Genomic DNA, 54486 nt, shown 5'->3' on the forward strand with positions numbered 1-54486 from the left:
CCTCGCCCCCCACTTCCCTGGCCCCGGTGGGGGCCTTCTCACCCCCCCTTGTTGGTCCCCGCTCGGCCCCACACCCCCCCGTGGGGTGGATGAAGGCGCCCTTCATCGACCTCGAACGCGGCAGCGTGACCCTAGAGTGAGTCGCATGAGCTCACAGGTGGCGGTGGCATCGCTCGGCGGCACGATCACGATGACGGGCTCCGGCGCGGTGTCACCGACACTCGGCGCGAAAGACCTGGTCGCGGGCCTGGAAGTCGGCGAGATCGCCACCCTGGCCACCATCCCGGGCGCCTCGCTGACGTTCACCACGCTGCTGGAAGCCTTCGACTGGGCCGACAAGCAGGTCTCCAGGGGCGCGCGAGGCGTCGTGATCATCCAGGGCACCGACACCCTCGAAGAGACCGCCTACTTCTTCGACTGCCTGTGGCCGCACGAGGAACCGGTCGTCGTCACCGGCGCGATGCGCCACCCCGGCCTGCCCGGCCCCGACGGTCCCGCGAACCTCGCCGCCGCCGTCGCCACCGCGAACGCGGGCAACTCGCGCGGCCGCGGCGCGCTGCTCGTGCTGAACGACGAGATCCACGCCGCCCGCTGGGTCCGCAAGTCCCACAGCAGCCTGCCGAACGCCTTCGCATCGTTTCCCGGACCGCTCGGGCTCGTCGTCGAAGGCGCCCCGCAGTACTTCCACCCCGCACACCAGCTCCCGGCCCTGTCGCGACCGCAGGAGGTGCCGGTTGTCCCGCTCATCGAGGCCACTTTGGACGATGACGGCGCGATCCTCGACTGGCTCAACGTCAAGGGCGCGGTGGTGGCCGCCACGGGCGTCGGGCACGTCTCGGCAGGCATGGCCGAGGCGATCTCGCGGGCCCAGTTCCCGATCGTGGTGGCGACGCGGACGGGCGCCGGTACGACGTTCCGCAACACCTACGGCTTCACCGGGTCCGAGTCGGATCTGATCGAGCGCGGTGCCGTGATGGCCGGCTGGCTATGTCCCCGTAAGGCACGCGTGCTGCTGCGGCTCGCTATCGGCGCGATGGCGCATATCGAGGACGTTTTCGCTGTTCGCGGCGGCATTTTCTAGCTCTTTTTCACCCGAATGAGCCCGTTCCATGGATTGAAACCAAGCCCTAACGTCGAGGGGCATGACCGCGATCATTTCCACGCCGTACAGCCGGGATCTCGGCGATGAGCTGCGCCGCCTGAGGGAGTCCTGCACCTCGTTCAACGGCCGCGCGATGGCCGTCCAGCTCGGCTGGGACCCGAGCAAGGTGTCCGACATCGAGCTCGGCAAGGTGCGGGCGAGCGAGATCGATCTGGTTCAGTACCTGGCGACCTGCGGCAAGAACATCGACTTCGTGAACGAGTTCCGCAGCCGCTACTACAACGCCTTCGACCTGTTCTTCGCTCAGGTGCCGGACAAGCTGCGCACGCTCACGATGACCGAGGCGATGGCGACAAAGATCGTCTCCTACGACATCATGACCGTGCACGGCCTCATGCAGACGGAGCGGTACGCCTACGAGCTGTTCGTCGACTCCCACATCGAAGCACCTGACGAGATCGAGAAGTTCGTACAGGCGCGCATGCAGCGGCAAACGATCATGAGGCGGCCCAACCGCCCGGAATGCCTGTTCTATCTGCACGAACTGGCTCTGCGGATGCCATTCGGTGACGCACAGCTCTGGGAGGACCAGTACCTGCGTCTCCTCTTCGACACCCACATCCTCCGGATCGTGCCCGCGAGCGTCAGCACTCTCCGGTCCGCCTGCACGCTCTACGAATTCGGCAAGGCGGCTCCGGTCGTGTACACCGAGACCGACACGGCCAACGTGTATGCGCAGGACAGCGTCGCCGTCGCGCGGACCAGGAGGCTCTTCCAGCGGCTGGAAGCCGTCGCCCTTGATGCGGAACAATCGAAGCGCAAGCTGGCGGAGTACGTCAGCGGACTTCGAGAGGACCCTCATGACCGCGGAACGGACCTGGCGTAAGAGCACCTACAGCAACGGCGACGGCGGTGGTAGCTGCGTCGAGGTCTCGCTCGCCCAGGACGCCCTGGTTCGCGACACGAAGAACGCGAGCGGTGACGTACTCGCGTTCTCCACGGCTGCCTGGCGCGCCCTGCTCAACTCGCTCTGATCAGCGTGCCTCCGACAGCAGGGTTGCGGCTTGCTCGCGCAGGTCGGACCAGTGCGCGCGATCGGCCTGACAGGCGTTGATCAGTGCCTGTGCGGCGGACGTGATCGCGTCCTTGGACAGACACGCGCGTACCGCTGCCAGTGCGTGAGCGCGGGCGACAAGCATTTGTTCAGCGGTGGTGTCCGCGTGTCGGCGAGCAACGTCGGCCTGGAGCCGCGTCACGCGGTCAGCTTGTGGGTCTGGCGGTGTGCACCGGTCCCAGCGCAGGTTCAAGGCTCGAAAGTGTGACTCGCGGAGGCGATCGGTGAGTTGTTCGCGCCGCTGCAGCAGGGCTGCGGCGGACAGCCCGTCTACGTCAGTTGACAGGTCGCGTGCGATGTCCGGATCGTCAATACCCGCGGCCGCACAGGCTCGGCTGGCTGCCATGGTGGCAATCTCGCGCAGGACCGACGTTTCAGCGCTGCGGAACAGATCAAAGACCTCCCGGGCGTTCACCACGAGCCAGCCTGCAGGATCGGGATCTTCGAACCTCGCCGGCTGTGTGATCACAGCGGTCTGGTGCGGGGCTGTTGCCCAGTTGGCGTCGAGCCGGACTCCAGTCACTCGCTCGACGAACGCGATTGCCGCGGCGCACATGAAGTCAGCGTCATCGAAGTCCAAGTCTTCCAGGTAAGTAGCGAGGTCTGCTGTCGGTTCGTCACCTCCGACGAAGTCCATTTCGCCGAGAATCTGACCGTCTCGTGCGAGGGCGATCGTGTTGTTGAAGTTGACGTTCCAGTAGACCGTTGCGGCCACGGTGCCGCTGGAAAGCCTGGCGAGGACCTCGGGCAGTGATCCGTGGAAGCCGTTGTGCTCGGCCAGGAACACCCACCCGTCGCGCTCGCCGGCGACGACGAGAAACAGTTCGTCGGGAAAGGCGTTGACGGAGGCCTGCCCGGCATCGGCGAGCGTGGTCGTCCGCGTCTGTGGTGAGGCGTCGAAGCGAGCCAGTGCTTCGTCGATGGTCAGGCCGCGAACCGCAGTGAGGCACAGTGCCTCTGACGGCAACGCTTCGCTGCTGAGCAGCTCAGCGTAGTGCTCGACGGCATCGGCACGAACGACCGGAACGGGCAGTCGCATGTCCTGGATCTTTCCACGACGGTGACGTGCTCGCGTTCTCCACGGCTGCCTGGCGCGGCCTGCTCAACTCGCTCTGACCACCGAGGTGTTCACGGTCTCCACCGTCACCCGCACGGTCTGAGGCGCGAGCGACTGCAGGTACTGCGCGTGGTCCGGCCCGATCGTCTCGCTGAACGCGATGAAGCCCAGGCGGGGCAGGTCGAACGCGGTGGTGGCGCAGAAGTCCTCAAGCCGGTCGAAGCCGCGCCGGATGCCGGTGGCGTCCAGCCCGAACGTCGCGTGCCGGTCCAGCTTGGCGGCGCCGATGTCGAGCAGGTGCAACGCGTGCAGGGCGTGGGTGAACGCCATCGCGCACACCTCGATGCGCGCGCACGACACCAACAGCGTGCGGACCATCGACGGGTGCAGTGACTTGCCCGAGGTGCGCAGCACGACGTCGACCCCGGCGCCGCGGAACAGCTCGACGATCTCGAACAGGCCCGGCACGCCGAGGGGTTCCCCTCCACCCAGCGTCACGGTCTCCGGTCGCATCGAGATGAGCGCACGAGCGATGTGCAGCATTCGTTCGTGGCTGAGTCGCGCGTGTGCGATGTCCCAGGTGATGTCCATGCGGTTCTGGCCCCCTTCGGCGGATGTCGCCGATCCAATCCAGGGACCAGTCCCGCTGTCAGGTGACCGTTGTCCCGACTTACGAGGGACTTCCGAGTCCCGCCTCGCGGGCGCGCACGATGGCCTGGGCGCGGTCGGCGACCTGCAGCTTGGTGAAGATCGCGGACACCCGGTTGCGCACGGTCTTGCCGGACAGCGACAGCTTGTGGGCGATCGACGGGTTGTCCAGCCCGGAGGCCATCAGCTCCAGCACGTCCCGTTCGCGGTCGGTGAGCTGCGGGAACAGCACCGCCTTGGACGACGAGATCGCGGTGAAGTAGCCCATCATCCGTTGCGCGATGGTGGCGCTGAAGATCGCCTCGCCCGCGCCGATGGCCTGCACAGCGCGCACGATCTCGTCGTCGTCGGTCGTCTTGACCAGATAGCCGCGCGCGCCGACTTTCATCGCCGCGAACACCAGCTCGTCGTCCTCGTGCATCGTCAGCACGAGGACGCCCAACGACGGCAACGTCTCCAGGATCCGCTTGGCCGCCTCGACGCCCCCGAGGCCCGGCATGTGCAGGTCCATCACGACGACGTCCGGCTCCAGGTCGAGCACCACGGACACCGCCGTCAGCCCGTCCGCCGCCTCGCCGACCACGGAAAGCCCGTCCTCGCCGTCCAGCAACGCCTTCAGGCCGCGCCGGAACACCGGGTGGTCGTCCGCGATCACAACCCGCGTCATTGGGCCTCCAACGGGATCCGCGCCACCACCCGAGTGCCGTGTGGGTCCGCGGGTCCCACTGTGCACGATCCACCCAGTTCGGCACAGCGTTCGCGCATGGAACCGAGCCCGACGCCCGGTCGCGCGTCGGCGGCGACCCCGCTTCCGTCGTCGACGACCTCCACCACGAGGTCGCCGTCTGTCCGCACGGAGATCACGCACGTCGAGGCGCCGGAGTGGCGCGCGGTGTTGGTCAACGCCTCCGCGACGATCCGGTAGGCCGCGACCTCCACGGCCGCCGACAGCCCGTCGATCTCCTCCGCCTCGACGCGCACCGTCAGCTCGCCGTTGAACCGCGCGGCCTCGTCGCGCACCGCCAGCGCCAGCCCCTGGTCGAGGATCGGTGGCCGCAGCCCGTCCACGAGCCTCCGCACCTCACCGGCGGTCGAGTCGACGTCAGCCAGGACCGGGTCCAGTGCGTCGCCCACGGACCGGCGCAAAGCCTTGAGCTGCAAGCGAATCCCGACCAGCGCCGGTCCGACGCCGTCGTGCAGGTCGCGCCGCAGCCGCAGCCGTTCCTCTTCTCGCGCCCGCACCAACCGTTCACGCGCGAGCTGCAGATCGGCGGTCAGCTTGATCGACTGCGCGGCCGGGGCGGTGGACCGGGCGAGGTCGACGAGCAGCGAGAGCTCGCGGTCGCTCAACCGCTCGTCCGGCGCTCGCGGTTCGACGACGAGGTCACCGACCTGCGTTCCTCGATACGTCATGGGAAAGCGCAGCTGCGGCCACCCGCGGCTGCGTCCGTGTTCGGCCAGCACCGAACCGCCGCGAATCGCCACGTACGGCAGCTTCAACGACTCGGCCACCGTGGCGGCCACGGTCGGCAGCACGTCCTGCGACCGTTCGAGCTTCTCGCTCAATGTCGACAAAGCGACATAGGGGTCGGAGCGCTGACCGAACAGCCACCGGTCGAGCCTGCGCTGCACCCAGCTGCGGATCGGCGCGAACACCAGCCCCGCCGCGACCACCCCGATGACCTCGGCGTCCTTCGCGAACAGCTCACCGGCCCCGACCATCACGCCGAGGTAGACCAGCAGCAGCACCACGGTCAACGAGCCGTAGAGCAACGACCGGTGGATCAGCAGGCTGATGTCGTAAAGCCCGTACCGCACGATCGCGATGACCGCAGCAGCAGGAAAGGCAAGCACACCAACGAGCCATGCGACGTGTCCGTCCGTGGTCTCGACAACGGTCGCCACGACCGCGAGCCCCAGAAACGCGACCGCCCACACGAGCACCCGTCGTTCGTCGCCTTCCGCCCGCCGCCACCGCAGGACCAGCGACACCACGGCCGCGATCACCGCGACCCCGGTGGCGAGCACGGCGACCAGCGTGATCGTCTTGGCGGGGCCGCCCCCGCGCATCTGCCAGAAGCCGTCGGGGTCACCCCACGACGCCCATGCGATCCCGACCGTGCCGGCGACCGCGCTGAACCCCGACACACCGATGGCGATCCACCACCGGTTCGACAACGGTTTGCCGTTGGGAAAAACCAGACCCACGGTCGGCAACAACGCGTAGGTGGGCCACCAGACCCATGCCTCGACCCACGTCGCCGGATGATCGTCCGGCCACCCGGCAACGGCGACGGCGACCGCGCCGAACGCGCCCATGACCAGCAACAACCACCCGACGGACGACCTGCGGACGTGGCCGATCACCCGCACCCCGAGCAGGGTGCAGGCGAACGCGACCAGCCAGTTCCGCGGGTGCGAAACCACGCCGGTGACCGCTGTGTGCACGACGGCGAAGAGCACACACGCGGCCACCAACGCGCCAATGACCCGAGCGAGGCCTACCTCGCCGCGGGTCAGTCGCTGAGCCAGTGCCACAGGTTGTGGAACGGAGAACCCTCGTCGAGGGTCGTGTCCCCTGACCAGCCCTGGAACGTCATGATCCGCTGGCGCAGCTCGTCCGCGGTCATCGGCGGGGCGGCCGGGTGGGTGTGGGTGAAATCGACGTCCCCAGGCGGCGGGTTGATCGCGCGCGCCTGAAGCTCCGCGTACCAGGCGAGGAGCTCTTCGTCGGACATGAGCGAGAAGTGCGGCGGTACTACTGTCTGCCCGGACTTCGACATGTCTGGAAGGAGTCGTGGGCACCCGCCTGGATACACGAGTGCCCACGATCGTTCCGGACTACCTCACGGCAGCACCTGGATCTTGCGTCCCCTGCCAGCCTTGAACTGGTCCAACGCCCCGGCGTAGTCGTCCAGTGGCACGCGGTCGCTGATGAAGACCTCCGGGTCGAGCACTCCGTTCGCGAAGAGGTCCGCCGCCCGTTCGAACGAGTGCAGCACCGCCATCGAGCCGGTGATGGTGATCTCCTGGTTGTAGATGCGGTACGGCTCGATGGTCACGCGCGCCGAGTAGTCGGAGACGCCGAACTGCAGGAACGTGCCGCCCTTCGCGACCCGGCCGAGCCCGTCCTGGATCGCCTTCTCGTTGCCGGTGGCGTCGATGACGACGTCCCAGCCCTCCGGCCGGTCGAGCTCGTCGGCCGACCCCGCGACGGCCGTGACGCCGAGCTTGACCGCCGTCTCCAGCCGGTTCGGGTTCAGGTCGACGACCTCGATCGACGACGCCCCGGTCAGCTTGCCGAGCTGCAACATCATCAGGCCCATGGTGCCCGAGCCGTAGATCAGCACCCGCGAGGCCATGGCCGCACGCAGCACGTCGTACCCGCGCACCGCGCACGACAGCGGTTCGATCAGCGCCGCGTCCTCGGTCCGCACGTGGTCGGGCAGCTTCACGCAGTTCGCCACCGGGGCCACCGCGAACTCCGCCGCGCCACCGGCCGTGGTGACGCCGATGGCCGCCCAGCGCTCGCACAGGTTGCTCTTGCCGGAACGGCACATCCGGCACTCGTGGCAGTACAGCGACGGGTCGACGGCCACGCGGTCGCCGACCCTCACCTCGTTCACCTGCGACCCGATCTCCACGACCGTGCCCGCGAACTCGTGGCCCGGCACGACCGGCAACGTCGGCGCGAACTCGCCCTGCAGGATGTGCAGGTCCGTGCCGCAGATCCCGCAGGCCGCCACGTCGACGACCACCTCGCGCGGACCGCAGACCGGATCGTCCACAGTGGTCACTTCGACGGACCCGACGCCGGTGATGACCGCTGCTTTCACTTGACCGCTCCCAACGACAGGCCCTGGACCAGCTTGTCCTGGGCGGCGAACCCGGCGACGAGCACCGGCAGAGAAACCACGACCGCTGCCGCGCACACCTTGGCCAGGAACAGGCCCTGGGAGGTGACGAACCCGGTCAGGTACACCGGCGCGGTACCGGCGACGACACCGGTCAGCACCCGTGCGAAGAGCAGCTCGTTCCAGCTGAAGATGAAGCAGATCAACGCCGTCGCGGCGATGCCGGGCATCGCGATCGGTGCCACCACCCGGCGCAGGATCGTGACGAGTCCGGCGCCGTCGATCGACGCCGCTTCGAGGATCTCGCGCGGCACCTCGGACAGGAACGAGCGCATGAGCCACACCGCGATCGGCAGGTTCATCGAGCAGTACAGCAAGGTCAGGAACGAGATGTTGTCGAGCATCCCGGAGAACTGCGCGATCAGGTAGATCGGCAGCAGCGCCGCCACGACCGGCATCATCTTGGTGGACAGGAAGAAGAACAGCACGTCGGTCCACTTCTCGACCGGCTTGATCGACAACGCGTAGGCCGCGGGGATCGCCAGCAGCAGCACGATGACCGTGGACCCGATGGAAGCGCTGAACGAGTTGATCAGAGGTGGCCACGCGCCGCCGTCGAAGAACTCCGCGTACCCGTTGAGGGTCAGCGGTGCCGCGACGGACGGCGGGTTCGTGGCCGCGTCCGTCTCGCTGTGCAGCGAGGTCAGGAACATCCACGCCACCGGCGCGAAGAACACCAGTCCCGCGAACCAGGCGAGCACACCCCACGCGCGACTCATCGCGTCTCCTCCTTGAACAGCGAGGACACCACGCGCAGCGCGAACGTCGCGATGACGATCGACCCGGCGACCACGATCACACCGGCCGCGGACGCCTCGCCGTACTCGTGGGCCTGGTAGAAGGTCTGGTAGATCATGTACGGCAGGTTCGCCGTGCCCAGCCCGCCGGACGTGATCGTGAAGACCGCGTCGAAGTTCTGCACGATGTAGATCGAGCCGAGCAGTGCGCCGAGCTCCAGGTACTGCCGCAGGTGAGGGAACGTCAGGTACCGGAAGATCTGCAACGGCGACGCGCCGTCGATCCTGGCCGCCTCGACGGGTTCGATCGGCTTGGACTGCAGGCCCGCCAGCAGGATCAGCATCATGAACGGCGTCCACTGCCACACCAGCGACAGCACAACGGCGGTCATCGGCATCGAGCTGATCCAGTCCGGCTGCGCGGAGAGGCCGAGCCAGTTCAGGATGCCGTTGAACAGGCCGTACTCCGGGTTGTAGAGCACGTGCTTCCAGATCAGCGCCGCCGCGACCGGCACGACGAGGAACGGCGCGATCAGCATCGTCCGCACGAACCCGCGGCCGCGGAACTTCTTGTCCAGCAACAACGCCAGCCCGAGGCCGAGTACCAGGCTGATCAGCACCACCGACGCGGTGAGCACGATCGTGTTCACAATGGACGATCGCAGCTTCGGGTCGGTGAACACGTTGACGTAGTTGTCGAACCCCGCGAACCCGCGGTTGGTGGGATCGAGCGAGTTCCACTTCAGGAACGAGATGACCAGCGTCGCCACGAACGGCAGCTGCGTCACGATGACCAGGAAGATGAGCGCGGGCAGCAGCGGCGCCCGCGTCGCCCAGCGCTTCGGCGCCTTGCGGGGGACGGGAGGCGGCCGGTCCACGACCGACCGCTCCGCACGCGTCAGGACGGCCATCTCACTGCCCCTTGTACTTCGCGGCGACCTTCTCCGCGAGCCCCTGGCCGTTGTTCAGCGCGTCGTCCACCGAGATCGCGCCCGCGATCGCCGAGCTGATCTGCTGCGACACCTGCGTGCCGAGGTCGGTGAACTCGGGGATGCCGACGAACTGGATGCCCGGCGCCGGCCGCGGCTGCACACCGGGGTCGAGCGGCTTCGCGCCCTTGATCGCCGCTTCGGCCTGCGCGGAGAACGTGCCGGACGACTGCTTGTACTCGGCGCGCTGGTAGGTCGAGGAACGCTTGCCGTCCGGGACCTTCGACCAGCCGAGGTTCTTGCCGACGAGCTCCTCGTAACCCTTGCCGGACGCCCACGAGATGAACTTCCACGCGGCGTCCTGCTTCTTCGACGCCTTCTGGATGCCGAACGCCCAGGTGTAGAGCCATCCCGAGCTGCCGGTCTTCACGACCGGCGCCTGGGTGAAGCCGAGCTTGCCCTTGACCGGCGAGTCGTTGGCTTCGAGCAGACCGGCGGCGACCGTGGCGTCGTACCACATCGCGACCTTGCCCTGCGTCATGTTGTTGAGGCACTCGGCGAAACCGGCCTGCGGCGCGCCCGCCTCACCGTGGTTGCGGACGAGGTCGACGTAGAACTTGGTGGCTTCCTTGAACTCCGGCGCGGTGAGCTGCGCCTGCCAGTCCTTGGTGAACCAGGTGCCGCCGAAGGTGTTCACGACCGTCGTGAGCGGCGCCATGACCTGGCCCCAGCCGGGCTGGCCGCGCAGGCAGATGCCCCGGACCTCCGGCGTGGCGACCTTCGCGGCGGCGTCGGCGACCTGCTGCCACGTGGGCCTCTCCGGCAGCGTGACGCCCTTGGCCTCGAAGATGTCCTTGCGGTACATGAGGAATGACGACTCGCCGTAGAACGGCTGCGCGTACACCTTGCCGTCCGCGGCGGTCAGCGACTGCTTGATCGGCGGGAGGATGTCGGCCTGGTCGAACGCGCTGTCCTTGGCCACGAAGTCGTCCATCGGCGCCAGCCAGCCGTTCTTGGCGTACATCGGCGTCTCGTAGTTGGAGATCGTGGCGACGTCGTACTGCCCGGCCTGGCTGGAGAAGTCCTGGCTGATCTTGTCGCGGACGTCGTTCTCCGGCAGCACGGTGAAGTTCACCTTGATGCCGGTGTCCTTGGTGAAGTTGTCCGCGGTCAGCTTCTGCAGGTCGAGCATCTGCGGGTTGTTGACCATCAGCACGTTCACCGAGTCGGAGCCGCTGCCCCCGCCACCTCCAGCGCCCGCGCAGGCGGACGCTAGCAGCAACACGGCGGTGGCGGCCCCGAGTGTGCGGATCGACGACATCGTCGTTTCCTTTCCGGCGTTTTCCGGGCGCGCTGAAGACAGCTCAGGAGCCCGTGGAGGTGGGGATCAGGCTCTGATGACCTTCGGGCCGAGGAGGGTGTAGCGGTGGGCCTCGTGTGCGGAGAGGCCGGAGTCGGTGATGATCGCCTCCAGGTCGGAGACCTCGGCGAACCGGTGGAAGCTCGACACGCCGAACTTCGTGTGCACCCCGACGAAGACCTTTCGCCGGGACGAGCTGAGCGCCTTGGCCTTCACCGCGCCGACCGCCGGGTCGGGTGTGGTCAGGCCGTGCTCGCGGGAGATGCCGTTGGCGCCGATGTAGGCGAGGTCGATCACCATCTCGCCGAGCATCCTGGTGACCCAGTGGTCCACAGTGGCCAGTGTGTGGCCGCGTACCCTGCCACCCAGCAACAGGACCGTGCAGGACGGGAGCTCGGACATCGCCGCGGCGGTCGGCAGCGACGCGGTGATGATCGTGAGCGGGTTGGTCGTGGGCAACGCCTCCGCCACGAGCTGCGGTGTGTAGCCCTCGTCGATGAACACGGTCTCGGCGTCGTCGAGCCGTTCGGCGGCGGCCTTCGCGATGCGCCGCTTCTCCGGCACGTGCGACCCGGCGCGGAACCTCAGCCCGGTCTCGAAACCGGCGCTCTCCACCGGGATCCCGCCGCCGTGCGTGCGCCGCACCAGGCCGTGCTCGTCGAGCACGCGCAGGTCGCGCCGAACGGTCTCGGGCGCGACGTTCAGCTCCTGCGCCATCTCCACCACGTCGACGCGGCCCTCGGCGCGGGCCCTGGCCAGGATGCGCCGCTTGCGTTCCTCGGCTCGCATGTCACCTGCCCACTCGGCTATCTGTTTGCCCGTTCGGGCCGTGCATAGATGAAACACCCTTGTAACTCTGTGGTCGCCACCACAACTAATTGAGATACTGCCCGATTTCTGCCCGGTTTGCCCTGCGTGACGGGTCGTTCACGCAGGTCGAGCAGACTGGGCACGCCCGAACCGCCCCGCCGGTGTGCCCGGATGGCCTCCAGATGGCTGCTGAATTCGGTGGAACCGGGCGGCGCGCGGCACAGTCCAACGAGGACCGAGGAGGGGACGAGAGGCATGAGGTGGCTCGCGGGCCTGGTCGCTCCGGTGATCCTGGGATGCGGTGTGTTGCTGGGGCTGACCGGTTTCACGACGTTCGCGCCGGCGGCCAAGGCGGTCGCGGACCGCGGCGTGGCCGAGGTCGTCGGCTGCACGCGCAGCGGCCCGGTGAGCATCCACGGCTTCGGCACCTGGTGGACGTGCCAGGCCGATGTGGAGTGGGAGAGCGGGCGGCGGACGAGGGTGACGGCCGAAGCGGGCCAGCTCACCCCGTCCGACCGGGAAGTGCCGGTGGTGCAACGGGGTGAGACGAAGGTCCGCAACGGGTCGGGGAACCCGCCGGTCTACCGGGCGGACTTCGAACCGAGCGTCGTGCTCGGCATCGGCTCGTTGCTCGGCGGGATGGGGGTCGGCGGCATCGGGGCGCTGGCCGTGCTCGGGAGCGTCGTCTCCCGTCGCAGGAAAGCACAGGAGAGGGAGTAGATGAACCCGGCAGCAGCTGATCCCGACGCGTTGATGCGTCAGTGGAACGAGCAGATCCAGGCCAAGCTCCGGCAGGCCGACGAGATGAAGCAGGTCGCGAACGCCGTCCAGGTGACGCAGCGTTCCTCCGACGGCTCGGTGTCCGTCACCGTCGACCAGAACGGCATCGTCTCGGCACTGGACCTGACCGACGCGGCGTTGCGGAAACGACCCGAGCAGCTGTCGTCCGAAATCCTCGGTGCGATGCGCACGGCCCAGGCGCAGATCGCGTCTCGCATGCAGGAGGTCATGGCGCCGATCATCGGCGGTGACTCCGCGACCATGGACGCGTTGATGGGCGGCTACCAGGAGCGGTTCCCGGAGCCGCCGCCCGAGCAGCCCGCTGACCGGCGTCCTTCCGGTCCCTCCGATGACGACGACTTCGGCGGGCACAACTTCGCCCGTGACGACAAGGGCTGGTGATCATGACTTCGGCAGGGTTCAACGTCCACACGCAGGCGATGCGCGAGCACGCCAAGCGGCTGGACGGCATCGTGAAGCAGATCGAGACCGCGCAGCAGGCCATCGGGCAGGCGCAGATCAACGGCGCCAACGCGTACGGCATCCTCTGCACCCCGTTGCTGGAGCCGATCATGGGCACGGTCGAGGCGGCCGGTGTCGCCGCCATCGGCGCGTCGCACGCCGTCGTCGGCGCCACTGTGGACGGTGTCAACGGCATGGCCGACGTCTACGACGCCGCCGACAAGGCCGTCGAGGGCAACCTCAAGAAGATCATCGAGAAGCTGGGGGAGCTGACCTCGTGACCGCACCGAACCCGTTGGTGGCCAAGGCCCCCGACGCTCCCGGCCCGCTCGCCGGCATCAACCTGATCGAGCCCGCGTCGGACGCCGTGGCCGCAGTCCAGCGCGGTGACTGGGCGGAGGCGGGCATCAACGTCCTCGGCGCGGGCATCGACGCGCTGGGCTTCCTCACCGACCCGTTCGGCACGCTGCTGTCGTCGGCGTTCGCGTGGTTCATCGAGCACGTCGAGCCGTTGAAGTCGATGCTGGACTCGCTGGCCGGCAACCCCGGTGTGATCAACCAGAACGCCGCCACCTGGGGCAACGTCGCCGACCACCTGAAGAAGGCGGGCGAGGAGATGGCGCGCGTGGTCGACGCCGACACCTCGCAGTGGCGGGGCGCCGCGATCTCCGCCTACACGCCGGTGGCGAAGCTCGAAGCGCAGGGCGTGAAGGCCGCGGGCATCGCGGCGGAAGGCGTCGGCGCCGCACTGGTCGGTGCCGGTGTCGCCGTGGCCACGGTGCGCACGATCGTGCGCGACCTGATCTCGATGGCCATGTCCGAGCTGGTGCAGGCGTTGATCAGGTGGGCGGCCGCCGAGCTGCTGACCGTCGGTCTCGCGACGCCGGGCATCATCGCCGACGGCATCCGGCTGGTCATGAAGTGGGCCAAGAAGGTCTCGGACTGGCTGGACAAGATCATCAAGACGATCCGCGGCCTGTCCAAGGTCATCGACACGATCTTCAAGACCCTCGACAAGGTCAAGGACGTGCTGAAGGGCGTCATGCCGAAGGCGTCCGGCCCGTTCACCGAGATGTTCGAGAACATCGCGACCGGTGCCGTGAACACCACCGCGATCGGCGTGGTCAAGAACCTCCCCACCGAGTCCGCCAAGGTGGACGACTCCCCGTACGCGACCCGCTGAAAGTGATGAAGGGCTCCTTGCTCCACCTGGTGTGGATGAAGGGCGCCTTCATCCACGTCACCACGCGCCTGGCGAGGCCCGCCCGCACGGTGCGCGGCGAACTCGACCGGGATGAAGGAGCCCTTCATCGTTTGATCAGGAGAGCCAGGCGGCGGCGTCGTGCGGCAGGCGGCCGTTCTCCAGCGGGATGCTCGTCAACGTCGGCGTACCCGGCAGGTCGATCGGTGCGCCGGACAGGTTGACGACCGTGGTGTGGGTGTTCCGGCGGAACGCCAGCACGTTCTCGCCCAGGTCGAGCCACTCCAGGTCGCCGTCGATCACACGCCGTTGCGCGAACACCTGGCGGTACAGGCTGAGCATCGAGCCGGGGTCACCGGTCTGGGCCGCCACCGAGAAGTCCTGCCAGTTGGCCGGTTGCGGGAGCCAGCTGGGGCCGTCGTCGTCCACCCAGGGGAGCGGCACGCGGCAGCCGTCGCGGCCGCGGTCGGTGAAGCCCGAGCGGTGCCACACCGGGTCCTCGCGCAGCTCGTCCGGCAGGTCCTCGACCTCCCAGAGTCCCAGCTCCTCGCCCTGGTAGACGTACACGCCACCGGGCAGCGCGGCGGTGAGCATGATCGCCGCGCGGGCCCGGCGCGTGCCGAGCTCGAAGTCGGTCGGGGCGCCGTGCTGCCGATCCGCGAACGAGAAACCGGTCTTCTCGCGGCCGTAGCGCGTCACGTGCCTGGTGACATCGTGATTGGACAGCACCCAGGTCGGTGGTGCGCCAACGGGCTCGTGCGCGGCGAGAGTGTTGTCGACGACGGTTTTGAGCTCCTGCGCGTTCCAGGGACAGCACAGGAAGTCGAAGTTGAACGCTGAGTGCATCTCGTCGGGGCGCAGGTACCTGGCGAACCGGACCGGGTCGGGCAGCCACATCTCGCCGACCAGGATCCGGTCGCCGTCGTACTCGTCGACGATCTTGCGCCACTTCCGGTAGATCTCGTGGACACCGTCCTGGTCGGAGTAGGGCTGGTCGGCGTCGGGTTTCGAGAAGTCCTTGACCAGGCCGTCCGCCACGTCGATGCGGAAGCCGTCGACGCCGCGGTCGAGCCAGAACCGCAGGATGTCCTCGAACTCCTCCTCGACGGCCGGGTTCTCCCAGTTGAAGTCCGGCTGCTCGGCGGCGTAGAGGTGCAGGTACCAGCGGCCGTCCGGCAGCCTGCTCCACGCGGGGCCGCCGAACCGCGACTTCCAGTCGTTGGGGAGCTCTTCGGTGTCGCGGATGTGGAAGCGGTCCCACAAGCCGTTCTTGAACCACGGGTGCTGGTCGCTGCAGTGGTTGGGGACGAGGTCGATGATGACCCGGATGCCGAGCCCGTGCGCGTCCGCGATGAGCTTCTCGGCGTCCGCGAGGGATCCGAACACGGGCTCGATGTCGCGGTAGTCCGCCACGTCGTAGCCGCCGTCGGCGAGCGGGCTCGGGTACCACGGGTTGAGCCAGATGGCGTCGAAACCGAGGCTCGCGATGTGCTGGAGCCTGGCGCGGAGACCGGCCAGGTCACCGATGCCGTCGCCGTTGCCGTCCGCGAAGCTGCGCAGGTAGACCTGGTAGATGGATGCGTTGCGCCACCAACTCATCGGGTGTCCTTTCAGCCTTTCACGCCGCCCGCGGTGAGCCCCGCGAGGATGTGCCGCTGGAACGCGAGGAACAGCGCGACCATCGGCAGGCTCGCCAGCACGAGGCCCGCGAGCAGGAGGTTGATCGGGGTGTCGGGGGCGAAGCGCTGCAGCGCCACGCTGAGCGTCTGCTTCGCCGGGTCTGGAAACACGAGCAGCGGCCAGATGAAGTCCTTCCACGCCGCCACGACCGCGAAGATCGAGACGACGGCGAGAACGGGCCGTGAGATCGGCAGCACGATCCGGACCAGCGTCGTCCACGTGCCCGCTCCGTCGATCCTGGCCGCCTCCAGCAGCTCCTCGGGGATCTGGTCGAAGAACCGCTTGAGCAGGTAGACGTTCAGCGCGTTGGCCGCGGCCGGCAACCAGATGCCCGCCGGGTTGTCGAGCAGGCCGAGGTCGGTGAGCGTGAGGTACACCGGCACCAGCACCGCCGTCGAGGGCAGCATCAGCGTGGCCAGCATCAGGCCCATGACCACGTTGCCTCCCCACGGCCTCAGCTTGGAGAGGGCGTAGGCCGCGGGCACGATCACGGCCATCTGCACCGCCCACGCGCCGATCGCGACGACGAACGTGTTGAGGAAGAACCGGCCGAGGTCCATGTAGTTCCACGCGTTGACGTACGCGCCGGGTTCCCACGTTCGCGGCAGGATCGTCGGTGGCTGCTGTGCGAGCTCCGCCGGTGGTTTGAACGCGCCGAGCAGCACCCAGACCAGCGGCAGCAGGAACGCCGCGGTGAACACGATCAGCGTGAGGGCGAGAACGACCCAGTAGGCCTTGCTGCCCGGTCTCGTCAGCGTCCTCATGCGTCGGCCTTCCGGGTGATCCTGAGGTAGAGGAAGGAGAAGACGCCCAGCACCGCGAACAGGATGAGGCTCAGCGCGCTCGCGGTGCCGAAGTCGTTGTAGTAGAAGGCGTACCGGTAGAGCAGGAGCAGCACGGTGACCGTCGACTCCTCCGGCCCGCCGCCGGTCATGACGAACGGCTCGGTGAAGATCTGCATGGTCGCCACGACCTGCAGCAGCAACAGCATGAGGATCACGAACTTGGTCTGCGGGATCGTGACGTGCCAGATCTTCTTCCCGATGCCGGCACCGTCCAGCTCCGCGGCCTCGTACAGCTCACCCGGGATGGTCTGCAGCGCGGCCAGGTAGATCAGCGTGGCCGAGCCCATGTTCGCCCACGTGATCACCAGGACCAGGCTGATCATGCTGGTGCTGCTGGAGTCGAGCCACTGCAGCGCCGGAAGTCCGAGTCCTCTGAGGACGGAGTTGAACAACCCCGGTCCCGGGTCGTAGAACCACTTCCACAGCAGGGCCGTGACCACCGGCGGCAGCATCACCGGCAGGTAGACCAGCAACCGGAAGTAGCCCTTGGCGTGCCGCAGCTCGTTGAGCACCACGGCGGTGATGAACGGGACACCGAACCCGATGAGCAGCGCCAGGACCGTGAAGTACGCCGTGTTGCGCCACGCCACCACGAACAACGGGTCCGCGAAGAGCCGCTCGAAGTTCTCCCAGCCCACCCAGTCGGGGTTCGTGACGAAGTTGACCTGCTGGAAGCTCAGGACCACTCCGCGCACGACCGGCCACCAGGAGAACACCGCGAAGACGACCAGCGCGGCACTCAGAAAGCCGTACGCGGTGACGTGGCGCCGCACTCACTTCACCTGCGCCAGCACGGCGTTGACCTTCGTCTCGGCGTCCTTGAGCAACGCCGCGTGGTCAGCGTCCTCGTTCGTCAGCACGGCCTGCACGACGCTGTCCAGGATCGCGTAGACCTGTTGCGCCTGCGGCGGTTCGAGCGTGCCCCTGGTCTGCTCCGAACCGTCCACATAGGCCTGGAAGTTCCGCACCGGCATGGTGGCGTACTTGCCCTTGAGCTCTTCCTGCTTCTTGCGCGGCTCACCGGTCCAGATGTCGGCGATCGGCGGGATCGGCAGGCCGACGGGCTGCCCGCGGTCCTTGTACTTCTGCAGGTTCGTCTCGAGCCGGTCGGGGTTCAGGTACTTCCACTGGATCCACTGCAGCCCGGCCTTGATCTTCTCCGGCGTGGCCTTGGGGTTGATCATGTACCCCTCGCCGCCGAGCAACGTGCCCTTCTGCCCGGGAATCGCGGCCAGCCCGTAGTCCTCGTACTTGCCGTTGAACTGGTTGACGATCGCGGCGACGTTGTCCGGTGCGGCGAGGTACATGCCGAGCTGCCCGGCGCCCATCATGTTCTGCACGTCGCCGATCTCCAGGAGCTGCTTCTCGCCCATGGAGCCGTCGTCCCAGCGCATCTCCCTGAGGCGCCGCAGGACTTCCCTGCCCTTGTCGTTGTTGAAGTCGGCTTTGAAGGTGCTGCCGTCCTTGCGCGCGATGTCACCGCCGACGGACTTCATCCACGTGGTGAAGTGCCAGCCGCCCTGGTTGCTCTTGCTGTACTCGGCGAAGCCGGTGACGCCGGCGTCCTTGAGCTTCCTGGCGGCGGCCCGGACCTCGTCCCACGTCTTCGGCGGCCGGTCGGGGTCCAGCCCGGCCTTGGCGAAGTTCGTGCGACTGTAGAGCAGCCCCATCGTGTAGTTGGCCGTGGGCAGCCCGTAGACCTTGCCGTCGACCGTGAAGACGTCCTTGAGCTCCTGCTTGAGGTCGCCGTAGTACTTGACGTCCTTGACGTAGCCGGTGAGGTCGGCGGCCTGTTTCCTGGCGATGAGCGCCGCCGGATCGGTGAAGTAGACGTAGAAGACGTCCTCCAGCTGCCCGCCCGCGAGCTTCGCGGAGAACGTCTTCGGGTCCATGAACCCCTCGTGCGGCACGAGGTCGATGTCCGGGTGTTCCTTCTCGAACTCCGCCACGTCCTCGTCGAAGACCTTGCGGTCGAACGCCTGCGTCTGCGGCGGCTGGCCGTTGATGTTGACGACGACCTTGCCGCCCGCCTCGTTCGTGGAACCGCTCCCACAGCCGGCGACCAGGACACAGCCCAGCAGCACGGCAGCGGACTTCTTCATGGTGGGGCCGCCCTTCTCGCGAGCGCGTCGATGTGACGGCGACCATAAGTCGTCGTTACATCTGAACGCAATATCTAGACGAAAACTCGCAAGAAGCCGACTACTACCGAGCGGGTGCTGTGGAGGCCCTCACCACCAGTTCCGGCTCGAACAGCAGCTCGTCCGGCGCCACCGCGTTGCCGGAGATCTGGTTGGCCAGCAGCTCGACCGCGGCCCGCCCCATCGCCTCGATCGGCTGCCGGACCGTGGTGAGAGGCGGATCCGTGCAGGTCATGAACGCCGAGTCGTCGTACCCGATGATCGACACGTCCTTCGGCACGTCCAACCCGGCCCTGCGCACGGCCCTGATCGCCCCCAACGCCAACGGGTCGCTCGCGCAGATGATCGCCGTGACACCTCGCTGGACGAGCTTGGTCGCCGCCGCCTGGCCGCCTTCGAGCGAGAACATGGCGTGCTCGACCTCCGCCCCGCCCTGCCGGCCGATGGCCTCCAGCTTGCGCTGACTGGGAACGTGGTCCGGCGGCCCCAGCACCGCCCCGATCCTGCGGTGCCCCAGCGACACCAGATGTCCGTACGCCTGCTCGACCGCCACCGCGTCATCACACGACACCCGCGGAAACGCCAGGTCGTCGATGGCCGCGTTGACCAGCACCGCAGGCAGCTTGCGCGACATCATCTGCTGGTAGTGCCCGTGACTGGCGTCCTTCTGCGCGTACAGCCCGCCCGCGAACACGATCCCGCTGACGTGCTGCTCCAGCAGCAGTTCCAGGTACTCCGCCTCGGTCACGCCCCCTGCCGTGCGGGTGCAGAGAACCGGCGTGAAGCCCCTTTGCGCCAACGCGTTGCCCACGACGTCCGCGAACGCGGGGAAGATCGGGTTCTGCAGCTCGGGCAACACCAGCCCCACCAGCCGTGCCCGCTCACCCCGCAGCTGCGTCGGCCGCTCGTATCCCAGCACGTCAAGCGCGGTGAGCACGGCACTGCGCGTGGCGTCCGAGACGCCCGGCTTGCCGTTCAGCACCCGGCTGACGGTGGCCTCGCTGACCCCGACCTTGGCCGCGACCTCGGCCAGCCTCCGTTGCGTCATGGCGCAAGTGTACGCAAATTCTTGCGTTCGCTTGCAGTCCGACGCTCACCCTCTCGGAAGGCGCTGCCGGGCAGAGGCCTTGGATACGCTCCAATGTCACCGCAGGCGAGGGGAGACCGCGATGGCCGCCGATCCAGCTCAGCCCGTTCCCGCTCCTCGGCTCCCCGAACCGTCGCAGCCGGTAATCCCGGTGGAGTTCTTCCGTCGCATGCCGAACGGCGGCGGCACGGTCTACGTGCGGCCCACCGACTGATCAAATGCCATGCGGTCACACGTGCTCGTCTGCTTCGGCTGGACAGGTGGGTGGTGCAGGCAGGGTGCCGTCGTGGTTTGACTAGCTCATCGCTTCCCGCCACAGCAGCGCCACCCCGTGTCCCGGCAACAACCACGACCGCACGTCCAGGTCGCGGAGCTCGCCGGCCTCCAGCCACTGCGCGGACGCCGTCGCAGATCGGAACGTGAAGGGCATGACGCGGAACTCGTGCCTGGGCGACTGGTCGACGGCGAGGCCGGTGGCGTCGAAGCTGATGGTGTCCACGAAGGACGGATAGGGAGACTGCCAGTAGCAGAAACCGTCGTTGGTGCGCTGCAAGGTGCGCGACCACACGGTGAGTCCCCGGATCGCGCGCACCACGTGGTCGTCGGCGATGCCGTTGAGGTCGCACTCGAAGATCCGCAGGTCGCTCATGTGGTCGAGAGGACTGAGCTTGCCCAACGGGCCCGTGGACTCGCGGAAGAAGGTCAGGTAGTTGCTCCACTGGTCGAACCTCACCTCGACCGGCGGGATCTGGCTCGGTTCGGCCGAGCGGCGCTGGCCTTCGTGGTCGAGGTAGTCGATGGCGATCTGGGTGGAGTGGCGCAGGTCGTCGACGGAGTCGAGGAACAGCGACGAGTCGGGGATGAAGTAGAGCTCGAACAACGGGTAGCGGCAGGCGGCGCTGATGGTGTCGCGCAGCGTGGCGTTGGAGGTGGCGAAGATGACGAAGCGGTCGGCGGGGACGCTGTTGCGGAACTGGTACCGCTGGGTCGTCATCAGGTGGTACGTCTTCGTGTCGATGCCCTGAAGTTCGAGCTTGACCGTGGTGCCGGTGCTGATCGTCAAGTCGTCGCCGCGCGGACGCATGCCGTCGCCGCCGAGGACACCTGCCACCACGTCGTCGTTCGCGGCGTTCGGGCCGTAGACGGACGAGAGGAACGTGCGCAGCACTTCGGACGGCAGCAGGTGTTCGACGATGCTCGGTCCGGAGATCCGGCCCAGTTCCGCGACGAGGCGCTTGTGCAGGAACAGTTCGTAAACGCCGACAAGAAAACCCCCCAATGCCGGTAACGGCCAGAGCACCACCAGCGCGTCGTGCAGCACGCTTCGCGAAGTGGGTTGCCAGAGCAGCACGACGGTCAGATCGACGGCTGCGACGGCCGACAACAGGATCGCGACGGCCAGCGCTTGTTTGTGCCTGCGCGCCATCACCACCTGGTCGCCGCCCCCTCAATCCACCGGTTGTCCATACATGGTGGGAGTGATGAGGGGTCAGCGCCAGCCCCTTTCGGTCAATGCCGCATCAGCGGGGCTTGTTCCAGATCGGGTTGTCCGACACCCCGACGTAGGTGCTCAGGGTGGCTCGTGGCTTCACGTCGTCGGTGGCGAGGTCGTTGTACAGACCCAGCAGATGCGTGGTCATGGCGCTCTTCGCACCCACCTCGTCGTGCCTGCGCAAGAACCAGATGACCTGCTCGTGCTCGTTCGCCGAGCGGTTGTGCACCTCGCGGGACGGGTGCGCGTGACGCTTGCAGTCCTGCAGGCCGGGGACGAGTGCCAGGTACATCTGTTCCAGCAGTTCGTTGTGGCCGGCGCGGATCACCGCCGAGTGGAACTCCTCGTCGGAGTCGATGACCTCCTGCACGTCCTCGACGGATGCCCGCTGGTAACGGTGGTTCAGCTTGGCCAGTTCGTCGAGCTCGCCGTCGCCGGCGCGAACGGCCGCGAGGCTCGCCGCCGTGGTCTCCAGCGCGATGCGCACCTCCAGCAGATCCGTCTGCGAGAACTGCTTGGCCGCAAGCCTGCCCTCCAGATGCTCCTCGACGGCGGCGAGGTCGGTGCGACGCACGTACCAGCCGAGTCCGCGGCGCACCTCGACGATGCCCTGGAGCTGAAGTCGCTGCAGGGCTGTACGCAGCGAGGAGCGCGCGACATCCAGTTTCCGGGCCAGTTCCGGCTCGGTGGGGAGGCGGTCGCCGGCTTTGAGAGTGCCGCCGATGATCTGCTCGCGGAGTTTCTGCTCGATCAGCTCCGGGAGAGGGCGTCGCGAATCGGGCGAGAGCGACCAGCTCTCGCCGGGATGTGCGTCGTCGACGGGCATTGGTTCAGTCTAGGCCTATCGCAGTCTGGTTGCAACTTGTCTGGCAACCTGGCGACCGTTGACAGACAACCTACAACGCGAGATTCTTCTACCAGGCGAGACGCCCAGGACCGCCCACACCTGGGAGCCGTACTCGCCTAGTCGGGAGGGAACGAGATGTCCACAGGGAGTGCACTCGGAATCGCCGCCGCCGTAGCTGTCGCCGTCACGGCGATCGGATGGCGCACCGTGCTCACGATGGTCGCTGTCTCCGTCGTCGCGCTGGCCGTCGTCGGCTTCGTGAACGTCACCAGCATCATTTTCGGCTGATGCGAATCCGCAGATGAGCAGTAACAACGGTGCCCGGACCGCTCTCCCGCTCGCGGTCCGGGCACCGGCATTTCGGGGGTTGGGCTGTAACGCCGGTCACTGGGGTCAGTAGAGTTGCGCCGCATCAGGGCTCCGCCGCTGTCGATGGGGCCGTGACTCCATGGCGTCGGGGGACGTGAGTACGGAGTCTTTCAGTGATGAGTTCGCCTGTTGCGAGCCCACATGCATTGCATGCGGCGATCGCACCTGCGGTCGTGTTGGTCGACGAACGGCGCACGCTCTACCGGCTCGCGGCCGATGTGCTCGCACCCGGCACGGGGTTGTCGGACAACCTTCTCGATCATCCGATCGTCCGCTACGAGATCGGCAGGGCCCTGGCTGGGCACGGTGGTCTGGAACCCGCGTTGCTGCACCGGGCCGCCGGCCTGCGCGTGCGGGATGCCGGTGTCGCCCTGGCGGCGGATCCGCAGGCCGCGGACCTGCTCGAAGCGCCGTTGCGGATCATCGCTCCGCCGGGCACGTCTCCGCGGCCGCTCACGGAGGCGGACGGGGCGCGGTTCGAGGCCGTGGTCACGATCGTGACCGAGGGCGTCCGCCTGTTTCGGCAGCTGGCGCCCGAGATGGCGGTGGACCTGCTCGCTCACGTCTCGATGCTCGCAGTGCTCAGGGCGGAGACGTCCGGCGGTGTGGTGTCGGCGTCGTCGCGGTACGTGCCGGGCATCGTGCTGATCGACGAGCCCTCCACCCCGATGGAGGTCGCGGAGGCTCTCGTGCACGAGGGTGCGCACGAGAAGTTCTTCGACCTGGCGATCACGCGTGAGTTCCTCGACGTCTACGCCGAGGACGTCGAGTACTTCGAGAATTCGTGGTCGCACGCTCGGTGGCCGCTGGAACAGACCTTCGCGGCGTGGCACGCCTACAGTTGCCTCGCCCAGTTCTCCACCGTCTGCCAAGGTCAACACCTCGGGCCGATCTCCTTGCTGCCGAAGGCGCGGGAACGGGCTGACGAAATCGGTCGCTGGCTGCTCGAGCACGAGCACGACCTTCGCGCGGACGCGCGCTGGTTGTTGCACGCGATGAGCGGTGACGGCGGAGCACCGGATCGAAGTGGTGTGGACACCTCGGTCACGTCCGAGGTCCGCGAAGGCGACCGGTTCCGCGTGGTTCCAGGGATCAGGTTCCGGCGTGCCGCTTCCGGACGCGTAGTGGTCGCTCGAGCGGGGCAGCCACCTGAGGTCTTCTGGCTCGGCGTCGAGGCGGGCTGGCTCGTGGACCGCCTGGGCCACGATGGTCTGGTGCAGTCCTTCGATGCCGTTGCCGCGAAGGCGGCCGCGGACTGGCAGGTCGATCCGTCCACTGCGGAGGCACGCCTGCGGATCGCTCTCGGTCCGCTCATCGCCAACCTGATCGTCGAGAGGGCCTCATGAGAACGAACTTCACGTCAAGAGGGCGCTGATGACCAGCCTGAACCAGCCTTTTCCTCAGTCGCGGCCCTTGCCGGCCGTCGGAGTCCAGCCCCGTCTGCCACCGGGCAGGGGGCCGGTGACGGGAAGGCCGGTCGTACCGGTCGACTGGTTCAGGCGCATGCCGCAGGGTGGCACTGTCCACATGCGAAAACTTGGGGCCGATTCTCCCGGCGCCTGGTTCGTCGTGCCCTGAGCAACGTCCGGTGATGACAGCGGCAAGGACGTAGGGTCCTGACTGCCTTGGCTGGGAGTGCTGCTCACGCTCGGTCGGCTGTGGAAGAACCGCAGAACAAGCCACCCTCGGTGACTTGTGCAGAAATTTTTCCGATAGGCAGGGCGAATGCGTGGAAGTATTTCCGTAACGCTTGTACTGCATATGTGCTGCCCAGCGGAACATGGGTCTGCCGCGGGGCGCAGCCACAGCGGCGTGGTACTCGCTCACCCCGTTGGGTGGCCTGGCGTCACCTGCCTGACCCCCGCGCGTTACAAACCGGTATATCCCCAGGTGAGCAGGGGTTGTGGTCCGATGTAGACTCACGCATCCCGCAGTGCTGGGATGCGTGTCGACTCTCCAGTTGCACGGCGGTTCGTCGGGCTCGATACCTTCTGCCTCGACGCATGCACAGGCCGTGTTCCGGGGCAGTGCGTCACGCTGAATGACCACTTTCGGCCCGAGGTCGCACTGCAGGCATCCGGGAAAGGGAAATGCCCGGTCTGTTGGTGCCTTCTCGGGCTTCCCGTCGTCGAGAAGGAATCATGACCACCCCGAACCAGCCCCTTCGCCGGTCACAGTCCCCCCGCGGTGCCGGCGTTTCCGTTCCCCCTCTCCCTACCGGGGCGGGCCCGGTGATCGGTCAGCCGGTCACCTCCGTTGACTGGTTCCGGCGCATGCCGAACGGTGGCACGGTTTTCCTGCGACCTGCTGATGCTGGGCAGAACGACTGAGTCGAGCGCTCGGCTTGTGTCGCCGAAGGGGCCGGTTCGCCGGCCCCTTCGGCGTTCGGTCGTTCGGGACTCAACTTCACGGCCGCATAACAACTGGGCCACAGGGCGTACCTGAGACCAGCCGTTCACCCGTTAGGGCGACGTCGATGGTCTTAGATCTCGGCATCCCGCCGATCCCCCTGGAGAACAGATGGCCCTGTCCAGACCGCTCGCCGCCCTCGCCGCCACGTCGTTCGCCCTGGTCGCGCTCAACGCCACCGCCCACGCCGGTGGCGACCTGGAGTCCGGTGACTCCCGCGCCTCCGTGCACGACAAGAACGTCACCACGTGTGAGGCCGCTGGGCTGCCCGGCAAGACCATCGCGTCGGCCGACGTCAAGGCGTCCGTCGACGGCAGCAACACCTACATCGACGTCCTGGACCACACCGGTATCACCGCTGTCGTGGTCAAGGGCGGGGACGCGTACAACGTCTACCTCGCGGACGCGCTCAGCGGAGGGTGGACCGGCCTGCACTCGCCGCTCAACCCCAACGGCAAGCCCGCGCAGATCAGCCACTGGTTCGCGTGCGGTGGGACGACCGAGCAGCCGCCTCCCACGAAGGAGCAGCCGCCGACCACGACCACCGCGACGTCGACGACCTCGTCCGCTGCGGCCACCCCGGCCACGTCGGTGACCACCTCGACGGCCGCCGCCGCCGGTTCGCGGGAGCTGGCGTCCACCGGGTTCGGGTCTGCCTGGTTGCTCGGCCTCGGCTCGGCGCTCCTGGCCGCCGGTGCGGCCGTGCTCCTGGTGCTGCGCAGGCGGCGCGCCTAGGAGTTCTTGATCAGCTCAGCCCACAGCGTGCCGAAGAGCATGCGGGTTTCGACGTGGAACGCCACGTCCGCAGGGGCCGCCCCGCCGCCGTAGATCTCCACGGTGCGTTGGGCGGCCTCTGTCTTTGCGGCGCACGCCAGGTCCCAGGCGACCGGGCCGCGCCAGGTGTCCTCGAAGTCGTTCCACACCGGACCGGTGGCGGTCATCAGCAGGTTGCCGGGGTGCGAGTCGCCGTGCAAGGGCTGGACGTCGTGGTAGTGCGCGTCCCAGCGGGCCATCAGTTCCGTGCGGCGTTCACGGAACGGGTCCAGGTCGTCGACGCCAATGCGTTCCAGGTAGGCGAGCGTGTTGTCGATGTCGTCGAGAGGGCCGCGGGTGGGCAGCGGGCCCTCGTACCGGCGCAGCTCGGCGTGCAGGTCGGGCAGCAGCTCGAGGACGTCGGCGCGGGTCAGCGTGAGGTCGGGGTCGTGTGGGACATGGGTGCTGAAGGACAAGACGAACCCGTCGGCCACGTGAGGGCCGGCGGGCAGTTCGGCGGAGGGCGTGACGACTGGCACGCCGCGCGCGTCGAGGAACGCCGACACGGCCAGGTCGCGGGCGAAGTGCGAGCTCACGGACGGGCGGACCAGGGCCGTGCGCGCGGCGATCCGGGCCACGACCGGGGCCGGGCGCAGGTGCACGAGGACGTTGCTGCCGTTCTTCAGGACGACGGGATCCGTACACGTCACGCCGTGCCTGGCCGCCAACGACACGGCGGCGCGCACGGCTGCTGAGGGGCTCACGGCGAAGAGGCTGGCATCAGCCTTGGGGGAGGAGCGACTCCATTTCGGCGATCTCCTTCTCCTGGTGCGTGACGACTTCCTGGGCCAGCGTGCGGGCCGCCGGGTCGGTGCCCGCGGCGAGGTGCGTGCGCGCCATCTCCACGGCGCCGCGGTGGTGCAGGATCATCAGGGAGAGCCACTTGCGGTCGAACTCGGTGCCGGAGAGGTCGGCGAGGTTGCCGAGGTCGACCATGCCGTGCGGCTCGGAGTGCCCGTGTGAGGAATGCGACGACGCCTTGACGGGCGCGTTCCACGCCTTCAGCCAGCCGTTCATGCGGTCGATCTCCGGCTTCTGGGCCTTCGAGATGCGTGCGGCCAGGTCGATCACCTCGGGGTTCTCCGTGCGGGAGGCGACGAGGCGGCTCATCTCCAGCGCCTGCTCGTGGTGCGGGACCATGGCCTGGGCGAACGCGACGTCCGCGGAGTTGTGCGTGGCGGGACTGCCGCAGGCGGACAGCAACAGGACAGAAGCGGCAGCGAGCATTCGGAGCACGGCGGCAGGATACGTGTGACGTGCGCTACGCCCCTGGCCACCGGCCATGGCCCACCCGAATGGAGCTGATCGGCTCCGTCTAATATCCGGTGAGTTTCCCGAACGACTGGTCCCACCAAGGCCTGGAGGCACCGTGACGGCCGTAGCCCCGCAGCCGATCGCAACGCGTCCTTATCCGACGCGCACTGCGGTCAAGGGGTCCTTCCTGCTGCGGATGTTCCGCACCACGGACCACAAGCAGATCGGCATCCTGTACCTGGTCACCTCGTTCGCCTTCTTCATGGTGGGCGGCGCGATGGCCATGCTGATGCGGACCGAGCTGGCCCGTCCCGGCATGCAGTTCCTCAGCCAGGAGCAGTTCAACCAGCTCTTCACGATGCACGGCACCGTGATGCTGCTGCTGTACGCGACGCCCATCGTGTTCGGCTTCGCGAACTTCGTGCTGCCGCTGCAGATCGGTTCGCCCGACGTGGCGTTCCCGCGTCTGAACGCGTTCTCGTACTGGCTGTACCTCTTCGGCGGCCTGATCGTGATGTCCGGCTTCATCACCCCCGGTGGTGCGGCTGACTTCGGCTGGTTCGCCTACACCCCGCTGAGCAACGCCATCCACTCGCCCGGCGTCGGCGCCGACCTGTGGATCTCCGGTCTGGTGATCGGTGGTCTCGGCACCATCCTCGGTGCGGTCAACATGATCACCACGGTGGTCTGCCTGCGCGCGCCCGGCATGACGATGTTCCGCATGCCGATCTTCACCTGGAACATCCTGGTGACGTCGGTGCTGGTGCTGCTCGCGTTCCCGATCCTCACCGCGGCGCTGCTCGGCCTGCTCGCCGACCGGCATCTGCACGCCCACGTGTTCGACCCCGCCAACGGCGGCGTGATCCTGTGGCAGCACCTGTTCTGGTTCTTCGGTCACCCCGAGGTCTACATCGTCGCGCTGCCGTTCTTCGGCATCGTGTCGGAGATCTTCCCGGTGTTCAGCCGCAAGCCGATCTTCGGCTACAACGGCCTGGTCTACGCGACGCTCGGCATCGCGGCCCTGTCCGTCGCCGTGTGGGCGCACCACATGTACGCGACCGGCGCCGTGCTGCTGCCGTTCTTCGCCTTCATGACGTTCCTCATCGCGGTCCCGACCGGTGTGAAGTTCTTCAACTGGATCGGCACGATGTGGAAGGGCCAGCTGACGTTCGAGACGCCGATGCTGTTCTCGATCGGCTTCATCGTCACGTTCCTCTTCGGTGGCCTCTCCGGCATCCTGCTGGCCGCGCCCGCGATCGACTTCCACGTGTCGGACACGTACTTCGTCGTCGCGCACTTCCACTACGTGCTCTACGGCACGATCGTGTTCGCGACCTTCGCCGGCATCTACTTCTGGTTCCCGAAGATCACCGGCCGGTTCCTCGACGAGCCGCTCGGCAAGCTGCACTTCTGGACGACGTTCATCGGCTTCCACGCGACCTTCCTCGTCCAGCACTGGCTGGGCAACGAGGGCATGCCGCGCCGGTACGCCGACTACCTGGCGTCCGACGGCTTCACGACGCTCAACATGATCTCGACGATCGGTGCCTACATCCTGGGCGCGTCGACGCTGCCGTTCATCTGGAACATCTTCCGGAGCTACCGCTTCGGTGAGGTCGTGACGGTGGACGACCCGTGGGGCTACGGCAACTCGCTGGAGTGGGCCACCTCGTCCCCGCCGCCGCGGCACAACTTCACCGAGCTGCCCCGGATCCGTTCCGAGCGCCCGGCGTTCGAGCTGCACTACCCGCACATGGTCGAGCGCATCCGCAACGAGGGTCACGTGACCTTCACCGGCAAGGCGATCTCGCACAAGGACGCCAAGCCCGCTCCCTCGGAGCTCGCGGCTTCCGCCATCAAGTCGGGTACGGCCTCCGAGAAGGACGACTCGGACCACAAGTAACCTGCCAATACAGGTTCAACGACGAGCCCCGGCTGCTGCGATGCTGCCGGGGCTCTTCGCGTCTTAAGAGGAGACGACCACGTGAAAACGCCCGTGCTCATCACCGTGACCGGCCCCGACAAGCCCGGTGTCTCCTCGGTGCTCTTCGCCGTGCTGACCAGGCACGGAGTCGAGGTGCTCGACGTGGAGCAGGTGGTGATCAGGGGTCGGCTGGTGCTCGGCGCGCTGGTCGCGACCGACCACGACCCGGAGGGCCTGCAGGAGTCGGTCGAGCAGGCCATGGCCACCGTGTCGATGCAGGTCGAGATCGAGATCGGTGCCGACTCGAAGCGCACCGCGCGCCTGGAGTCGTCGCACGTGCTGATCGTGCTGGGGCGCCCGGTGACGGCGAAGGCGTTCACCGAGGTCGCGCGCCGGTTGGCGTCGCTGGGTGTGAACATCGACGCGATCCGCGGTGTCGCCGACTACCCCGTCACGGGCCTTGAGCTGCGCGTTTCGGTCGCCGACGACACGATGGAGAACGACGCGGAGCTGCGTTCGGCGCTGGCCGACGTGTCGGTGCGGGTGGGCCTGGACATCGCGGTCGAGCGGGCCGGTCTGACCCGGCGGGCCAAGCGGCTGGTCGTGTTCGACGTCGACTCCACGCTCATCCAGGGCGAGGTGATCGAAATGCTGGCCGCGCACGTCGGGTGCGAGGAGCAGGTGCGCGAGATCACCGACGCAGCGATGCGCGGCGAGCTCGACTTCGCCGAGTCGCTGCGGCGCCGGGTCGCACTGCTGGAGGGCCTCGACGCGAAGGTGCTGGACGAGGTCGGTGCCTCGCTGGAGCTCACGCCAGGGGCGCGCACGACGATCCGGACGCTCAAGCGCCTCGGCTTCTACTGCGGTGTCGTGTCCGGTGGCTTCACGTCCGTCATCACGGGCCTCGCCGACGAGCTGCAGCTGGACTTCTGCGCGGCGAACGAGCTGGAGATCGTGGACGGCAAGCTGACCGGCAAGGTCGTCGGCGAGATCGTCGACCGGCCGGGCAAGGCCGTGGCGCTGCGCCGGTTCGCCGAGGAGGTCGGCGTGTCACTCGCGCAGTGCGTGGCGGTGGGGGACGGTGCGAACGACATCGACATGCTGAGCGCGGCCGGTCTGGGCATCGCGTTCAACGCCAAGCCGGCGCTGCGCGAGGTGGCCGACGCCGCGCTGTCGCACCCGTTCCTGGACGCCGTGCTGTTCATCCTCGGCGTCACGAGGGCCGAGGTGGAGGCCGCGGACGCCGCGGACGGCCTGGAGCTGACCCGGCTGTGATGATCCTCGACCTGATCGCCTCCCGGAACTACGCGGAGGAGTCCGAAGTCCGTGCGATGCCGATGGTGTTGCGCATCGAACGGACGTCGCCGCCCGGCAGGACGGCGTTGCTGGAGGCCGCGGCCGCGTCGGCGGTCGCGGTGTGCCTCGACCCGCGTGCCGACGTCGGCGGCGAGTGGCACGAGGCCGTGCGCGCGTGGGTGGCGGGACGGATCCGCAAGGTGTCGCGGCGGGCCCGTGGCGTGCAGTGGGAGGCCGTGCAGGAGCTGCCGGGCGTGACGATCACGGTCGACGGCGCCTCGGTCCGCTCGCTGCTGCCGGTGCTGGTGTCCGAGACGCCGCGCGAGGTCGCGAAGCTGCAGATCTCCGGCTCCGACCTGCCCTTGGACGAGCCGGGGCCGGTGCCGGCCGGGGCACGGCTGCTGTACGTGAACCCGCGCGTCGAGATGTCCGCGGGCAAGCTCGCGGCCCAGGTCGGGCACGCGTCGATGTTGCTGGCGCCGCGGTTGTCCACTGACGAGCTGAAGGCCTGGGCGGAGCTCGACTACCGCTGTGCCGTGCGCACGCCTTCCGCGGCCGAGTGGGACTCGCTGATCCAGCGCGAAGACGTCGTGGCCGTGCGGGACGCGGGCTTCACCGAGGTCGAGCCGGGCACCACCACGGTACTGGCTGTTTGAGATCGGACTGATCGGGTAAATCCCCGGCTCGTGGGTTTACTCGACGTGCTCGACGCGCGGCTCGGTGACGGGCTGGAGAAGGTGCTGTGCACGCACCACACCCGAAGACTGCGACGGCTCGGGTGGGGTGAGGTGCTGGACGGCAGTGGCGCGGGGTGGTTCACCCCGCGCCGGCCTGTCCAGCACGGCAACTCGATCGAGGTCCTGGTCGACGGCGCGAACGCGTTTCCCGTTGTGGCGAAGGCGATCGAGGGCGCGCAGAAGTACGTCCACATCGCCAACTGGCACGCCTCACCGGACTTCCAGCTGACCCGCGAGCCGGGTGCGCCGCAGTTGCGCGAGCTGCTTTCCGCTGCGGCGGAACGGGTTCCGGTGCGCGTGCTGCTGTGGGCGGGCCCGCCCGTGCCGTTCTTCGAACCGACGCGCAAGCGCGCTTCGGCGGCGCTGCGGGCGTTCCAGGAGTGCGGCGCGATCCGGTGCGAGCTCGACGCGCGGGAGCGGACCCTGCACTGCCACCACGAAAAGGTCGTGATCGTCGACGACGTGGCGTTCGTCGGCGGCCTCGACATGACCGCCGTCGAGGGCGACCGCCACGACTCGCCGGAGCACCCGCCGCGCGACCTCGGCTGGCACGACCACATCGCCAAGCTGGAGGGCCCGGTCGTGGCGGAGGTGGCGGGACACTTCGCCGCGCGGTGGCTGGAGATCGCGGGCGAGACGCTGCCCGCGCCCGAGGTCCCGCCGGAGGCCGGGTCGTCGTCCGTGCAGCTGGTGCGCACGGTCCCGGAGAACACCTACGACTTCGCGCCGCACGGCGACTTCAGCCTGCTCGACTCGTACCTGCGGGCGCTGCGGTCGGCCACGTCGCTCATCTACCTGGAGAACCAGTTCCTGTGGTCGCCGGAGATCACCGAGGTGCTGCTGGCCAAGCTCGCCGATCCGCCGACGCCCGAGTTCCGCATCGTGCTGCTGTTGCCGCAGAAGCCCAGCAACGGTGCCGACACCACCCGCGGCCAGCTGGGCCGTCTCCTCGACGCGGACTCCGAAGGGAGGGTCGTCGCTGCAACGCTCGTCGCACACGGCGATGCTCCGATCTACGTGCACGCCAAGCTGTCCATTGTGGATGACAAGTGGATGTCGGTCGGTTCCGCGAACCTGAACGAGCACTCGTTGTTCAACGACACCGAGGTCAACGTGGTGACCGACGACGCCGACGTCGTGCGCGCCACTCGGTTGCGGCTCTGGGCGGAACACCTGGAGGCGGACGTCTTCGGACCGGTGCACGAGGTCGTGGACCACGTGTGGCGGCCTGCTCTGGAACGCCCGGCGCGGATCACGTCGCTGCCGGGGGTGTCCCGGCGTGCCGGAAGGTTGCAAGGACCGTTACGCGGATTGCTGGTCGACGGCTGATCCTGAGGTCTAGTTTGGCGACGTGGCCAACGAGGTGACGATCCCGCTGCTGCCGTGCGCCTCCATCGACGAGGTGGCCGAGTTCTACGTGATGCTCGGGTTCACGGTCGTGTACCGGCAGTACCGGCCCAGCGCGTACCTCTCGGTGCGGCGTGAGGAGATCAACCTCCACTTCTTCGGCCTTCCCGGCTACGACCCCTCGTCGTCCTGCAGCTCGTGCTTGATCCAGGTGGAGGATCCGCGGGAGCTGTACGAGGCGTTCGCGTACGGCATGCGTGCGGTTTACGGGAAGGTGCTGGTGTCGGGCATTCCGCGGATGACCCGGCCGCGGCGCGACGGGTTCCTGGTGGTCGACCCCGGCGGCAACTGGATCCGGGTGGTGCCGGCGGTGCCGGAGCCCGTGCGGAACGGGCTGACGCGGGCGTTGCGCAACGCCGTGACGCTGGCCGGGTCGCACGGGGCGGAGCGGCAGGCGTTGAAGATCCTCGAAGGGGCGCTGGCGCGGGAGGTGCACGCTTCGGAGGACGAGCGGGCGGAGGCGCTGGAGTTCCGCGACGAGCTTCTGGAACGGCTCGGTTTACACGGCTGACGGTTCTGCTGTTCGCTCGAGCAAATTGCTCGGTGTCGTTTCGACCGGACCGGGCTTAGCTTCGGGCGGTGGCGAACGAACTGACCATTCCGCTCCTGCCCTGTCCCGACATCGACGAGATCGCGTCGTTCTACGAGATGCTCGGCTTCTCGACCACCTACCGGCAGACGCGGCCGAACCCGTACATCGCGGTACGGCGTGAAGACATCAACCTGCACTTCTACGGAATGGCCGGTCACGTCCCGGAGCAGTCGCACAGCACGTGCCTGGTCATCGTGCAGGACACGAGCGAGCTGTTCGAAGTCTTCGCCGAAGGCATGCGGGCCGTGCACGGGAAGCTGCTCATCTCCGGCATTCCGCGGATGACCCGGCCACGGCTGCGCAACGACAGGTACACCGGGTTCACCGTCATCGATCCCGGTGGCAACTGGATCCGGATCAACAAGGCCGCGAAGGAGCCCGAGGCGACGTCCAAGCTCGCCAAGGCGATGGAGAACGCCGCTCGGCAGGCCGACGCGCACGGTGACGAGCGGCAGGCGCTGAAGATCCTCGAAGGCGCGCTGAAGCGGGCCGACGCGGCTGACCCGGCGGCGGAGGAGGCTCGGCAGTACCGGGACGAGCTGCTCGAACGGATCAGCGGGTCTGGGCGGCGTCCAGGCGCTTGAGGGCGGCGCGCACCACCTCGGGGTCGTACGTCGTCCAGAACGGGGGGAGTGAGGCCCTGAGAAAGCCGCCGTAGCGGGCCGTGGCCAGCCGGGGATCCAGGACGGCCACCACGCCCTTGTCCGACATCGAGCGCAGCAACCGGCCGGCGCCCTGGGCCAGCAGCAGGGCGGCGTGCGTGGCGGCGACGGTCAGGAAGCCGTTGCCGCCACGCGAGTTCACGGCCTTCTGGCGCGCGGAGGCCAGCGGGTCGTCCGGGCGCGGGAACGGGATCCGGTCCATGATCACGAGCTGCAGACTGGGACCGGGCACGTCGACGCCCTGCCACAGCGACAGGGTGCCGAACAGGCAGGTGCGCTCGTCCTCGGAGAACTTCTTGACCAGCAGGCCCGTCGCGTCGTCGCCCTGGCAGAGGATCGGGTGGTCGAGCTTGTCGCGCAACGCGTCCGTGGCCGCCTTGGCCGCCCGCGTCGACGAGAACAGCCCCAGCGCCCTGCCGCCGGCCGCGTTCACCAGGCCCTCGATCTCGTCGAGGTACTCCGGCGGCAGCCCGTCCCGTCCCGGCTGCGGCAGATGCCTTGCCACGTAGAGGATTCCGCTCGACGCGTGCTGGAACGGCGACCCGACGTCGAGTCCCGTCCACTTAGGACCGTCCATGTCCTTGTCCGTGGCCGCGCCCTCGATCTTGCGGACCTTCTCCGACGGCGGCAGGCCCCACTGGCGCGCCATCGTGTCGAACGCGCCGCCCAGCGTGAGCGTCGCCGACGTCAGCACCGTCGTGCGCTTGGCGAACAGCCGCTCCCGCAACAGCCCGCCGACACCCAGCGGCGCGACCCGCAGCACCGGCGCCTTCTGGTTGAAGTCGCCCGACACCCACACGACGTCGTGCTCCTCGCTGAACGCGTCGAGGATCCGCACCGCGCAGTCGTGCACCTCTTCGAGCAACGACAGCGCGAGCTTGCGCGCCGTCGCCCCCTCGACGTCCTCCTTGCGCTCCGGCCCCATCGCCGACACGCAGTTGTGCGCCGCGTCGCGCGTCGCCGCCAGCGCACCGGCCAGCGCGCGGGGCAGCGCGTCGAGCCGGCCGGACGGCATGTCCTCCAGGATCATCGCCAGCCCGTCGCTCGCCTCGGCGAGCCGGTCCGCGACGTCCTGGTCGATCAACCGGCCGCACCGCCGCGCGGCCATCGCCACCGACGCCCCGCTCAGCTCCTCCGTGGCCACCGACGTGACGCGGTCGACGAGGTCGTGCGCCTCGTCGATCACCACCACGTCGTGGTCCGGCAGCACCTGGTAACCCTCCAACGCGTCGATGGCGAGCATCGCGTGGTTCGTGACCACCACGTCCGCCTTGCCCGCCTGCGCCCGCGCCTTCTCGGCGAAGCAGTCGGACCCGATCGGGCACTTCGACACGCCCAGGCACTCACGTGCCGTGACCGACACCTGCCGCCACGCCTGCTCGCTGACCCCCGGCACCAGCTCGTCGCGGTCGCCGGTCTCGGTGTCCGACGACCACTCGTGCAGCCGCTTCACCTCGCGCCCGAGCCGCGACACCGCGAACGGGTCGAACAGCCCGGCCTCCTCCGGCTCGTCGGGCGCGCCGTTGTGCACGCGGTGCATGCACAGGTAGTTGCGCCGTCCCTTGAGGATGGCGAACGTGGGCTCCCGTCCGAGGTCGGACTTCAACGCCTTGGCCAGCCGCGGCAGGTCGCGGTCCACCAGCTGCCGCTGCAGGGCGATCGTGGCCGTGGAGACCACCACCGTCTCGTCCTCGGCCACCGCGTGCCTGATCGACGGCACCAGGTACGCGAGCGACTTGCCCGTGCCGGTCCCCGCCTGCACCGCGAGGTGCTCGCCCGTGCGGATCGCGCGGTCGACGGCCTCGGCCATCTCCACCTGGCCAGGGCGCTCCGCACCACCGACGGCGCGGACGGCGGTCTCGAGCAGGCTCAGCGAGGGGGGAACTTCAGGCACGGGACAGACCGTACCCGGAGGGTCCGACAGTCCCGGTCAGGCATCGCGGTGGTGCTCCGGCAGCGTCCTGACGATCTCAGGTGTCAGACCGAACAACCTGGCGACCGAGAACACACCCACCCTCCCTCGCAGGCCGTGGAACGCGACCGCGACGACCCGGTCGTGCCGGGCCGAGGGCTCGGCCAGGGTCACCGCCTCGCGTCCGGCCTTCGTCCGGTCCCCCTCCCCGCGCAGCAGACCGCGCTCGATCAAGCGCGCGTGCAGCTCGGTGGCCAAGGGGCTCTCCGCCGCGTCCCCCACGACCTCGTGCAGATGCCGTCCACCCGCTCGCACGTCGTTGAGGACGTGGAGTTGCAGCGGTGTCATGGCACCGAAGCCGGGCCGATCGCGGGCGGTCATCAGGCCGTCGCCGGAGACTCGGATCAGATCGACGTCCAGCAGCCTGGCCAGCGCCACCTCCGCGGCGCGAGCCGGGCCGCCGATGAGGCAGCCGACCTCTTCCGGTGAAGCGCTGGTCACGGTATCGCCACGTCCGCGAGGATGCGGTCGAACAGCTCGATCGCCAGGGCGATGTGGTCGTTCGTGAGCGTCACGTCCTCGCCTCGCCGTGCCGCCACCAGGTCGGAGATCGGCAGGTCGGGCCAGCGAGCCGCCGCGAGCTCGCCCGCGCGCGACTTGCTCACGATCTCGCCCGTCCGGATCGTGTGCCACAGCCGCGCCGGTCCCAGCCCGACCCACAGCAGGACGTCGCGCGCCACCGGCTTGTCGGCTGGACGGGACGGCAGGGCCTCGCGAGCTTGGTCGAAGTCGGGCTTCCAGTAGCTGACGAGGTTGTCCCGGCAGTACGCCTCGACCTCTGCGGCCGTGCCCGGACACGAAGGCCGTGCGCCGCGCACGGTCTGACCAACGGTCCGCAGCTGCTGCCACAGCACCGGGGTGACCGCACCGGCCAACGGCGTCACCTCGGACACCGGCTTCTCCAACGCCCCGGCGAGCACCACCGCGACGTCCGCACCGTCGACAGCGGGCAGCTCGGCAGGTGACGACAGCTCGATCACGACGTCGAGATCGGAGTCGGCCACGACGTCGTCCAGCACGCGCGAGCCGTAGACGTGCGCGCCCACCACGAGACCGGGCAGGCGCGCATCGAGCAACGACAGGTACTCCCCAGGTGTGATCACCTGGTCCAAGCTACCGATCAGCTGATGCGGCAGGTCTTGGTGCTGCCGTCCCGCAGGCTCGGCTCCAGGTAGCACCACCTGGTGGACGGGGCCTGGCTCGACGCGTCAGGCTTGTATGAGATCTGCACCGAATGGCCGATGGACCACCACCAGCCACCCTGAAGGCCGCAACCGCCCGCCCACACGGAGCTGTAGCTGTCCATCCCCGTCCATTGGCCGTGCTGGTTGCGTCCGTCGATCGCGACGCCCATGCGCCTTCCGGTGTCGTTGCAGATCTCGACCTGCACCGACGGCTCCGAGGCGTTGGCCGCCGGCGGTGCGACGACACCGGCGAGAGCGACTGAGCCCAGCACAGCCGCGACGATCCTGAGCCCTGGACGGACCATTGATCTCTCCTTGGTTCAGCTGCGGGGCCACGACGCGGCCCCGCGGTTGCCGAACCAGTCAAATGCGACAGCGGACACGAAGTCCACGCGCGGAGTGGGAGTTCCTCGGTGTCAGAGGGGGATTCCGAGGGTTTCGGGAACCGCCCTCAGCGACGGCGGACGAGCGCCCAGGCCCCCGGCAGCACGCCCGCGGCCAGTGCGATCTTCAGCGCGTCGCCGAGCAGGAACGGCATCACCCCGACGGCAACGGCCTTCGACAGCGACATCCCCGTCACGACCATCAGCCACGGCACACCGACGGCGTAGATCGTCAGGTTGCCCAGCGCCATCGTGCCCACGACGCGCAACGGGGTGCGGTCACCACCACGTCCGGCAAGGGCGCCCACGAGCGCACCCGCGAACACGAAGCCCACCACGTACCCCAGCGACACCGGAGCGCCCGACGACCCGCCCTGGAACCACGGCACGCCCGCGACGCCCGCGATCAGGTACAGCAGCATCGAGGTCGCGCCGCGCTGCCAACCCAGAGCGGCGCCGACGAGAAGCGCGGCGAACGTCTGGCCGGTCAACGGCACCGGGCTGCCCGGGATCGGCAGCGACACCTGGGCGGCGAGACCGGTGAGCGCGGCACCGGCCACCACCAGGGTCAGGTCGCGGACGAGTGCGCCCGGCACGAAGTCGGCGAGCACGGTGCGACGGGGCGCGAGTGCGAGCGTCATTTTCCCTCCCTGGCGGAATAGGTGAGTGAACCGAGGTTAACCAGGGCGGCTCGGGAACGTCTTTGTCCGATGTCCACAAAGTGACAGGTCACACATCAACAGCGACGAGGCCTCGCTCGGTGTTACGCCGGGTCTTGGTCCAGCCGTTGTGGCCGCGCACCAGGCGGATCAGCGCGCGCCACGACGTGATGTAGAAGGTGTAGATGTACAGCGCGTAGCCGAGTCCGTACCCGATGGACCTCCAGAAGCCCACGGGCACACAACGTGCGCGATACACCGGTCCCCACAGGACGAACGGCAACAGTCCGAACGCGCCGTACACGGTGAAGAGGATCCACGCGCCGTCGAAGAACCACGTCACGACCTCGGCGGGCGACACCACGAACCGGTAAGCCATCAAGGCCATCGGGATCGGGTAGATCAGCGTGCCCAGCAGCTGCATCCACGGTTGCGCGAGGTAGTACATCATCTCGGCCGCACCCAGCGTGGTGAGGTGCTCGGAGTCCCAGATCCGCCGGAGGTAACGCATGCACTGCATGGTTCCCTGGCCCCACCGCGTGCGTTGGGCGAGGAAGCGGCGCAACGAGTACAGCGCCTCCTGGTTCACGTGCGTGTCCAACGAGAAGCCCGTGTGCCAGCCCGCGGTCAACAGGTGCACGCCGAGCTCGAAGTCCTCCAGCAGCGAACCGCGCCACGGGCTGCCGGTCGGCCCGGCGATCGAGTCCAAAGCGGACAGACGGGTGAACTGACCGTTGCCGCCCATGGAGATCGTGCCGGTGGCGCCGCGCGACATCTGGATCGCCGCGATGGCGGTGCGGAACTCCAGGTCCTGCATCCGCACCAACCCGGCACCGAACGCCCTGCGCCACCACGACACGCCCGGTTGCCGCTGGCCCGCGTTGATCATCCGCACGTCCACCTGCACGGCCCCGATCCGCGGGTTGCCGAAGAGGTGTTGTGCCGCACAGACTTCCAGGCAGTTCGGTGCCGGACGGCCGTCCGCGTCCACCACGACGACGATCGCGCGGTCGGCGTCCGCACGCCGGCCCATCCACATCTTCAACGTCCGGTACGCGTCGTTCAACGCGTTGCCCTTGCCGGTGCGGGCGTACGGGCGTTGGCGCTGCACGAGGTGGATGTGCGGGTCACGCACTCCGCCGTTGCGCTTCAACGTCCGCACGACGCCGGCGGTGCGGTCGTCGGAGTCGTCGTCGATGACCCACACGTGCGCGATGGGGAACGTCGTCCGCAGATACCTGATCGTGTCACCGATGACGGCTTCCTCGTCGCGGCACGGCACGAAGAAGTGCCACTCCAGCGATGAAGGCTCACCGACGGGCGCGGGCTTGCGCCGCAGGTACGGCACCACGATCACGAGCACGTACGTCACGAAGGCGACGCTCATCGTCAGGGCGAGCGCCTGCGTGAACCCGAGAACCAGGTCGAGGCTCACTTGCGGGTGGCCAGCCAGACGAACGCCACGAGAGCGGCCGCGCCACCGAAGACGCTGACCATCGAGCCGAGCAGCGTGTGGCCCCAGTAGTAGCCCGTGTCGACGCCGAGCCAGTTCACCAGGCCCACCAGCGTGAGCACGCGGAACTGGTTCACGACCACGACCGCCAGTGCCGCCACGCCCAGCGCGACCAGCACGCGCGACTGGATCCGCGGCCGCAGCGCGATCATGACCGCGCCCACCGCGATCAGCGGCAGCACCAGGAACGCGGACGTGCACTCCGGCGTCATCCGCAGGCCCAGCGGCGTGTCCGAGCCCAGTCCGAAGTAGACGGTCTGCCGGTCGGCGACCACCTCCACGCCGTACGAGCTGATGACGCTGAGAATCGCGCCGGACAGCGAGATCTCCGCCGTGCGGTACAGGCGGTGTGCGAACACGAGTCCCGCGGCTGCGGCGAGCAGGACGACCACCGTCACCCGGCTCGGGAATGCGGTGCGGCGCACGGCAAGCGTCACCCGAGGATCCTTTCCACCGATGAGGGAGCGCCCAGACGGGCTACCTGACGTTCCATCGGTTGACGGAACGTCAGCCCTCACCCCCGGATCGGGTGACGCCGTGACCGGAAATTGATCAAAAAATCCACGATGAGTGGCGTTCATTGGGCGAGACGAGTGGTCGTGTCGCCCGATACGGGGAGTAACCCTCAGTTCCCTCGAAAGAAAGCCGATGCCGGTAATTGCCCCCGGAAAGCGTGAAACCAGATTGGTATCACCACGCCCTGGGGCCGGAGGAATCAAGGGAAGGAGTTTCATGCGTGTCCGAATGACGGGACTGGCAGGAGTCATCGCGATTGCCGCACTCCTGGTCGGTGCCGCACCTGCTTCGGCCGCTCCGGGGGACGCCTCGGCCTACGGCGCGAGGCTCAACGTGACGCTGCTCGGCAACCCGGCGGTCAACGCCGAACCGTTCGCCGCCGCCAACGCGAACGGACCGACGCAGAACACGTTCGCCGGCGTTGACCTGCCCGGGCTGCTGAAGACCGGTGTCATCAACGCCTCCGCGTCGCGGGACGACAAGTCCGGTGGCGTGTACTCGCGGGCGAGCACCGCGGACGTCCGGGTCGACCTGCTCTCCAAGGTCACCGGCAAGATCTCCGCCGAACTGGTGGAGGCGGAGTGCACGGCGACCCAGAAGGGGCTCGCCGGCAAGTCCAAGCTCGCGGGCGTGAACCTCGGCAAGCTCGGCCAGGTCAACGCCGACCCGGCGGCCAACACCGTGCTCGACGTGCAGCTGGCCGGCGTCAAGATCGCTGAGGTGATCTTCAACGAGCAGCTCAAGAACGACGACGGCAGCCTGACGGTCAACGCGATCCACATCAAGCTGCTGCAGGGCAAGCTCGGCTCCCTCGGCACCGGCGACGTGATCATCTCGTCCGCCACCTGCGGTCCCGCCGGCCTGCCCATCCCGATGGCGTCTGGCGCGGGCCTGTGGATCGGCCTCGGCCTGCTCGGTGTCGTCGCCGCTCCGGTCGCCTTCGTGGCGCTGCGCCGCCGCGCGTCGTTGAACGCGGCCTGAAGGAGCGGCAGATGTACAAGGTCCCCGGTACCGGCATCGGCGTCGGCACGGGTGTCGGAGCCCTCGCGGTCACCGGCGCGGACGTGACGTGGTGGATCGCCGCGGGAGTCGTCCTCCTGCTCGTGGGCGCGTTCCTGCTGCACAGCACGCGCAAGAAGCGCGTCCCCGCCATGGCGAAGACCAGAAACCGAGCTGGCTGATCCGGCCCGCCTGGGGTTGCCCCCGGTCCCAGGCGGGCCACCCGGTCTCCCCGAGAGAGGACAACGGTGAGCAAAGAAGTTCTGCTGGTGGCCGGCACGCGGCCGGAAGCCGTGAAGATCGCCCCGGTCGCGATCGCGTTGAGGGGGCACCCCGGCCTGCGCCCCACGATCGTCCACAGCGGACAGCACTCGGGCATGGTCGAGCAGGCGCTCTGCGCGTTCGACCTGGTGCCGGACGTGCGGCTGGACGTGCCCAGGGTCAACGGCACCCAGGCCGAGCTGGTCTCCCGGTTGTTGCCCGAGTTCGACGCCGTGCTGGCGGAACGCGACCCCGCGGTCACCCTCGTGCAGGGCGACACGACGACCACGCTGGCCGCGGCCCTGGCGTCGTTCTGGCGCGGGATCCCCGTGGCGCACCTCGAAGCCGGCCTGCGGACCGGTGACCTCTACGGTCCGTTCCCCGAGGAGGGGAACCGGCAGATGATCTCCCGCATCACCTCGCTGCACCTCGCGCCGACCGACGACGCCGCCAACGCGCTGAACACGGAGTCCTTGCCGGACAGCCACATCGTCGTCACCGGCAACACCGTCGTCGACGCCGTGCAGCGCGTGGCGTCCGCCAACCTCCCCGCGTCCAGCCCGGACCTCGCCGCGCTGGAACGCACCCTGGACGCCACCGGCGGGCGGCTCGTGCTCGTCACGGTGCACCGCCGCGAGTCCTGGGGCCGTCCGCTGATGCGCGTGCTGAACGCCGTGCGCTCCATCGCCGACCGCCACCCCGACGTGCACGTGCTGATCCCCGCGCACCCGAACCCCGGTGTGCGCGAGCAGGTCGTGTCGGTGCTGGGCGGCCACGAACGCGTGGTCATCACCGACCCGCTGGACTACCCCGACCTGGTGCGGGTCCTCAAGCGCGCGGCCCTCGTGCTCACCGACTCCGGCGGCATCCAGGAGGAGGCGCCCACGTTCGGCGTGCCGGTGCTGGTGCTGCGGGAGACCACCGAACGCATGCTCGCCGTCGACGCCGGGTGCGCCTGGCTCGTCGGCACCGACACCACCCGCATTCTGGCGGAAGCGGGATGGGTGCTCGGCTCCCGGCTGCGGCTTCCGCTGGGGCGCAACCCGTTCGGCGACGGGCGTGCCGCGGTCCGGGTGTGTGCCGCGCTGGAGAGGTTGGCCGGCCTGCCGACCGCTTTGCCGCGCCGGGAGCCGTTCGCCACATTGGTGGGCATTCGCTGAACAAGTAGTTCGCCTGTCACCCGCTCGTGTAATTGCGAATTCACGAATGGGTGACATGGGGTGCCGAACTGTTATCAGCGCCACGCATCACAACCATTATCGGGCGGTGGGAATTCGAGCCGCAGGGGAGAAGGCAACAGTGCGCAGGAGTTTGGTCGCAGGAGCGGTGGTCGCGTTGACGTTCGCGACCGCGGCACCCGCGCTCGCCAGCAACCCACCCGGCACCGCGTCCGCCGGATCCGCCGACTTCGCCAAGGCGGACCAGACGTTCAAGGTCGACCCGCTCGCCGTCTGCAACGTCAACCCCGACGCGGCGGGCACCGTCACCGGGTCGAGCCCCGCGCAGAGCCGCAACGGGCTCAAGATCGGCGAGACGTCCTCCACCTGCACGACCGAGGTCGTGAACCAGGAGGAGTTCATCACCAAGACGAAGTCGGTCGCGACCGGCAGCGGGTTCGAGCTGTCGGCGCTCGTCGCGGCGAAGGGGCCGCGGCTCAAGATCGGCGAGTGGAAGATCACCTGCGAGGCCACGCAGGAGGGCACCGCGGCCGGGTGGGAGCTCAAGGGCATGTCCGGCTGGGCCGGGCTGCCGCAGCAGATCCCGTCCGGGTACGTGTACGAGATCAAGGCGAGCACCGGAACCGTGCTCGCCAAGGCCAAGTTCACCGACACCGTGTTCCCGGTGCCGAACGACGGCAGCCTCGCCATGACGCTGCTGAAGATCACGTTCGAGCCGTCGTCCGGCTACTCGGGCAGCATCACCGTCGGCACAACGGCCTGCTCGCCCACCCCGTAGTCACCTCGATGAACGGCGCATTCGTCCACCTCAGGTGAACAAATGCGCCGTTCATCGCTCAAGCGACGGCTACGCCTGCGGCACGCAGTTCGGAGAGAGCGGTGTCGCGGGTGTTCTCGGCCACGGCGGCGGTCAGGTCGACGAGCACGGTCGTGCGGAAGCCGTTGCGTTGCGCGTCGAGGGCGGTCGCGCGGACGCAGTGGTCGGTCGCGATGCCGACGACGTCCACTTCGGTCACGCCCTTGTCGGTCAGCCAGCCCGTGAGGTCGTTCTCAGCCTCGAAACCCGAGTACGCGGCGGCGAACCGGCCCTTCGTGAAGACCTGCTCGACCAGTGCCACGTCCAGCTCCGGGTGGAACGACGCACCGGGTGTCCCGGCCACGCAGTGCGCGGGCCAGGTGTCCACGTAGTCCGGCGTCTCGGAGAAGTGCGAGCCTGGATCCACGTGGTAGTCGCGGGTCGCCACGACGTGGTCGTAGGACGACGTGGCGATGTGCCGGGAGATGGCCGCCGCGACGGCCGCGCCGCCCGCGACCGCGAGCGAACCGCCCTCGCAGAAGTCGTTCTGCACGTCGACGACGATCAGCGCCTTGGTCATCGGGACTCCTCGAGGTAGGTGGTCGGGATCGCGGGCTCACCGCGCGAGAGCTTGAGGCCTTCCCACGGCACGCTGACCAGCGCCGCGCGCAACCGTTCGCGGCTCTGCTCCAGCGTGGGCACCTCCGGCGTGACCTGTCCAGCGCGCATCAGCGGGATCTGCACCAGCCGGTCGAACTCGCCGAGCTCGGGTTGCGCGGACGCCTGGAACACGACCTCCTCCAGCGCCGTGCCGGTGTCCTTGTGCCGCCGCAACGCCTTCTTCCATCCGCCGCGGGACTGCTTGGACGTGCTGCGCTTCTCGACGTGGCGGCCGTCGACCTCGACCAGCTTGTAGACCATGCCCGCGGTCGGTGCCCCCGACCCGGTCACGACCGACGTGCCGACGCCGTACGCGTCCACGGGTTCGGCGCGCAGGGCGGCGATCGAGTACTCGTCGAGGTCACCGGACACGACGATGCGGGTGTTGCGGGCGCCCAGCGAGTCCAGCTGGTCGCGGGCCTGTCGCGCCAGCACGCCGAGGTCGCCCGAGTCGATCCGGATCGCACCCAGGTCGGGACCGCCGACCGCGACGGCGGTCTTGATGCCCTCGGTGATGTCGTAGGTGTCGACCAGCAACGTCGTGCCGGCACCCAGTGCCTCGACCTGGCTGCGGAACGCCTCTTCCTCGCTGTCGTGCAGCAGCGTGAACGCGTGCGCGCACGTGCCGGCCGTCGGGATGCCGTGACGGCGTCCGGCTTCGAGGTTGGAGGTGGCGGTGAAGCCCGCCAGGTAGGCCGCGCGGGCGCACGCCACGGCGGCTTCCTCGTGGGCGCGGCGCGAGCCCATCTCGATCATGCGACGGCCGTTGGCCGCGGTGACCATGCGGGCCGCGGCGGACGCGATCGCGCTGTCGTGGTTGAGGATCGACAGCGCGAGCGTCTCCAGCACGACGCCCTCGGCGAACGACGCGCGCACGGTGAGCACCGGCGAACCGGGGAAGTACAGCTCCCCCTCGGGGTAACCGTCGATCTCGCCGGAGAACCGGTAGTTCGCGAGCCACTCCAGCGTCGCGTCGTCGACGACGGCGTTGCGGCGCAGCTGGTCGATCTCCTCCTCGCCGAAGCGGAAGTCCGCGATCGCGTCCAGCAACCTGTTGACCCCGGCGACGACGCCGTAGCGGCGGCCGTCGGGAAGCCTGCGGGCGAAGACCTCGAACACGCACGGACGGTCACCGGCTCCGTCACGCAGCGCGGCCGCGAGCATGGTGAGCTCGTAGTGGTCGGTCAGCAACGCCGTCGAATTCATGGTCACCAACCCTAAGGTCGCGTCCGGTTTAGCCGCACGCGGTCTCCGCCACTGCGGCGAACATGACACCATTGGCGGTATGACCACGCCCGTCGAACAGGAACGGACGCAGCCAGAGGCCATCGGCGCGGAGATCGCGGCCGAGGACCGGCCGTGGCAGACCGTGGTCTGGAACGACCCGGTCAACCTCATGTCGTACGTGACGTACGTCTTCCAGAAGCTGTTCGGCTTCAGCAGGGACAAGGCGACCAAGCTGATGCTCGACGTGCACCACAAGGGCAAGGCGATCGTGACATCGGGCACCAAGGACAAGGTGGAGGCCGACGTGGCGAAGCTCCACGCGGCGGGGCTCTGGGCGACCATGCAGCGGGCCTCGTGAAGCGGTGGATCCGCGACGGTGACGTCGTCATCGGCAGACTGGACCGCCAGGAGGCCGCGGTCGTGCGCGGTCTGGTCAGCCAGATCCAGGACATGCTGCTGGCCCGCGCCGAGGAAGCGCCCCAGGACGAGCTCGCCGAGCTGACCGGGATCAGAACAGGCCCGTCGGAGGCGCCCGACGACCCGATCCTGGGACGTCTGCTGCCCGACTTCCACCGGCTCGACGACGACGCACCCGACCCGGACGAGGTCAACTCGGCCGCGGCGCTGCGGTCGCTGCACGAGCCGGAGCTGCTGGACCAGAAGACCGGCGCGGCCGAGATCGTGCTGCAGACCTGCTCGCCCGACGGCGGCGAGGTCCGGTTGTCGATCGGCGAGGCCGAGGCGTGGCTCGCGTCGTTGAACGACGTGCGGCTCGCGCTGGGCACCGCGCTGGACGTCACCGAGGACATGCCGGACGAGCTGCCGCCGGAGGACCCGCGGTCACCGCACCTCGGGGTGTACCACTGGCTGACCTGGGTGCAGGACACGCTGGTGGAGGCGATGATGCCGTGATCCCCGGCGTGCTCGTCGGCCACCACCACCGCGTCGAACCAGGCTGGGCCACCGGCACCACTGTCGTACTCGTCCCCGCCGGTGCCGTCGGCGCCGTCGACGGACGTGGTGGCGCGCCCGGAACCCGGGAGACCGACCTGCTCGATCCGGCGAACCTCGTCCAGCAGGTGCACGCCATCTGCCTGAGCGGCGGTTCGGCGTACGGGCTGGCGGCCGCGGACGGCGTGATGCGCTGGCTGTCGGAACGCTCGATCGGCTTCCAGGTCGGCGCCCAGCCGCACCACGTCGTGCCGATCGTGCCGGGCGCGGTGATCTTCGACCTGCCGATGTCCGAGTGGGGCAACCGACCGGATGCTTCGTTCGGTTACGCGGCCTGTGAAGCTGCCGCCCCGGACTTCGCACTGGGGTGCGTCGGCGCGGGTGCCGGTGCGCGGGTCGGTTCGCTCAAGGGCGGCGTCGGCACGGCGACGACGAAGGTCGGCGAGCACCACGTCGGCGCGCTCGCCGTGGTGAACGCGGCCGGTGAAGTCGTCGACCGCACAACGGGTCTGCCGTGGCTGCCCTCGCTCGGCACCACACCCGTCGAGTTGCCCGAACGCAAACCGGAAGGCCTCAACACCACGATCGGTGTGGTGGCGGTGGACGCGGCACTGTCCAAAGCGGAGTGTCAGCGGCTCGCGATGGCCGCGCAGGACGGACTCGCCCGCGCGGTCCGGCCCGCCCACTCGATGTTCGACGGCGACACGGTCTTCGCGCTGGCCACCGGTGCCGTGCCGCTCGCGCAACCGCGACCGTTCGCCTTGGACGCACTGTGCGCGGCCGCCGCGGAGATGTTCGCGGAGGCCGTGGTGTCCGGCGCCCGCGAAGCCACCACCCTCAACGGCGTCACGGCGTTCCGCGACCTCGTTCGCTGTGGATGAAGGGCTCCTTCATCCACCTCACGTGCAATGCCAGGAGCTCAAGCGGCGACGCGCTGCGCCGTTCATCCCGGTCGGGTTCGCCGCTCACGCCGGGCATGCCAGATCTGCCGCACTGCCACGCACCGTGCGATCAGGCCTCGCCAGGCGCGTGGCGACGTGGATGAAGGCGCCCTTGACCCACACCAGGTGGAGCAAGGAGCCCTTCATCGGACGCGCTCGCGCTCAGGCCTTGCCGAGCATCCTCTTCCTCCTCCTGAAGCCTGCGTTCGCGCCTGCCGCGGGCCAGTTCGGTCGCGAGCGCGTCGAGATGCGGTGCCCAGAACCGCCGGAAGTGGTCCAGCCAGGTGTCGATCTCCCTCAGCGGGGCCGGCGCCACCGAGTACAGCCGTCGGTTTCCGGCGGCCGTGACCTGTACGAACCCGTTCGACCGCAACACCTTGAGGTGCTGCGAGACGGCCGACTGGGTGATCCCGAACTCGGCCTGGACGACTCCGCCGACGTCACCGGCCGCCCGCTCACCGGTGGCGAGCAGCTCCAGGATTCGCCTGCGGACCGGGTCGCCCAGTACGTCGAACGCGTGCACATGGCGCACTGTAGTAGCCGCCACTAATATTAGCCCGAGCTAAAACAAGCACTACAGCGCGGTTATCTCGCATACCGAGACAACTCCCGCCAGCCCGTAGGATTGACGACGTGCTGGTGATTCGCCGTGACCTGGTGGACGCGATGGTGGCCCACGCGCGCCGCGACCACCCCGACGAGGCGTGCGGGGTGATCGCCGGGCCGTACGGGTCCGATCGTCCTGAGCGCTTCATCGAGATGGAGAACGCAGAGAGGTCGCCCACGTTCTACCGGTTCGACGCCGCCGAGCAGCTCAAGGTGTGGCGCGAGATGGACGCCAACGACGAGGTGCCGGTGGTCATCTACCACTCGCACACCGCCACGGAGGCGTACCCGTCCCGCACCGACATCTCGTTCGCGGGCGAGCCGGACGCTCACTACGTGCTGGTCTCCACGCGTGACCCGATCGAGCACGAGCTGCGGTCGTACCGCATCGTCGACGGTGTCGTGACCGAGGAACCGGTCAAGATCATCGAGTCCTGAGCCACATTTCTGCGGAGGTAGAACCATCATGGCCGTCACCGTGTCGATCCCGACGATCCTGCGCACCCACACCGGGGGCGAGAAGTCGGTGTCCGCCAACGGCGCCACGCTCGCCGAGGTCATCGACGACCTGGAGAACAACCACGGCGGCCTCAAGGCCCGCCTGGTCAAGGAGGGTGCGCTGCACCGCTTCGTCAACGTCTACGTCAACGACGAGGACGTGCGCTTCGCCGGTGGCCTCGACGCCCAGGTGAAGGACGGCGACAACGTCACCATCCTCCCGGCCGTCGCGGGCGGCTGATCTCCACCATGGCCCGCTACGACTCGCTCCTGGACGCGCTCGGCGGGACACCGATGGTGGGCCTGCCGCGCCTGTCGCCGTCGGAGAACGTGCGCATCTGGGCGAAGCTCGAGGACCGCAACCCGACCGGCTCGATCAAGGACCGGCCCGCGCTGGCCATGATCGAGGCGGCGGAGCGGGACGGCGTGCTGCGTCCCGGTGCGACGATCCTGGAGCCGACGTCCGGCAACACCGGCATCTCCCTGGCGATGGCCGCGAAGCTCAAGGGCTACGGCCTGGTGTGCGTGATGCCGGAGAACACCTCGACCGAGCGTCGCCAGCTGCTGCAGGCCTACGGTGCGCGCATCGTGTTCTCCCCGGCGGCCGGCGGGTCGAACCAGGCCGTCGCCACGGCCAAGGAGCTCGCCAAGCAGAACCCGGACTGGGTCATGCTCTACCAGTACGGGAACCCGGCGAACGCGGACGCGCACTTCCGCGGCACCGGCCCGGAGATCCTGAAGGACCTGCCGACCATCACGCACTTCGTCGCGGGTCTGGGCACGACGGGCACGCTCGTCGGTGTCGGGCGCTTCCTGCGCGAGGCCAAGCCGGACGTGCAGGTCATCGCCGCCGAACCCCGATACGGCGAGCTGGTGTACGGCCTGCGCAACCTCGACGAGGGCTTCGTGCCGGAGCTGTACGACGAGTCGGTGCTGACCGGGCGGTACTCGGTCGGCTCCTACGACGCGTTGCGCCGCACCCGGCAGCTGCTGGAGACCGAGGGGATCTTCGCCGGCATCTCGACGGGCGCGATCCTGCACGCCGCGCTCGCCGTGGCGCAGAAGGCCGAGGTCGCGGACAAGACCGCCGACATCGTGTTCATCGTCGCGGACGCGGGGTGGAAGTACCTGTCCACGGGTGCCTACGCCGGCACGCTGGACGAGGCGGCCGCCCGGCTGGACGGCCACCTCTGGGCGTGACGAAACCCTCTGCCGGTGGCTAGAGGGCACCCTTCCAGGCGAGATCTTCGCTCATGTCGCATCCCCCAGAATGCTCACAAATCGACGTTGAGCCGACGAGTGATCCTAACTCGCCGGCTCACGTCTGAGCAGTGATTATCCGGGATTCGCTAGCCGTTGAACGCGACACCGGGCAGGCCTGCGCCGATGCCGGGCAGCACGAGCACCGAGCCGTTCAACTGCCGATCCGTCAACGCCTGGTCCGACAACCCGACGCGCGCCGACGTGACGTAGAGGTCGGTGAAGTCCGTGCCGCCGAAGCAACACGCGGTCGGGTTGTCCACCGGCACCGCGATCTCGCGGTCGAGCTCCCCCTGCGGGGTGTAGCGCCGGACGGCGTGCCCGCCCCACAACGCGACCCAGACGCACCCGTCGGCGTCGACGGTGAGCCCGTCCGGCCAGCCTTCGGTGTGGCCGACGTGGGTGAGCGGACGGCGGTTCGCGATGGTGCCGGAGGCGTTGTCGAAGTCGAACACGTCGATGCGGCGGGTCGGGGTGTCGATGAAGTACATGAGCGTGCCGTCCGGGCTCCAGCCGACGCCGTTGCTCGTGTTCACCTGGCCCACCATCACCTTGGCCGCGCCCTCGCCGGTGACCCTGGCGAGCCAGCCCTCGTCGGCGGCCTGGTCGTACCGCATCGTGCCGGCCCACAACCGGCCCGACGGGTCGATGCCCGCGTCGTTGCCGCGCACGCCCTCGCGCGCCCAGTAGACGAGCCAGGACTTGGTGCCGTCGCGGTCGATCAGGGCGATGCCGTCGCGCAGGTTGCAGACGATGCCGCCCTGAGCGCGCGGCTTGGCGGCGCCCACGTGCTGGGGCACCACGAGCACCGCGTCGTCGTCCCGTGCGGGGGCGTAGCGGTGGACCTCGGACGCCAGGATGTCCACCCACAGCAAGGTGGAGCTGCTGTGGTCCCACGTCGGCCCCTCGCCGAGCTGGGCCGATGCGCGCACCGCTACTTCAATCGACACCTGATCAGCTTATGGGCACGTACGCTGGAACCGTGGACCGCACCGCTCTCGCGAAACGGGTCATTCCGCCGCACCCCGTGCTGTCGTTTCTCATCGTCGCCGGGTTCGTCGGCTTCCTCTACGTGGTCGAGGCGTACGACGTGGCGACCAACAGCTCGTTGGAGGGCGACGGCGTGCGGCCGCGCGACTTCAGCCAGTGGGACAACCTGCTCTGGATGCCGTTGATCCACAGCGACTGGAGTCACCTCACCGGCAACGCGGTTCCGTTGCTGCTGCTGGGTTTTCTCGCGACCTCGGGAGGGCTCAAGCAGTTCTTCCAGGTCACCGTGGTCATCTGGCTCACCTCGGCGCTGGGCGTGTGGGTGTTCGGCAGCGCGGGCAGCCACATCGGCGCGTCCGGACTGGTGTTCGGGTTCCTGGCGTTCCTGCTGGTGCGCGGGATCTTCGCGAAGTCGTGGCTGCAGCTGCTGATCGCGGTCGGTGTCTTCGCGTTGTACGGCGCCGCGCTGTGGGGTGTGCTGCCCGGCCAGCCCGGCATCTCGTGGGAGGGCCACCTGTTCGGCGCAATCGGCGGCGTGCTCGCGGCGTGGGGTGTGGCTCGTGACAACCACCGCAGCAGCGCACCGGCTAGATTCACGGCGTGACGATCGGGATCATGGACTCGGGCGTCGGCGGCCTCACCGTCGCCCGAGCGATCATGGACCAGCTGCCCGGCGAGTCGATCCACTACATCGGCGACACGGCCAACGGTCCTTACGGGCCGCTGCCGATCGCACAGGCGCGCAAGCACGCGCTGGAGATCTGCGACCGGCTGGTCGACGAGGGCGCGAAGATGCTCGTGATCGCGTGCAACACCGCGTCCGCCGCGTGTTTCCGCGATGCCCGTGAGCGCTACGACGTGCCGGTGGTCGAGGTGATCCTGCCGGCGGTGCGCCGCGCGGTGATGACGACGCGGAACAACCGCATCGGCGTGATCGCCACGGTCGGCACGATCAACTCGCACGCCTACCAGGACGCGTTCCAGGCGGCGAGGGACGTGACGGTGACGGCGGCGGCCTGTCCGCGGTTCGTCGACTTCGTCGAGCGCGGCATCACGTCCGGGCGGCAGGTGCTCGGGCTGGCGCAGGCCTACCTGGAACCGTTGCAGCGCGCCGAGGTCGACACCGTGGTGCTCGGCTGCACGCACTACCCGTTGCTGACCGGCGTGATCCAGATCGTCATGGGCGACGCCGTGACGCTGGTGTCGAGCGCCGAGGAGACCGTGAAGGACGTCGTCCGGTTGCTGACGGAGCGCGACGAGTTCGCCGTCGACCCACCCGTCCACCGGGTGACGTGCACTGGTCCGCCCGAGCGGTTCGCGAAGCTGGCGGCCCGGTTCCTGCCTACCTTCGAACAATGGGGCTGACGTGCTGCTGACCGTGCTCGGCTGCTCCGGCAGCATTCCCGGACCCGGCGCGGCGGCGTCGGGATACCTGCTGGAGGCGGACGGGTTCACGCTGGTGCTGGAGTTCGGCAACGGCGTGCTGTCGCGCTTCCAGGAGGAGCGCCCGCTGTTCGCGATGGACGCCCTCCTGCTCTCGCACCTGCATCCCGACCACTGCGTCGACGTGTCCTCGCTCTACGTGGCGCGGAAGTACCACCCGACGCCGCCCGCTGCCGCGTTGCCCGTCTACGCGCCCGCCGAGGCGCCGTCCCGTTTCGTCGCGGCCTACGCGCCCAACGCGGCCGAGCGGTCGTCGTTGGACTTCAGCGACGTCTTCTCGTTCCACGAGCTGGGTTCTTCTGCCCAAATCGGACCGTTCACCGTGGACTCGGCTCTGGTCGCGCACCCCTGCGAGGCTTACGGGTTCCGGATCTCGTACGGCGACGTCACGCTGGCCTACACCGGCGACAGCGGGCCGTGCGCGGCACTGGACGCGTTGGCCGAGGGCGTCGACGTGTTGCTGAGCGAGGCGAGCTGGACGCACGCGCCGGACCGCCAGCCGGGCCTGCACCTGTCCGGCCGGGAGGCGGGCGAGCTGGCCGCGCGGGCGGGTGCCGGACGGCTGCTGATCACGCACGTGCCGCCGTGGACCTCGCGCGAGGACGTGCTGGAGGAGGCCAAGGCCGCGTTCGACGGGCCGTGTGAGCTGGTCGTCGAGGGCGGTCGGTACGAGGTGGGGGAGCACTGATGATCGAGCTGGAGAGAGTCGGCGAGCACGAGTTCGTCGCGACGAACGGGCGCGGGGCGTCCGTGAAGATCGGCCGCAAGGGGCAGGAGGGCTCGTTCAGCCCGGTCGAGCTGCTGGTCGCGGCCGCGGCCGGCTGCGCGCTCGTGACCTCGGAAACCCTGATCCTGCGCCGCACCGGCGGCGACCAGCTGTCGGCGGTCGCGGACGCGGTGCAGTCCGAGAGCGGCAACGAGGTGATCTCCATCCCGGTGACGCTCTCGTACGACCTGTCCGCCGTGGAGGATCCCGCGGCGCTCGAAATCGTCGTCCGACGTGCCGTGGAGCAGTTCTGCACGGTCACGCGGACGCTGAAGCAGTCGGCGACGGCGCCGCTTCAGCTCCCGACACCGCTCCAGACCGCGGTCGACCCGCTGTGACCGGCGCGCACGGTCTGCACCGTTGCGCCCACCGCGAGCAGGACCACCAGCACGGACACCACGACTGAGACCACCCGCCACGTCCGGGTGGTGGGTGCCTCCGCCGCCCGTTCCCGATCGGCGAGCCGACCGGCGACCAGCAGCGCGATCACCGCGACGCCGAAGCCGAGCGCGATGGGCAGCAGCGTGTCGCCGAGCTCCGCGTGGGTCTGGATGGCGGGGTTCTGCACACCGTTGCGCTCCAGCGCGCCCTGGAGGTCCTCACCGGCCTCCTTGGCCACCGGCACGGCCCCGACGCCGAGCAACGTCACACCCAGCACCAGCCAGGCGTACCTGCGCCGCCAGCCGGGTACGAGCGCGATCGCGACCGAACTGACCGCCGCGAGCGGCAGCAGCACGACCACGGCGTGCACGAACAACGGGTGAAGCGGAATACCGTCGATCGTCATGTCTCTCCCTACGCCTTCACGCTCCGCAGGGTTCACTAAGGTAGCCGCCGTGGTGCGAAGCGACGGTAGGAACGACGACGTGTTGCGTGACATCCGGATCACGCGTGGATACCAGACCTGGCCCGCGGGCTCGGTCCTGGTCGAGTTCGGCAACACCCGCGTGCTCTGCGCCGCGAGTGTCACCGAAGGCGTCCCCCGCTGGCGTTCGGGCTCGGGCCTCGGCTGGGTGACCGCCGAGTACGCGATGCTCCCGTCCGCCACCCACACCAGAAGCGACCGCGAGTCCGTGAAGGGCCGCATCGGCGGCCGCACCCACGAGATCTCGCGCCTGATCGGCCGCTCCCTGCGGGCCTGCATCGACCTGGCGGCCCTCGGCGAGAACACCATCGTCATCGACTGCGACGTCATCCAGGCCGACGGCGGCACCCGCACCGCCGCGATCACCGGCGCCTACGTGGCTCTCGCCGACGCCGTGACGTGGCTGGGCGCCGCGGGCCGTCTGGCCGACCCCTCACCGCTGTCCTGCGCGGTGTCCGCCGTGTCGGTCGGCGTCGTGGACGGCCGCGTCCGGCTGGACCTGCCGTACGAAGAGGACTCGCGCGCCGAGGTCGACATGAACGTCGTCGCCACCGACGCCGGCACGCTCATCGAGGTGCAGGGCACCGGCGAGGGCGCGACCTTCGCCCGGTCCACTTTGGACCGCATGCTGGACGTGGCGCTGCTGGGCTGCGCCGAGCTGAACCGCATCCAGGCCGCCGCCCTGGCGCAGCCGTACCCCGGCGTGCTGCCCGAGCCCAAGGCGAGCAAGCGATGAAGCTGCTGCTGGCCTCCCGCAACGCCAAGAAGCTGCGCGAGCTGCAGCGCATCGTTTCTGCCGAAGGGTTGTCCGGGATCTCCGTCCTGTCTTTGGCGGATGTGCCTGAGTTCCCCGAGGCACCCGAGACCGCGCCCGACTTCGAGGGCAACGCGCTGGCCAAGGCCCGTGATGCCGCTGCCGCCACCGGACTGGTGTCGGTTGCGGACGACTCCGGGCTGGCGGTGGACGAGCTGAACGGCATGCCGGGTGTGCTGTCCGCGCGGTGGTCCGGTCGGCACGGCGATGACGACGCCAACCTGGATCTGGTGCTGGGGCAGCTCGGCGACGTGCCGGACGAGCGGCGCGGTGCGGCGTTCGTGTCGGTCGTGGCGCTCGTCGCGCCTGGCGGCGAAGAGGTCGTCGTGCGGGGC

The 54486-nt window shown here is 68.7% G+C and carries 63 protein-coding genes and 1 pseudogene (1 of these 64 only partly in view); 33 read left to right on the plus strand and 31 right to left on the minus strand.

Annotated elements, in window-relative coordinates; all coding sequences use genetic code 11:
• Nucleotides 1-145 precede the first annotated feature (145 nt).
• From ABZV40_RS16890 to ABZV40_RS16900, 3 genes are all read left to right on the plus strand, one after another.
• Entirely contained in the window at nucleotides 146-1081 is a 936-nt protein-coding gene (locus tag ABZV40_RS16890; RefSeq protein WP_355441561.1) for an asparaginase, read from the plus strand.
• A 61-nt stretch (nucleotides 1082-1142) separates the two neighbouring features.
• Nucleotides 1143-1988 carry a helix-turn-helix transcriptional regulator gene (locus tag ABZV40_RS16895; protein WP_355441564.1) on the plus strand — a complete coding sequence of 282 codons (846 nt, stop codon included), beginning with the start codon at nucleotides 1143-1145 and terminating at the stop codon, nucleotides 1986-1988.
• Nucleotides 1963-2136 (plus strand): DUF397 domain-containing protein, encoded by a 174-nt coding sequence (locus ABZV40_RS16900; protein WP_355441567.1) that lies wholly within the window; start codon nucleotides 1963-1965, stop codon nucleotides 2134-2136. The genes ABZV40_RS16895 and ABZV40_RS16900 overlap by 26 nt, the downstream gene beginning before the upstream one ends.
• Here the strand turns inward: ABZV40_RS16900 and ABZV40_RS16905 are convergent, their stop codons facing one another.
• From ABZV40_RS16905 to ABZV40_RS16950, 10 genes are all read right to left on the minus strand, one after another.
• On the minus strand, nucleotides 2137-3255 hold the full coding sequence (locus ABZV40_RS16905; RefSeq protein ID WP_355441570.1) for a DUF6461 domain-containing protein: 1119 nt from the start codon (nucleotides 3253-3255) through the stop codon (nucleotides 2137-2139). It lies immediately after the preceding gene.
• 63 nt (nucleotides 3256-3318) lie between these two features.
• Complete coding sequence (locus tag ABZV40_RS16910) at nucleotides 3319-3864, minus strand: radical SAM protein (RefSeq protein WP_355441573.1); 546 nt, start codon at nucleotides 3862-3864, stop codon at nucleotides 3319-3321.
• A 79-nt stretch (nucleotides 3865-3943) separates the two neighbouring features.
• Nucleotides 3944-4588: a response regulator transcription factor gene (locus ABZV40_RS16915; RefSeq protein WP_355441576.1), complete on the minus strand. Its 645-nt coding sequence runs from the start codon at nucleotides 4586-4588 to the stop codon at nucleotides 3944-3946.
• The gene (locus ABZV40_RS16920; protein ID WP_355441579.1) at nucleotides 4585-6384 is read right to left on the minus strand and encodes an ATP-binding protein; all 1800 of its coding nucleotides are present in this window, start codon (nucleotides 6382-6384) and stop codon (nucleotides 4585-4587) included. The genes ABZV40_RS16915 and ABZV40_RS16920 overlap by 4 nt, the downstream gene beginning before the upstream one ends.
• A 53-nt stretch (nucleotides 6385-6437) precedes the next feature.
• On the minus strand, nucleotides 6438-6704 hold the full coding sequence (locus ABZV40_RS16925; protein ID WP_355441581.1) for a hypothetical protein: 267 nt from the start codon (nucleotides 6702-6704) through the stop codon (nucleotides 6438-6440).
• A gap of 63 nt (nucleotides 6705-6767) precedes the next feature.
• Nucleotides 6768-7757, minus strand: a complete 990-nt coding sequence (locus tag ABZV40_RS16930; protein ID WP_355441583.1) for a zinc-dependent alcohol dehydrogenase family protein — start codon at nucleotides 7755-7757, stop codon at nucleotides 6768-6770.
• Complete coding sequence (locus ABZV40_RS16935) at nucleotides 7754-8554, minus strand: carbohydrate ABC transporter permease (protein ID WP_355441585.1); 801 nt, start codon at nucleotides 8552-8554, stop codon at nucleotides 7754-7756. The genes ABZV40_RS16930 and ABZV40_RS16935 overlap by 4 nt, the downstream gene beginning before the upstream one ends.
• The gene (locus ABZV40_RS16940; RefSeq protein ID WP_355441588.1) at nucleotides 8551-9483 is read right to left on the minus strand and encodes a sugar ABC transporter permease; all 933 of its coding nucleotides are present in this window, start codon (nucleotides 9481-9483) and stop codon (nucleotides 8551-8553) included. The genes ABZV40_RS16935 and ABZV40_RS16940 overlap by 4 nt, the downstream gene beginning before the upstream one ends.
• Nucleotide 9484: 1 nt before the next feature.
• Nucleotides 9485-10822 (minus strand): sugar ABC transporter substrate-binding protein, encoded by a 1338-nt coding sequence (locus ABZV40_RS16945; RefSeq protein ID WP_355441591.1) that lies wholly within the window; start codon nucleotides 10820-10822, stop codon nucleotides 9485-9487.
• 66 nt (nucleotides 10823-10888) lie between these two features.
• A complete protein-coding gene (locus ABZV40_RS16950; protein ID WP_355441594.1) occupies nucleotides 10889-11650 on the minus strand; it encodes a DeoR/GlpR family DNA-binding transcription regulator in 762 nt (253 codons plus the stop codon).
• Between the two features lie 276 nt (nucleotides 11651-11926).
• Between ABZV40_RS16950 and ABZV40_RS16955 the strand changes: the two genes are divergently transcribed.
• From ABZV40_RS16955 to ABZV40_RS16970, 4 genes are read left to right on the plus strand one after another with little or no spacing between them, the layout of a single operon-like run.
• On the plus strand, nucleotides 11927-12391 hold the full coding sequence (locus tag ABZV40_RS16955) for a DUF6346 domain-containing protein (protein ID WP_355441597.1): 465 nt from the start codon (nucleotides 11927-11929) through the stop codon (nucleotides 12389-12391).
• A complete protein-coding gene (locus tag ABZV40_RS16960; RefSeq protein WP_355441599.1) occupies nucleotides 12392-12853 on the plus strand; it encodes a YbaB/EbfC family nucleoid-associated protein in 462 nt (153 codons plus the stop codon).
• Between the two features lie 2 nt (nucleotides 12854-12855).
• On the plus strand, nucleotides 12856-13194 hold the full coding sequence (locus tag ABZV40_RS16965; protein ID WP_355441602.1) for a type VII secretion target: 339 nt from the start codon (nucleotides 12856-12858) through the stop codon (nucleotides 13192-13194).
• A complete protein-coding gene (locus ABZV40_RS16970) occupies nucleotides 13191-14096 on the plus strand; it encodes a hypothetical protein (RefSeq protein WP_355441605.1) in 906 nt (301 codons plus the stop codon). Before ABZV40_RS16965 ends, ABZV40_RS16970 begins: the two co-directional genes overlap by 4 nt.
• Before the next feature lie 135 nt (nucleotides 14097-14231).
• Here ABZV40_RS16970 and ABZV40_RS16975 read toward each other — a convergent pair whose 3' ends face one another.
• The 5 genes from ABZV40_RS16975 to ABZV40_RS16995 all read right to left on the minus strand — a co-directional run bounded on the left by ABZV40_RS16975 (nucleotide 14232) and on the right by ABZV40_RS16995 (nucleotide 19828).
• Nucleotides 14232-15713: a glycoside hydrolase family 13 protein gene (locus ABZV40_RS16975; RefSeq protein ID WP_355441608.1), complete on the minus strand. Its 1482-nt coding sequence runs from the start codon at nucleotides 15711-15713 to the stop codon at nucleotides 14232-14234.
• A gap of 11 nt (nucleotides 15714-15724) precedes the next feature.
• Entirely contained in the window at nucleotides 15725-16558 is an 834-nt protein-coding gene (locus ABZV40_RS16980) for a carbohydrate ABC transporter permease (protein WP_355441611.1), read from the minus strand.
• Nucleotides 16555-17412 (minus strand): sugar ABC transporter permease, encoded by an 858-nt coding sequence (locus ABZV40_RS16985; protein WP_355441613.1) that lies wholly within the window; start codon nucleotides 17410-17412, stop codon nucleotides 16555-16557. The genes ABZV40_RS16980 and ABZV40_RS16985 overlap by 4 nt, the downstream gene beginning before the upstream one ends.
• Complete coding sequence (locus ABZV40_RS16990) at nucleotides 17413-18741, minus strand: extracellular solute-binding protein (RefSeq protein ID WP_355441616.1); 1329 nt, start codon at nucleotides 18739-18741, stop codon at nucleotides 17413-17415.
• A 103-nt stretch (nucleotides 18742-18844) separates the two neighbouring features.
• Nucleotides 18845-19828, minus strand: a complete 984-nt coding sequence (locus tag ABZV40_RS16995; RefSeq protein ID WP_355441619.1) for a LacI family DNA-binding transcriptional regulator — start codon at nucleotides 19826-19828, stop codon at nucleotides 18845-18847.
• A gap of 121 nt (nucleotides 19829-19949) precedes the next feature.
• Here ABZV40_RS16995 and ABZV40_RS17000 point away from each other — a divergent pair, with 121 nt between their 5' ends.
• Nucleotides 19950-20081, plus strand: a complete 132-nt coding sequence (locus tag ABZV40_RS17000) for a hypothetical protein (protein WP_355441622.1) — start codon at nucleotides 19950-19952, stop codon at nucleotides 20079-20081.
• Between the two features lie 81 nt (nucleotides 20082-20162).
• Here ABZV40_RS17000 and ABZV40_RS17005 read toward each other — a convergent pair whose 3' ends face one another.
• Together ABZV40_RS17005 and ABZV40_RS17010 are read right to left on the minus strand one after the other, a co-directional pair.
• A complete protein-coding gene (locus ABZV40_RS17005) occupies nucleotides 20163-21293 on the minus strand; it encodes a hypothetical protein (RefSeq protein ID WP_355441625.1) in 1131 nt (376 codons plus the stop codon).
• 94 nt (nucleotides 21294-21387) lie between these two features.
• Nucleotides 21388-22185, minus strand: a complete 798-nt coding sequence (locus ABZV40_RS17010; RefSeq protein WP_355441628.1) for an FCD domain-containing protein — start codon at nucleotides 22183-22185, stop codon at nucleotides 21388-21390.
• Nucleotides 22186-22341: 156 nt separating this feature from the next.
• Here ABZV40_RS17010 and ABZV40_RS17015 point away from each other — a divergent pair, with 156 nt between their 5' ends.
• The 3 genes from ABZV40_RS17015 to ABZV40_RS17025 all read left to right on the plus strand — a co-directional run bounded on the left by ABZV40_RS17015 (nucleotide 22342) and on the right by ABZV40_RS17025 (nucleotide 25719).
• The gene (locus tag ABZV40_RS17015) at nucleotides 22342-22494 is read left to right on the plus strand and encodes a hypothetical protein (RefSeq protein ID WP_355441631.1); all 153 of its coding nucleotides are present in this window, start codon (nucleotides 22342-22344) and stop codon (nucleotides 22492-22494) included.
• 254 nt (nucleotides 22495-22748) lie between these two features.
• Complete coding sequence (locus ABZV40_RS17020; RefSeq protein WP_355441634.1) at nucleotides 22749-23921, plus strand: HEXXH motif-containing putative peptide modification protein; 1173 nt, start codon at nucleotides 22749-22751, stop codon at nucleotides 23919-23921.
• Nucleotides 23922-25095: 1174 nt separating this feature from the next.
• Nucleotides 25096-25719 carry an LPXTG cell wall anchor domain-containing protein gene (locus tag ABZV40_RS17025; RefSeq protein ID WP_355441637.1) on the plus strand — a complete coding sequence of 208 codons (624 nt, stop codon included), beginning with the start codon at nucleotides 25096-25098 and terminating at the stop codon, nucleotides 25717-25719.
• On the opposite strand, the gene ABZV40_RS17030 is transcribed toward ABZV40_RS17025, so the two are convergent.
• Nucleotides 25716-26501 (minus strand): aminoglycoside phosphotransferase family protein, encoded by a 786-nt coding sequence (locus ABZV40_RS17030; RefSeq protein WP_355441639.1) that lies wholly within the window; start codon nucleotides 26499-26501, stop codon nucleotides 25716-25718. The genes ABZV40_RS17025 and ABZV40_RS17030 overlap by 4 nt on opposite strands.
• A gap of 16 nt (nucleotides 26502-26517) precedes the next feature.
• Nucleotides 26518-27024 carry a DUF305 domain-containing protein gene (locus tag ABZV40_RS17035; RefSeq protein ID WP_355441989.1) on the minus strand — a complete coding sequence of 169 codons (507 nt, stop codon included), beginning with the start codon at nucleotides 27022-27024 and terminating at the stop codon, nucleotides 26518-26520.
• Between the two features lie 142 nt (nucleotides 27025-27166).
• Here ABZV40_RS17035 and ctaD point away from each other — a divergent pair, with 142 nt between their 5' ends.
• The 6 genes from ctaD (at nucleotide 27167) to ABZV40_RS17065 (ending at nucleotide 33591) form a co-directional block, all read left to right on the plus strand.
• Complete coding sequence (ctaD, locus tag ABZV40_RS17040; protein ID WP_355441642.1) at nucleotides 27167-28954, plus strand: cytochrome c oxidase subunit I; 1788 nt, start codon at nucleotides 27167-27169, stop codon at nucleotides 28952-28954.
• Nucleotides 28955-29035: 81 nt separating this feature from the next.
• Nucleotides 29036-30250 carry a phosphoserine phosphatase SerB gene (gene serB / locus ABZV40_RS17045; protein WP_355441645.1) on the plus strand — a complete coding sequence of 405 codons (1215 nt, stop codon included), beginning with the start codon at nucleotides 29036-29038 and terminating at the stop codon, nucleotides 30248-30250.
• Nucleotides 30250-30927 carry a peptidyl-tRNA hydrolase gene (locus tag ABZV40_RS17050; protein WP_355441648.1) on the plus strand — a complete coding sequence of 226 codons (678 nt, stop codon included), beginning with the start codon at nucleotides 30250-30252 and terminating at the stop codon, nucleotides 30925-30927. The genes serB and ABZV40_RS17050 overlap by 1 nt, the downstream gene beginning before the upstream one ends.
• A 30-nt stretch (nucleotides 30928-30957) precedes the next feature.
• Nucleotides 30958-32337 (plus strand): phospholipase D family protein, encoded by a 1380-nt coding sequence (locus ABZV40_RS17055; RefSeq protein WP_355441651.1) that lies wholly within the window; start codon nucleotides 30958-30960, stop codon nucleotides 32335-32337.
• Between the two features lie 22 nt (nucleotides 32338-32359).
• Nucleotides 32360-32926, plus strand: coding sequence for a VOC family protein (locus tag ABZV40_RS17060; protein WP_355441653.1), 567 nt, complete (start codon nucleotides 32360-32362; stop codon nucleotides 32924-32926).
• 68 nt (nucleotides 32927-32994) lie between these two features.
• On the plus strand, nucleotides 32995-33591 hold the full coding sequence (locus tag ABZV40_RS17065) for a hypothetical protein (RefSeq protein WP_355441655.1): 597 nt from the start codon (nucleotides 32995-32997) through the stop codon (nucleotides 33589-33591).
• On the opposite strand, the gene ABZV40_RS17070 is transcribed toward ABZV40_RS17065, so the two are convergent.
• The 7 genes from ABZV40_RS17070 to xrtP form a co-directional block, all read right to left on the minus strand.
• Nucleotides 33560-35563, minus strand: a complete 2004-nt coding sequence (locus ABZV40_RS17070) for an ATP-dependent DNA helicase (protein WP_355441659.1) — start codon at nucleotides 35561-35563, stop codon at nucleotides 33560-33562. The genes ABZV40_RS17065 and ABZV40_RS17070 overlap by 32 nt on opposite strands.
• Nucleotides 35564-35599: 36 nt before the next feature.
• The gene (locus ABZV40_RS17075) at nucleotides 35600-36082 is read right to left on the minus strand and encodes a TIGR04222 domain-containing membrane protein (protein ID WP_355441662.1); all 483 of its coding nucleotides are present in this window, start codon (nucleotides 36080-36082) and stop codon (nucleotides 35600-35602) included.
• On the minus strand, nucleotides 36079-36744 hold the full coding sequence (locus ABZV40_RS17080) for a hypothetical protein (RefSeq protein ID WP_355441665.1): 666 nt from the start codon (nucleotides 36742-36744) through the stop codon (nucleotides 36079-36081). The genes ABZV40_RS17075 and ABZV40_RS17080 overlap by 4 nt, the downstream gene beginning before the upstream one ends.
• Before the next feature lie 17 nt (nucleotides 36745-36761).
• Nucleotides 36762-37130, minus strand: coding sequence for a hypothetical protein (locus ABZV40_RS17085; protein WP_355441668.1), 369 nt, complete (start codon nucleotides 37128-37130; stop codon nucleotides 36762-36764).
• Between the two features lie 146 nt (nucleotides 37131-37276).
• Entirely contained in the window at nucleotides 37277-37849 is a 573-nt protein-coding gene (locus ABZV40_RS17090; RefSeq protein ID WP_355441670.1) for a biotin transporter BioY, read from the minus strand.
• An 88-nt stretch (nucleotides 37850-37937) separates the two neighbouring features.
• Complete coding sequence (locus ABZV40_RS17095) at nucleotides 37938-39254, minus strand: glycosyltransferase (protein ID WP_355441992.1); 1317 nt, start codon at nucleotides 39252-39254, stop codon at nucleotides 37938-37940.
• 44 nt (nucleotides 39255-39298) lie between these two features.
• The gene (xrtP, locus tag ABZV40_RS17100; protein WP_355441996.1) at nucleotides 39299-39778 is read right to left on the minus strand and encodes an exosortase P; all 480 of its coding nucleotides are present in this window, start codon (nucleotides 39776-39778) and stop codon (nucleotides 39299-39301) included.
• Between the two features lie 334 nt (nucleotides 39779-40112).
• Here xrtP and ABZV40_RS17105 point away from each other — a divergent pair, with 334 nt between their 5' ends.
• The 4 genes from ABZV40_RS17105 (at nucleotide 40113) to ABZV40_RS17120 (ending at nucleotide 43112) form a co-directional block, all read left to right on the plus strand.
• A complete protein-coding gene (locus tag ABZV40_RS17105) occupies nucleotides 40113-40877 on the plus strand; it encodes a choice-of-anchor P family protein (protein ID WP_355441674.1) in 765 nt (254 codons plus the stop codon).
• 11 nt (nucleotides 40878-40888) lie between these two features.
• A complete protein-coding gene (locus ABZV40_RS17110; protein ID WP_355441676.1) occupies nucleotides 40889-41077 on the plus strand; it encodes an LPXTG cell wall anchor domain-containing protein in 189 nt (62 codons plus the stop codon).
• Nucleotides 41078-41143: 66 nt separating this feature from the next.
• Nucleotides 41144-42316: a UDP-N-acetylglucosamine 2-epimerase (non-hydrolyzing) gene (gene wecB, locus ABZV40_RS17115; protein ID WP_355441678.1), complete on the plus strand. Its 1173-nt coding sequence runs from the start codon at nucleotides 41144-41146 to the stop codon at nucleotides 42314-42316.
• Nucleotides 42317-42455: 139 nt separating this feature from the next.
• Nucleotides 42456-43112: a hypothetical protein gene (locus ABZV40_RS17120; protein WP_355441681.1), complete on the plus strand. Its 657-nt coding sequence runs from the start codon at nucleotides 42456-42458 to the stop codon at nucleotides 43110-43112.
• 58 nt (nucleotides 43113-43170) lie between these two features.
• On the opposite strand, the gene ABZV40_RS17125 is transcribed toward ABZV40_RS17120, so the two are convergent.
• On the minus strand, nucleotides 43171-43710 hold the full coding sequence (locus ABZV40_RS17125; RefSeq protein WP_355441684.1) for an isochorismatase family protein: 540 nt from the start codon (nucleotides 43708-43710) through the stop codon (nucleotides 43171-43173).
• On the minus strand, nucleotides 43707-44996 hold the full coding sequence (locus tag ABZV40_RS17130; RefSeq protein WP_355441999.1) for a nicotinate phosphoribosyltransferase: 1290 nt from the start codon (nucleotides 44994-44996) through the stop codon (nucleotides 43707-43709). The genes ABZV40_RS17125 and ABZV40_RS17130 overlap by 4 nt, the downstream gene beginning before the upstream one ends.
• Nucleotides 44997-45075: 79 nt before the next feature.
• On the opposite strand from ABZV40_RS17130, the gene clpS reads away from it, so the two are divergent.
• Genes clpS through ABZV40_RS17145 form a run of 3 tightly spaced genes read left to right on the plus strand, consistent with a single transcriptional unit; the run spans nucleotide 45076 to nucleotide 46849 of the window.
• Nucleotides 45076-45375: an ATP-dependent Clp protease adapter ClpS gene (gene clpS, locus ABZV40_RS17135; protein ID WP_355441687.1), complete on the plus strand. Its 300-nt coding sequence runs from the start codon at nucleotides 45076-45078 to the stop codon at nucleotides 45373-45375.
• On the plus strand, nucleotides 45372-45929 hold the full coding sequence (locus ABZV40_RS17140; RefSeq protein WP_355441690.1) for a DUF2017 domain-containing protein: 558 nt from the start codon (nucleotides 45372-45374) through the stop codon (nucleotides 45927-45929). The genes clpS and ABZV40_RS17140 overlap by 4 nt, the downstream gene beginning before the upstream one ends.
• Nucleotides 45926-46849, plus strand: a complete 924-nt coding sequence (locus tag ABZV40_RS17145; RefSeq protein ID WP_355441693.1) for a P1 family peptidase — start codon at nucleotides 45926-45928, stop codon at nucleotides 46847-46849. The genes ABZV40_RS17140 and ABZV40_RS17145 overlap by 4 nt, the downstream gene beginning before the upstream one ends.
• 247 nt (nucleotides 46850-47096) lie before the next feature.
• On the opposite strand, the pseudogene ABZV40_RS17150 reads toward ABZV40_RS17145, so the two are convergent.
• Nucleotides 47097-47432, minus strand: a pseudogene (locus ABZV40_RS17150) (metalloregulator ArsR/SmtB family transcription factor); the annotation flags it as partial.
• A 110-nt stretch (nucleotides 47433-47542) separates the two neighbouring features.
• On the opposite strand from ABZV40_RS17150, the gene ABZV40_RS17155 reads away from it, so the two are divergent.
• The 3 genes from ABZV40_RS17155 to ABZV40_RS17165 are packed head-to-tail and all read left to right on the plus strand — an operon-like array spanning nucleotide 47543 to nucleotide 49213.
• Nucleotides 47543-47953 carry a M67 family metallopeptidase gene (locus ABZV40_RS17155; RefSeq protein WP_307830281.1) on the plus strand — a complete coding sequence of 137 codons (411 nt, stop codon included), beginning with the start codon at nucleotides 47543-47545 and terminating at the stop codon, nucleotides 47951-47953.
• Between the two features lie 28 nt (nucleotides 47954-47981).
• Nucleotides 47982-48254, plus strand: coding sequence for a MoaD/ThiS family protein (locus ABZV40_RS17160; protein WP_355441696.1), 273 nt, complete (start codon nucleotides 47982-47984; stop codon nucleotides 48252-48254).
• 8 nt (nucleotides 48255-48262) lie between these two features.
• Nucleotides 48263-49213 carry a cysteine synthase gene (locus ABZV40_RS17165; RefSeq protein WP_355441699.1) on the plus strand — a complete coding sequence of 317 codons (951 nt, stop codon included), beginning with the start codon at nucleotides 48263-48265 and terminating at the stop codon, nucleotides 49211-49213.
• Between the two features lie 149 nt (nucleotides 49214-49362).
• Here the strand turns inward: ABZV40_RS17165 and ABZV40_RS17170 are convergent, their stop codons facing one another.
• On the minus strand, nucleotides 49363-50223 hold the full coding sequence (locus ABZV40_RS17170; RefSeq protein WP_355441702.1) for an SMP-30/gluconolactonase/LRE family protein: 861 nt from the start codon (nucleotides 50221-50223) through the stop codon (nucleotides 49363-49365).
• A gap of 32 nt (nucleotides 50224-50255) precedes the next feature.
• Between ABZV40_RS17170 and ABZV40_RS17175 the strand changes: the two genes are divergently transcribed.
• Genes ABZV40_RS17175 through ABZV40_RS17190 form a run of 4 tightly spaced genes read left to right on the plus strand, consistent with a single transcriptional unit; the run spans nucleotide 50256 to nucleotide 52810 of the window.
• On the plus strand, nucleotides 50256-50867 hold the full coding sequence (locus tag ABZV40_RS17175; protein WP_355441705.1) for a rhomboid family intramembrane serine protease: 612 nt from the start codon (nucleotides 50256-50258) through the stop codon (nucleotides 50865-50867).
• Between the two features lie 11 nt (nucleotides 50868-50878).
• Complete coding sequence (gene murI / locus ABZV40_RS17180) at nucleotides 50879-51628, plus strand: glutamate racemase (protein ID WP_355442002.1); 750 nt, start codon at nucleotides 50879-50881, stop codon at nucleotides 51626-51628.
• A gap of 1 nt (nucleotide 51629) precedes the next feature.
• Complete coding sequence (locus tag ABZV40_RS17185) at nucleotides 51630-52394, plus strand: MBL fold metallo-hydrolase (RefSeq protein WP_355441708.1); 765 nt, start codon at nucleotides 51630-51632, stop codon at nucleotides 52392-52394.
• Nucleotides 52394-52810: an OsmC family protein gene (locus ABZV40_RS17190; protein WP_355441711.1), complete on the plus strand. Its 417-nt coding sequence runs from the start codon at nucleotides 52394-52396 to the stop codon at nucleotides 52808-52810. Before ABZV40_RS17185 ends, ABZV40_RS17190 begins: the two co-directional genes overlap by 1 nt.
• Here the strand turns inward: ABZV40_RS17190 and ABZV40_RS17195 are convergent.
• Nucleotides 52768-53259, minus strand: a complete 492-nt coding sequence (locus ABZV40_RS17195) for a DUF2231 domain-containing protein (RefSeq protein ID WP_355441714.1) — start codon at nucleotides 53257-53259, stop codon at nucleotides 52768-52770. The genes ABZV40_RS17190 and ABZV40_RS17195 overlap by 43 nt on opposite strands.
• A gap of 49 nt (nucleotides 53260-53308) precedes the next feature.
• Here ABZV40_RS17195 and rph point away from each other — a divergent pair, with 49 nt between their 5' ends.
• Nucleotides 53309-54073, plus strand: coding sequence for a ribonuclease PH (rph, locus tag ABZV40_RS17200; protein WP_355441717.1), 765 nt, complete (start codon nucleotides 53309-53311; stop codon nucleotides 54071-54073).
• Nucleotides 54070-54486, plus strand: partial view of an RdgB/HAM1 family non-canonical purine NTP pyrophosphatase gene (gene rdgB, locus ABZV40_RS17205; protein ID WP_355441719.1) — the 5' portion only. 183 nt of this gene lie beyond the right edge of the window; 417 of the gene's 600 nt are visible here — the first part of the coding sequence; it begins with the start codon at nucleotides 54070-54072; the stop codon falls past the right edge of the window. Before rph ends, rdgB begins: the two co-directional genes overlap by 4 nt.

The organism is Lentzea sp. NPDC004782 (genome assembly GCF_040609115.1).
Lineage (GTDB): Bacteria > Actinomycetota > Actinomycetes > Mycobacteriales > Pseudonocardiaceae > Lentzea.

Excerpts from the sequence above, each read along its gene's own strand:
- ABZV40_RS16905 (WP_355441570.1), bottom strand. The coding sequence starts at position 3,255 with ATGCGACTGCCCGTTCCGGTCGTTCGTGCCGATGCCGTCGAGCACTAC.
- ABZV40_RS17090 (WP_355441670.1), bottom strand. The coding sequence starts at position 37,849 with ATGACGCTCGCACTCGCGCCCCGTCGCACCGTGCTCGCCGACTTCGTG.
- ABZV40_RS16950 (WP_355441594.1), bottom strand. The coding sequence starts at position 11,650 with ATGCGAGCCGAGGAACGCAAGCGGCGCATCCTGGCCAGGGCCCGCGCC.
- ABZV40_RS17105 (WP_355441674.1), top strand. The coding sequence starts at position 40,113 with ATGCGTGTCCGAATGACGGGACTGGCAGGAGTCATCGCGATTGCCGCA.
- ABZV40_RS16935 (WP_355441585.1), bottom strand. The coding sequence starts at position 8,554 with ATGAGTCGCGCGTGGGGTGTGCTCGCCTGGTTCGCGGGACTGGTGTTC.
- ABZV40_RS17160 (WP_355441696.1), top strand. The coding sequence starts at position 47,982 with ATGGCCGTCACCGTGTCGATCCCGACGATCCTGCGCACCCACACCGGG.
- ABZV40_RS16910 (WP_355441573.1), bottom strand. The coding sequence starts at position 3,864 with ATGGACATCACCTGGGACATCGCACACGCGCGACTCAGCCACGAACGA.
- ABZV40_RS16975 (WP_355441608.1), bottom strand. The coding sequence starts at position 15,713 with ATGAGTTGGTGGCGCAACGCATCCATCTACCAGGTCTACCTGCGCAGC.
- ABZV40_RS16990 (WP_355441616.1), bottom strand. The coding sequence starts at position 18,741 with ATGAAGAAGTCCGCTGCCGTGCTGCTGGGCTGTGTCCTGGTCGCCGGC.
- ABZV40_RS17190 (WP_355441711.1), top strand. The coding sequence starts at position 52,394 with ATGATCGAGCTGGAGAGAGTCGGCGAGCACGAGTTCGTCGCGACGAAC.
- ABZV40_RS17110 (WP_355441676.1), top strand. The coding sequence starts at position 40,889 with ATGTACAAGGTCCCCGGTACCGGCATCGGCGTCGGCACGGGTGTCGGA.
- murI (WP_355442002.1), top strand. The coding sequence starts at position 50,879 with ATGGACTCGGGCGTCGGCGGCCTCACCGTCGCCCGAGCGATCATGGAC.
- ABZV40_RS17165 (WP_355441699.1), top strand. The coding sequence starts at position 48,263 with ATGGCCCGCTACGACTCGCTCCTGGACGCGCTCGGCGGGACACCGATG.
- ABZV40_RS17195 (WP_355441714.1), bottom strand. The coding sequence starts at position 53,259 with ATGACGATCGACGGTATTCCGCTTCACCCGTTGTTCGTGCACGCCGTG.
- ABZV40_RS16925 (WP_355441581.1), bottom strand. The coding sequence starts at position 6,704 with ATGTCGAAGTCCGGGCAGACAGTAGTACCGCCGCACTTCTCGCTCATG.
- ABZV40_RS17050 (WP_355441648.1), top strand. The coding sequence starts at position 30,250 with ATGATCCTCGACCTGATCGCCTCCCGGAACTACGCGGAGGAGTCCGAA.
- ABZV40_RS17010 (WP_355441628.1), bottom strand. The coding sequence starts at position 22,185 with ATGCCCGTCGACGACGCACATCCCGGCGAGAGCTGGTCGCTCTCGCCC.
- ABZV40_RS17095 (WP_355441992.1), bottom strand. The coding sequence starts at position 39,254 with ATGAGCGTCGCCTTCGTGACGTACGTGCTCGTGATCGTGGTGCCGTAC.
- ABZV40_RS17035 (WP_355441989.1), bottom strand. The coding sequence starts at position 27,024 with ATGCTCGCTGCCGCTTCTGTCCTGTTGCTGTCCGCCTGCGGCAGTCCC.
- ABZV40_RS17130 (WP_355441999.1), bottom strand. The coding sequence starts at position 44,996 with ATGAATTCGACGGCGTTGCTGACCGACCACTACGAGCTCACCATGCTC.
- ABZV40_RS17015 (WP_355441631.1), top strand. The coding sequence starts at position 22,342 with ATGTCCACAGGGAGTGCACTCGGAATCGCCGCCGCCGTAGCTGTCGCC.
- ABZV40_RS16940 (WP_355441588.1), bottom strand. The coding sequence starts at position 9,483 with ATGGCCGTCCTGACGCGTGCGGAGCGGTCGGTCGTGGACCGGCCGCCT.
- ABZV40_RS16890 (WP_355441561.1), top strand. The coding sequence starts at position 146 with ATGAGCTCACAGGTGGCGGTGGCATCGCTCGGCGGCACGATCACGATG.
- ABZV40_RS16960 (WP_355441599.1), top strand. The coding sequence starts at position 12,392 with ATGAACCCGGCAGCAGCTGATCCCGACGCGTTGATGCGTCAGTGGAAC.
- ABZV40_RS16955 (WP_355441597.1), top strand. The coding sequence starts at position 11,927 with ATGAGGTGGCTCGCGGGCCTGGTCGCTCCGGTGATCCTGGGATGCGGT.
- ABZV40_RS16980 (WP_355441611.1), bottom strand. The coding sequence starts at position 16,558 with ATGAGGACGCTGACGAGACCGGGCAGCAAGGCCTACTGGGTCGTTCTC.
- ABZV40_RS16995 (WP_355441619.1), bottom strand. The coding sequence starts at position 19,828 with ATGACGCAACGGAGGCTGGCCGAGGTCGCGGCCAAGGTCGGGGTCAGC.
- ABZV40_RS17005 (WP_355441625.1), bottom strand. The coding sequence starts at position 21,293 with ATGGCGCGCAGGCACAAACAAGCGCTGGCCGTCGCGATCCTGTTGTCG.
- ABZV40_RS17000 (WP_355441622.1), top strand. The coding sequence starts at position 19,950 with ATGGCCGCCGATCCAGCTCAGCCCGTTCCCGCTCCTCGGCTCCCCGAA.
- ABZV40_RS16965 (WP_355441602.1), top strand. The coding sequence starts at position 12,856 with ATGACTTCGGCAGGGTTCAACGTCCACACGCAGGCGATGCGCGAGCAC.
- ABZV40_RS17085 (WP_355441668.1), bottom strand. The coding sequence starts at position 37,130 with ATGGTCCGTCCAGGGCTCAGGATCGTCGCGGCTGTGCTGGGCTCAGTC.
- ABZV40_RS17125 (WP_355441684.1), bottom strand. The coding sequence starts at position 43,710 with ATGACCAAGGCGCTGATCGTCGTCGACGTGCAGAACGACTTCTGCGAG.
- ABZV40_RS16915 (WP_355441576.1), bottom strand. The coding sequence starts at position 4,588 with ATGACGCGGGTTGTGATCGCGGACGACCACCCGGTGTTCCGGCGCGGC.
- clpS (WP_355441687.1), top strand. The coding sequence starts at position 45,076 with ATGACCACGCCCGTCGAACAGGAACGGACGCAGCCAGAGGCCATCGGC.
- ABZV40_RS16895 (WP_355441564.1), top strand. The coding sequence starts at position 1,143 with ATGACCGCGATCATTTCCACGCCGTACAGCCGGGATCTCGGCGATGAG.
- ABZV40_RS17025 (WP_355441637.1), top strand. The coding sequence starts at position 25,096 with ATGGCCCTGTCCAGACCGCTCGCCGCCCTCGCCGCCACGTCGTTCGCC.
- ABZV40_RS16900 (WP_355441567.1), top strand. The coding sequence starts at position 1,963 with ATGACCGCGGAACGGACCTGGCGTAAGAGCACCTACAGCAACGGCGAC.
- ABZV40_RS16945 (WP_355441591.1), bottom strand. The coding sequence starts at position 10,822 with ATGTCGTCGATCCGCACACTCGGGGCCGCCACCGCCGTGTTGCTGCTA.